Genomic DNA, 57,262 nt, shown 5'->3' on the forward strand with positions numbered 1-57,262 from the left:
CTCTGCTCTGTGTCGGCGGCTCTGGGCTCTGGTTCTGGCTCTGGCTCTGGCTCTGGCTCTGGCACGGTATTGGCTTCGCTTTCGCTATCAGATGCAAGGGTTTCTTGCGATTGTTGCGGGCTCGCCTCATCAATCGGTGTTTCTACCGATGTGGTTGACTCTGCCGTCTCTTCCGCCCCGTCTGACGCAGTCGTTGGCGACGCTTGTTCTGGTTCAGGCTGTGTCTGGTCTTTTTTCCGACCCAAACCCAACCATGACATAAATCCACGTTTCTTTTTTTCTGCCATTGGCAAATCCTAAAGCATGCTTGATACAATCAGCGACTCAATACCGAATCGACATAGTCTATCACCTTCTTTACGGTCAAAAAATCTATGGTTAAACGCGCCAACCGCAAATCTTCATCGGCTCACGCCTCTCGGGGAGCTGGGTCTGTTCGTATTATTGCTGGCCGCTGGCGTGGCCGTAAGCTTGTGGTGCAAAATGCGCAAGGGTTACGCCCGACGACCGACCGGGTAAAAGAAACCGTGTTTAATTGGCTGTCACCCTATTTACCGGGGGCACGCTGTCTGGATGTGTTTGCTGGCAGTGGCGGATTGGGCTTTGAGTCCCTCTCTCGCGGCGCCGCTTGGACGCAGTTTTGCGAAAAAAACCCCGCGGCAGCCAAGCAACTGCGAGATAACCTCGCGCAGCTTGGCGCAGAGAATGCGCAAGTAGACAGCACCGATGCCCTAGCGCTTCTCGCGACCCCGCCGCAAAACGGCCCATTCGATGTGGTCTTCGTCGATCCCCCGTTTCATCAAGGGTTGCTTAACGACACCTTGGCTGCGCTAGAAAACAACGGATGGCTCGCACCTGGGGCATGTATTTACGTTGAAGCGGAAAGTGAGCTGGATGACTATCACGTCCCAGGAAGCTGGCACTGCCACCGTGAAAAGCGTGCTGGACAAGTCAACTTCCGTCTCTATTTCAACGACAAGGCATAAGAGAAACGCAATGAAAGGATTAATTTTACTCGCCAAAGCCGCCATCGCCTTTGTGTGGCTCGTATTGATTGCCAATATTGTCCATCCGTTTCCGGGTGTGGCCGCCATGGCACTTTATATTATGACGGGTTTTTTGCTGGTCATGCACGGGCTACAAATGCTGATTTTTTTGGGGGCGTTTGGCGATAAAATTGCCATGAGCCGCTGGGAAAAGTGGTCAATCCTAATTTTTGGGATTTTTGCGCTGCTCGATATTCGCCGCAAGCATATGATGTAGCCCTCACTCACGACTATGCTGGCATTGCCAGCATAGTTCAAAACTGCCGGCGTTCTCTTCCCCACAGTGCTCGCATACCCAGTGCGTCTCGCTTTGCGCTTCATACGCCTGCAGTAGTTGCCTTGCTTGAGCGACGTTTTCTGGGGCAACCCATAAGGTCACACCTTGCACATCGGCGGGTAACTCGCCCACTGCTGCACTTAACGCTTCGCCTTTCAATACACAATCAATGTGGTGGCTGGCTAACAGGCCTTTTAGGCTATGGGCCTCCAGTGTATTCATCGCTTGATAGACTTTTTCCATCCTCACCCTCCTTGAGCGATCACCACCGAGGCACTGATCAGTGCTTGCGCGAAAAAGTAACTCGACATCACCATCGCTTGTGCAGGGCGAAATTCACCTTTAAAGCGGACAAACGCCAGCACCGTATCTGACACCATAAAACAGATAGCGCCAGCCAGTGCGAGCGCCGCCGCGGGCGAGTGGGTATTCAGCCAATATTCACCCGCCGCCCATACCATCTGGGTGATCACGGCAATATACACGGCCACAGGCAGCGCGAGCTGGCCTAAGTTTGGGAGCAGTAAAAGAAAGACGATAATGCCCAGTCCCGATAGCATAGCGGGCAACCACCACACCATATGGCCATCAAACTGTGCCCAAAACGCGAAGATATAGACAAGATGGGCGAGCAAAAAGCTGGTTAACCCCTGCACAAATCTGTCTTTAGGGAGCATTAAAAAGACATCACCCACCACGGAAAACAACAACGCGACGAACACCCATTGCGCATAATGAGAGGCGCTAATGTGAGTGCCCACTATCGCCATTAGCATCACAATAGTCAGCGGTTTAAACAGATAAAACTGCCAACGCGGGCCCCGGTAGGCTGCGGAGATATGCAGCAGTCCAGAACAACAGACAGCGAACCAGCTCCACATGAGTATCATTCCTTTCAAGACAAGGACGCCAAGTCTAGGCAGGCTGGCGGAGATGTCCAGCGTCCCTTGATGAGAACAAGATCCAGTTTAAAAAAATCGTAACGTTAACCGTGAGGTGACAACCGATCATTATGGTTAGCTAACCACTCCATTGCGGCCACACTTGCGCGTAAAAACCAATTGCCCCCGCGGTAAACAGCAGGATAAGCCCCGCGGCAAGCCGCCAAATCAATCGGTTGCTTCGCGGCACTAATTCTGACTCACAATATTTGCTCACCGATATAAATTCACGTATATCGTCCACTTCGTAACCCTCTTCATGAACGACCTTATTACGAATCGTCGCCACAAAGCGCAACTTCTTGATCACCTCATGCGGCAGCCGTTTTTGGCTACTGTCGATAAGCTGATGAAGCCCCTTCCCTTCGGCGTGATAGTGCTCACGCAGCAAGCTTTCTAGGCGCTTACTGTGCTTAATCACCACTGCGACGTCATCCATGGTCTCTCTCCTTACCGGCTCCCACCTTATAAGTATGGTGGTTTTTATACCATTGAGGGGCATCAGGCTTCATGATTGCGATCTGATCCTGTCATCCTATATTCAATCAGTTATGACCGCCCTTGTCGTCAAAAGTGTCATCATTTATGGCACCAACCACGCGGTGGCGCGATAACGCTGGAGTACAGCAGTGGTCAACGCCGCCCCCGCAAAGGCATACACCGTCAGTAAGGGGATCCAAACCAGTGCGGGCGATAAGGTGGGCCAATAAGCACGCACGGGCCAGAGAAACACCGGGTGAATCAGGTAGATACCGAGACTATAACGACTTAAGGTCGCCAACCACGATGGGGTTGCTTTCCCCGCTCGCCATTGCCTCACCGCCAGAAACAGGGCAGCACTGATCAGTACCGTATTAACCGTGGTATACGACAGCCACCCCTCGGTAATATATTGTTGATGCGTAACACTGGTGGTCAACACGTGATACTCAGTCATCCCCAACGCCAACAGGCCCAACCCCCACCACAGTGACAACGCACGTGGCGCTTGGTGCAGCCAATAGCCGAGCCATAAGTAACCGCCGTACAGGATAAAATCATTCCGCCACCAGCCATGCGCGCCGGTTAAATACCAAGCGGTGACGCCTATCCACGCCATGCCAACCAACGCCACTGCCCATGGCGGTAAGCGTGGCACTAACGGACGCAGCAAGGGCACCCAAAGTAGCAGCGGAATGTAATAGTAGAAAAAACCGAGGTGATAATAGGTTTCATGATCAGGCGCCGCCTCGAGTGTTTGAACGACGGTCTGCCACGAAAAACCATCCGGCGTCATTCCAGACAGGCACGCAAAAGCCAACGACCACACCAAAAAGGGCACCACCACCTTAACCACGCGGCGGCGGATAAAATGGCGCAAACTGAAAGGGCGCGTCGACGAGAGCAACAGTAAGCCCGAGATCATGATAAAAATCGGCACTGCCCAGCGACTCGCACTGTTTAGCCCCACCGCGACGGCCCAATCACTCAGCGCGATATCACCGATTTGAAACCGATACGGGCCGAGTACATGAATCGCCACCACGAAAAAAGCGGCGAGGACACGCAATATGTCGAGGTAATCAATATGTGTCTGTGTTTTAGTCTGTTGCATTTGTTAACACTTTTAACCCGTTACCGATTCGAGCACCCATCCATCATACGCCAATTTCCCGTCAAATGATGTCCGTTAAAGTCATTATCCAGTCAAATATGTTATTTTTTAAGTTAATTAGCAGCACACAGATCGCGTTTTAACCTTAATAACTAGCTTTTAATCTTGCTATTTAAGTTAAAAAACAATTAACATTCGGCCTCCTTTTCCCATAGACGGGAAATGCAGTACAACCAAGGAGACCAATCCCATGCACTCAAGTACCACTGAGCAACAAGGTGGGCCGCACAAGCGCACACTGTTTACGCGCTTTCTCGATACCGTCGAGTGGCTCGGTAACCTGCTCCCTCATCCAGTGACTTTATTCGCGATTTTCTGTGTCGCTATCCTGCTCGCCTCGGGTATTGCTGGCTACTTTGATGTGTCTGTCGCCGACCCCCGCCCAGAGGGTGCCAAAGGGCGCGCGGCCGATGGCATGATTTATGTGCAAAGCCTGCTCAACGCCGAAGGCTTGCAAATGATCGTCACCAATTTGGTGAAAAACTTTACCGGCTTTGCCCCACTCGGCACCGTTCTGGTCGCCATGCTCGGTGTGTCAGTCGCAGAGCACTCCGGGCTGCTGTCCGCTTCGATGCGCGGGCTGGTGATGGGCGCGTCGCGTCGCACCGTGACCTTTACCATCGTGTTCGCCGGTATTATCTCGAATACGGCTTCAGAGCTTGGTTATGTGGTGTTAATCCCGCTTGCGGCGATGATTTTCCACTCATTAGGCCGCCATCCATTAGCCGGGCTTGCCGCCGCGTTTGCGGGTGTATCCGGCGGCTATTCAGCCAATTTATTGTTGGGAACTGTCGACCCTTTGCTCTCAGGGATCACCGAGTCAGCCGCGCAGATGATTGACCCGGATTACAGCGTTGGGCCTGAAATGAACTGGTACTTTATGTTCATTTCTACCTTCTTCATTGCCATTGTGGGCGCGTGGATCACCGATAAGATTGTCGAGCCTAAGCTCGGTCAGTATGACCACAGCCAAGCCTCTGAAGATGTCGCCGCCGCCTCCGCGAGCAAGCTGAATGATGACGAGAAACGCGGCTTGCGCAATGCCGGGATTGCGGTGCTGATTGTCAGCGGTATTTTAGCGCTCACCATTGTCCCTGAGTGGGGGCCACTGCGTCACCCCGAGACCAATGAAGTGGCAGGCTCGCCGTTTTTGAAAGGCATTGTGGCCTTTATCATGGTGTTCTTTGCCGTCCCAGGTATCGTGTTTGGCCGCACCGTCGGCACCATCAATAACGATCGCGACGTGATTGATTCGATGTCTAAGTCGATGAGCGCCATGGGCATGTATATCGTGCTGGTGTTCTTCGCCGCGCAATTTGTGGCCTTCTTTAAATGGACTAATTTTGGCCAAGTGATTGCCGTCGGCGGTGCTGACTTCCTGCAAACCATCGGTTTAACAGGGCCAGCGTTGTTCTTTGCCTTCATCTTGATGTGTGGCCTGATTAACCTCTCGGTCGGCTCAGCATCCGCGCAGTGGGCCATCACTGCCCCGATCTTTGTACCGATGTTAATGCTGGTCGGGTATGCCCCAGAGACGATTCAATCGGCCTACCGGATTGGCGATTCAGTGACCAACATCATTACCCCGATGATGAGTTACTTCGGGCTGATTTTGGCGGTGGCGTGTCGCTATGTGAAAAATCTGGGGATTGGTACCTTGATTGCCACCATGTTGCCTTATTCGATGATCTTTATGGTCGGATGGAGCATCCTATTCTACGTATGGGTGTTCGTGCTCGGTCTACCCGTTGGCCCTGGCGCAGAAACCTACTACAACTTCAACCAGTAACTTATCGTTATTCGGTGTTAAGGCAAGCGCTCGCGCTTGCCTTTTCTTTTTGCCGCGGCGCTTTTCCCACAAGTGTCATTTTCATCCATCCCTCAAGACGGTTATAGTAAGTCTATCTCAGTGATGGTAAACCAAGATGACAGATCTCGCCGACAGTCAGGATCAGCCGGCTTTTGATGCGCACTCTCTCGCCCGTGAAGCAGTGCTGAGCGATGCATTTAAACACCAGATAACACCTTTTTGGCAACAGCGTGAACAAGGCTACTTCCACGGTGAGGGCGGGTTGCGTTTGCACTGGTGCAGCTTTACCCATCCGCAGAACACGCGGGCAGTCGTGGTGGTCAATGGCCGCATAGAAAGCGTGATGAAGTATCAAGAGATCTTTTATGACCTCTTTCAGATGGGCTATGACGTCTACAGCTTTGATCACCGCGGCCAAGGGTTGTCCGAGCGGCTCGTGATCAAACCGCGCGATCTGGGTCATGTCGAACGCTTTGACGACTATGTCACTGATCTAGCGACTTTTATGCAATTTATTGCCGCGCATCGGCAATACGACCAAACATTTATGCTCGCCCACTCCATGGGCGGAGCCATCGCCACACTCTATGCGCACCAATTTCCCCATGCCATAGACGGGCTTGCGATGACCGCACCGATGTTTGGTGTGCAAGTGAATCCTTGGCTTGGGCGTATCGCGCCTTGGCTATGCCGCTCGTTAGCGCGCTATCAGCATCCACCTCGCTTTGGGCCCGGCCAAGTGGGTTATCGCCATGTTCCGTTTGAGCAAAACCGCTTAACCCATTCACGCGCACGCTACGCCTGGTTTCGTCAGCTCTACATCAATCAGCCCCAGTTGCAAATCGGCGGGCCAAGTGCGCGCTGGATTGCCGAGGGCATGGGAGCGGCCCAGCACTGTTTAGCCATCGCCCCCCAATTGGCGACCCCGATACTTATTTGCCAAGCCGGCGGCGAACAGATTGTGTCTAATCCCGCCATGGCCGAGTTCCATTTTTTACGCCGGCAAGCCAATCAGCCGAGTCAATGGCAGTTTTTCCAAGGTGCGCGGCACGAAATCTTGTTTGAAACCGATACACATCGCCAAGCAGCATTCACGGCCATCGATGGTTTTTTTCAAACTCAGTGCCAACGTTAAAAGCGGAAATCGAACAGTGAGAAGGTTCCCTTTTTCGCCGTCGTCAGTTGCAGTAGACTCAAACATACTGTGATTGTGATCGCCTAACTAATGAGGACATGATGTACAAACTCGTCGCTTCTGATCTCGATGGTACCCTGCTCACCCCAGAGCACAGTATCGCACCCTATACCAAACAGGTGTTGGAACAACTGCATCAGCAAGGCATCCACTTTGTATTTGCCACCGGGCGTCATCATGTTGACGTGGCTAGCATTCGTGAGACCGTCGGCATTCCTGCATACATGATCACCTCCAATGGCGCACGCGTGCATGACAGCGATGACAATTTGGTATTCCAACACAATGTTGACCCTGAGATTGTTGCCAACCTCATCAATGAGGTGAAACAAGATCCGACCGTCACTATTCATCTGTATCGCGATAATGACTGGCTGCTGAGCAAAATGGATGAAGAGCTCGCCCGCTATCATAAAGACTCTGGCTTTAACGCCCAGGAGTTTGATGTCGACAACCCACCGGTCGATAACATCGCGAAGATTTTCTTTATTCGCCACGATCACGACCACTTACTCAAATACGAACACCAGTTTTTGTCCCAGTATGGCGAGAGCATCAGCGTGGCATTTTCGACGCCATTCTGCTTGGAAGTCATGGGGAATGGGGTGTCCAAAGGCGCGGCGTTAGAGGAAGTGGCACGCCGTCATCAGCTCAACTTGGCCGACTGTATCGCCTTTGGTGATGGCATGAACGATGTGGAAATGTTGCGCGCCGCTGGGCAAGGCTTGGTGATGGCCACCGCCCAAGCACGTGTCAAATCCACCCTCTCAGATAAAGCCATTATTGGTAGTCACGCTGATGAAGCGGTAGCGCGCTATTTGAAAGCGCACCTATTAGACTCCCTTTTATAAGCGACCTGGCTCACACCATGAGCCAACAGGCGTCTGATAGCGATGCACTATTCCCCCGCCATCGCCAAGATTGCCTGCCATTGCGCTGTGGTAACCGGCATCACACTCAGCCGGTTACCTTTTTTCACCAACGGCATCTCAGACAGAGCCGGGTTTTGCTTCATTTCAGCCAACTTAATCAGTGGCAGATGACGCTGATATGCCACATCCACCATAAACCAACGCGGTATTTCAGGCGTGGCTTTCGGATCAAAGTAGCCGCTTTGTGGCTCAAACTGAGTATGATCGGGGTAACACGCGCGCACGACGGTGGCGATCCCCACCACACCGACGTGTTTGCACGAGGAGTGATAAATCAACACTTCATCGCCAACGCTTACCTCATCACGCAACATATTGCGTGCCTGGTAATTGCGCACACCCTCCCAACATGAAACCTTTTGCTGCTTTAGTGTGTCTATCGAAAAGGTATCTGGCTCTGTTTTAAATAACCAATAACTCATGCTAGCTTGCTCTTAACCGGATGATGGCGGCAATCTTGCCCTGCCCGTAATCCAGGCGCAAGCCTCTCTTTTCGCTCAGTACAAGGAGTTTTTCGTGCCATCTTTTCGCCCTCTTATTATCGCGTCGGTCAGTATGCTGACCCTCGCAGCTTGCAGCAGCAGTCCTTCGGGCCCCGTAGAGCTTGGGCATCGTAGCGATAAAGTTGACACGGGTCTGGTTCATACGCCGCAGCCTTTTATGCAAACCGGCCAAATCTCTGTCAGTCCCGAAACAGCTAGCTTCACGCCGTGCGGCAGTCAAAAGCAATATTGGCTGGATTTAACCGCCGATCAACGCGCAACCTTATCCCAGCAGGCCGGGCCGGTATACAGTGAATTTGAGGGCTACTTTACGCCGGTGTCACGCCGCGGATACAGTGCTGATTACCCCGCCGCGGTGACCATGACACGCTTAAATATGCTCACCAGCGAACTAGAGGGATGCGCGCAACCGCGTAATACCTTGTTGGCGGAAGGACAGACCCCGACCACCTGGTCGGCGGCCGTCGGTCAAGGACACCTCGCTTGGGAAAGCGAGCAAGACTCACAAGAGCGCCCGCTCAGCGGACAAAGCATGAGCCAAGAGCAAGCACAATTCCGAGCCCAACAAGCCGCTTTAACGCTTAGCGCGCAAGGCTGCCAACAAAGCGCTAACACCCTCTATGGCTGGCAAGCACGTTTAAAAACAGCGAAAGGCACTTACCAAGGGTGTGCGATCTTGCCGTCAGTGGATACCAGTCAGCATTGGGCGGGCGAATACCAAGGTACCAGCCAGTCGCCCGGCCAACCGACACTGACCACACAACTGACCTTGCTGCCCGATCATAGCGCCATCACCAGCTACCACCCACAAGGGGAAGCGGTGACCAAAGAAACCGGGATTTGGCAGCCGATCGGGGACAATCAAGTGCAAGTGCTCACTACTCGCAGTGGTGAGCAAATGGTGGTGTCTGAGCGCATATATACACGTAACGGGTTTACCCTCACCGCCTCCGAGGAAACCTTTAATGGCAATACCTACTCATTAGGTCATGACGGCTTAACGCTGAGGCTCAAAGTCGGGGATGCCGTGAACGTATCAAACCAAACCGGCATTAAAGGCAGCGCCGAGAAAAACCCGCGCGTTGAGCAAGCACTCAAAGACTACCTCAGCGATAACGGCCAAACCGGCCCACTCACCTATCGCTGGCTCACCCACGATCTCAATCAAGACGGGCAGCCTGAGCTGTTGGTCTTGACCGACAGCTGTGGCAGTGGCGGCTGCACCTTATTGGTGTTTAAAGGCGACGCGCAAGGCTGGCAGTTTAATAGCCGCATGACACTGGTGCATGTGCCGCTTTTATTAGCACGCAACCAAAGCCAGGGTTGGCATGATCTAATCGTGCCGGTCGGTGGCGGTGGTGCGCCTGCCGGCCACCATGTGATGCGATTTGATGGGCAGCGTTATCCACTTAACCCCAGCACTGCCCCTCGCGCGCCCAAACCGGATGGCTCAGACACAGCATTATTTGCCGATGGCATCTATGCCACCCAGCAAGGGGCGGTATTGGGAGAAGAATAACGCAGACACGCGCCCGTGGCACGCGGGCTCGCATTCCTTGTCGGACTTGCGCACAATAGCGACCCGACACCTTAAGGAGAGTCTGATGGCCCGTTCGCCTTGCCGCCAATGCGGTTTTACCTATCACTGTATCTGTCACTGCTATTGGCCGCTGGAAAGCCAATTGCAATGTGTGCTGGTGATGCACGAAAACGAAGCGGCGCGCCAATCCAACACCGGCAAACTGGTTAAAGCAGCGCTGCCCCACACTCAGATAGAGATATGGCAACGCAAGCAACCACCGCAAGCCTTGCTCGACAGCTGGGCGCGCGGTGATGTGTCACCTTGGTTGTTGTTTCCCAGTGATGATGCTATCCCGGCAGATAGGCTATTTGCTGACGCGGTTCGGTCTGTCTCTTGCGCGGATGGGTCAGTCTCTTGCGCGGAGGCGTTAGCCGCCACCAAAGCGCCTCGCGCGCCGTTACAGTTTGTGGTGCTGGATGCGACTTGGCAGCAGGCGCAAAAAATGCTCAATAAAAGCCCGTGGCTCCATCGTCTGCCGCGGGTCAGTTTGCCGTCGACTGCGGCCTCACAATATACACTCAGGCGCAACCAACCACCGGGACACTTGTGTACCAGTGAAGCGGTGAGTGCATTACTACGAAGCCAAGGCGACGTGAACGCCGCCACGCAGCTGGACCATTTTCTGGTCCACTTTATGAAGAGCTACGAGGCCGATCGCCACCATCACACCACACCGCTCGCCGCCCCCAAGATGCTGCCCCCAAAAGAATGAACAAAAAACGCCGAGCACAGCGCACTGCCATGCTCGGCGTTTAAGCCATTTATGGGCTACAGCTTAAAGCGGCTGATCTCTTGCTCAAGGCTATGAGAAAGCTCGGATAACGTCGCGGCTTGACGCGCGGCTTCATCCGCTTCGGTCGATAGCTCATTGGACACATCGCGAATGCCCTCTGAGTTACGGGTGATCTCCGCGGTGACGCTCGATTGCTCTTCCGCTGCCGAAGCAATTTGGGTGGCCATATCGCTAATTTGGCTTACCGCCGCGACAATCTGGCTCAAGCTTTCGTTCGCCGCACTGGCATCGTCCACACTGGCATGCGCACGTTGCTGGCTATCTTGCATCATAGTCACCGCGCGACCGGTTGCCTGCTGCAAGGTATCAATCATCTGCTGAATTTCGGTGGTTGAAGCATGGGTACGCTGGCTCAATATCCGTACTTCATCGGCTACCACCGCAAAGCCACGGCCATGCTCACCGGCGCGTGCTGCTTCAATCGCGGCATTCAATGCCAGCAGATTGGTTTGCTCGGCCACTTCTTGAATGGTCGACAAGATGCTAGTAATGCTATGCGCATGCTGGTCGAGCTCGCCAATAACACCGGTTGCCGCTTCCACTTCACGGGCAAGCTCGGTGATCGAGTGCTTACTTTGCTCCACTTGCTGGCCGCCATCGTTGGCGACGCTTTCGGTCTCTTGGGCGGTGCGCGCGGTATTATCGGCATTGCCGGCAATATCTTGGGTCGCCGAGGCCATTTCATGGATAGCGGTCGCCACCATATTGATTTCATCTTGCTGATGACCAATACGGGTGGAGCGCTCTTCGGCTTGTGCCGCGGTCAGCTCGGCCTGTTGCTTGAGCGAGCCAGACAACTGGCGCAAATGCGACACCATGGTGTGCATGTTGCCGACAAAGCGGTTGAAGTTGTTGGCGAGTTTGCCAATTTCATCATTGCTGTGTGGCTCAAGGCGCTGGGTTAAGTCCCCTTCACCGGAGGCAATTTCTTCTAGCGCAGCGGACACATTGAGCAAGTCACGGAACAACACGTGCATCAACCACGTCACGGCACCGGCCACCAACAAAGTGATCACCACCGCGGTTAGCATTAGGTCGAACAAGGTATCACGCTGGCTGGCGTATTCGGTGCGCTTATCCAGCTCAATGGCCAGTACCCAATCAGTATTAGGAACCGAGGCAAAATAAAACAGTTTATCAACCCCATCGACAGGCAGTTCCACCAGCGATTGCTGTGCCAACGCCTGACGCACGCGGTTTTCATTCAGCTCAGGAGACAAGCTACGATACGGTTTTAGCAAGCGCGCTTTGTCTTTGTGGGCGAGGAAGGTGCCATCGGCGCCTAACAGCATCGCGTTCGCATTTTTGCCCACTTTTAATTGGGTCACGTCACGGATCAGCTGGTCAATCAACACATCTGCGCCCACCACACCCATCAATTCGCCATTGCGACGTACTGGCTCGGCCAAAGTCACCAACATCGCACCGGTAATCGCATCACTGTAAGCAGTGGTAATAATCGGGCTACCTGCACTCACGGCTTGCTTGTACCACGGACGGACGCGAGGGTCATAATCATCGCGGTTGCGTTCTGGGCGCGAGCGATACATGGCGCCTTGAGGAGTACCATAATAGATATCGTCAAACCCACCGGCCTCACGCGCTTGCTGTAAATAGCTCACACGATGGCTACTGCTGGTGTAATCGGTGAAGGCACTGGTGATATCAGCACGGATTTGCACCCAACCGCTGATCGATTCGGTCGCCGCAGCGGCGATACCACTGACGCGGCTATAGATGCTCGACTGGGTTTGGGCTTGAATTTGGCTTACAGCAAGCCAGGTGAGAAAGGCGGCCATCAGCAATACAGCAGATAAGCATGCCCCAATTAATTTTTGTTTTAGTGATAACTGCATGGGAACGGCTCTCAAAGCAACGACAGGTTAATTCCAAACTCCCCGATAACCGAGGTAGCAATAGTGAACAGCCGTCACCCCGTCCCTAGGGTACCGCGAGCCCATCCTGCGCGTCGCGGGTTCACAGCGCCGGATAATTTTTATCCGACATGGCAAGCGCGCGCTAATGTAACAGCGCGCAAGAAAGATTGCCATTTTTTAGACAAAAAACAGTCAACTAGAGAAGATTTAGAATCAAGATCACACATGCTGCCCGGCGACCCAGCCGGAGCTCCAAGCCCATTGGAAGTTATAGCCGCCGAGCCAGCCGGTAACATCAAGCACTTCACCGATAAAATACAGGCCGGGGATATCTCGCGCTTCAAGCGTTTTCGAGGAAATAGAGTGGGTATCTACCCCGCCAAGTGTCACTTCTGCGGTGCGGTAACCTTCAGTGCCGTTTGGCGCAATAGACCACTGGTGAAAGTAGTGATGAAGCTGATCGAGCTGCTTGTCATCGAGCTGCTTGAGCGGTTTATCCGGCAAGCTATCGCGCGCAATCAAGACCTCGACCAAGCGTTTGGGGAATAGGCGAGACAGTGCGGTTTTTAAGGTTTGGTTGGGGTGCTTATCACGCATCGCCACCAGCACGTCTTTTAGCGACTCACTAGGGAGTAAATCGATGGTGACCGCTTCACCCGGCTGCCAAAACGAGGAGGTTTGCAAGACCGCCGGCCCCGATAAGCCGCGGTGGGTAAAGAGCAGGTTCTCGGTAAAGCAGACGCCAGACTCGGTGGTTATCGAACATGGTACCGACACCCCGGAAATATCGGCAAAGCGAGTTTTATCTTCTTGGTGCAAGGTATACGGCACCAAGGCGGCGCGGGTGGGCAGCACTTTTAAGCAAAATTGCTCGGCAAGCTGGTAACCAAAAGGGGTGGCGCCAAGCTTGGGCATCGAAAGGCCGCCCGTGGCGACTACCAACGACTGGCAGCGTACCGGCTCACCATTGAGTTTAAGGCGAAAGCCGGTTTCTTCTTTTTCGATATCATGCACTTCACAGCGATAGCGTTGACTGATGGTGGCTTGGTCGCATTCGGCCAAGAGCAAGTTGACGATATCTTTGGCGCTGTCATCACAAAATAACTGGCCATGGTCACGCTCGTGATAGGCCACACCATGGGTGGCCACCAGACCAATAAAGTCCCATTGGCTGTATTGCGCCAATGCGGATTTGACGAAGTGCGGGTTTTCACATAAGAAGTTATTGGCGGTGACGTCATAGTTGGTGAAATTGCAGCGTCCGCCGCCCGAGATCAGGATCTTGCGGCCCGGCTTTTTGGCATGATCTACCACCAAAACACGGCGACCACGTTGGCCAGCTTGTGCCGCACACATCAATCCGGCGGCACCGGCGCCAATCACAATTACATCATACTCAGTCACACGCTTACCTGTTTATTCTCTGCTCACCCTGTGGGAGCGGCATTGTAGCAGCCCGCACGTGAGCGGCAAGCGCGATTTAACGCGCCTGCGCTTCAGGCGGTGGCACCATGGCATCGGCACCCTGCGCCATCAGGCTTGGATCCATATGCAGCGTACGGGTTGGAAGAGCAATATCCGCACCGTGCTGATGAATAATACCAATCACTTGCAGCAATACATCTTGCTTCACGCGGTGATAGCGTTGCCAGTTCACCGTTTTGGTGAAGGTGTAAATAAAGAAATCGAGCGAGTGTGGGCCAAAGCTGTTGAAGTTCACAATCAAGGTTTGTCGCGTTTCGATATCTGGGTGAGCCTCAAGCATGGCATACACATCATCAATCACCGCGCTCATTTTATCGGCGTCTTGGTAACGTAGTCCGATAGTTTCATAGATGCGGCGGTTAAGCATCCGCGAGGGGTTTTCCACCACCACGTTGCTAAATACCGAGTTGGGCACGTATAAAGGACGTAAGTCAAAGGTGCGTAACACCGTCATGCGGATACCAATTTTTTCTACCGTGCCTTCGATATTGCGATCAGGCGAGCGTACCCAGTCGCCGACTTTAAACGGGCGATCAAAGTAAATCATCACCCCACCGAAAAAGTTTGACAGTAAATCCTTGGCGGCAAAACCAACAATTAACCCCCCGACACCCCCGACGGTCAGTAGGCCTGAGACACTGACCCCCAAACTTTTGAGCAAGGACAACGCCCCGGCGCACACAAAAAGCGCACGCAGCACGTTCCCCAAGGTGTTGATAGTGGTGTGATCGCGTTTGCTGGCTTCAATCATCACCTGCTCGCCACTATTCACCAGGCGTAACAGCACCCAGATAATGACCCAGATCACTACCAAGTCTTGCACCAAGGTGAGCCAACTCAGTGAGACATTGCCTAAGGTGTTGTCGATAACGATTTCGAGCGAGTGCGAGGCAGGCCATAACCAAATCAATACACTTAAAGGCGTATCTATCGCCGGCCAAAGGATGTCGTCCCAGCGGGTAATGGTCTTTTCCGCCAAGGCTTTCAGCCGCCCTACCAGCACGTGCCAAACCGTCCAGGCAATAGCACTGATGCCCGTTAGAGTGACAACATCAGAGATCCATTCCCACGCCGCTGCTTCATGAAGCGACTGCCACCATTGGAGTAGGCTTTGCATGATTTCCTCAATTACGCTGTGATCCAAGTAGTTGAATCAGATTAACAAAAAAAATGCTGACCTCGGTCAGCATTTTGTCGAAATTATTGGCGTCCGCTTACCAGCCCGCAAAAGCGACAAGAAAAAAGGTCGCGAGCAAGGCACCAGACAACGCAGCGTTAAGGATGAACAAGTGGCGTACTTTGTTGCATTTTCCCACGAATACTTCATCGTGATGATGCAGATACTCCTGACTACGAATGTACTGGTACAAGCGTTTTTGCCGAGAGATATCGCCTTGGGGTGAGAGTGAGAAAAAGTTGTTATCGCCACGACAGATTTGCTGATAAAGCAGCGGATTGGCGTCGCGTAACATCACAACCAGCGCACGCAATGAAGATAGATAGCGCGCGAAATTGACTAGCATGACAGTAAATACCGCCATGATCAGGATATCACCGTTCATAGACCTCTCCCTCCGCTACGCCGGATAGCGCTCAGAGGGAGAGGTAAGTCGATTACTGCCCTGCTGAGCCGTCCATCACTGACGTAGACTCTTCAACTGCCATCGATGCCAAGTCTTTGTCGATAAAGAACAGCGCCTTGCCATCTTCGCCGACTAACTCGATCTTATCGAGTATGCCTTTAAACAGCTTCTCTTCTTCATGCTGCTCCGCTACATACCACTGCAAGAAGTTAAAAGTTGAATAATCTTGCGTGGTAAACGCAACGTGCGCCAAGCTGTTAATCTTTTCCGTAATCAAGCGCTCGTGCTGATAGGTTTCACGAAACACTTCGCCCAGTGATGCAAATTCGTGACGCGGCGCATCAATCGAACCCAAAATAGGCATCGCCCCTGTCTCACTGACGTAAGTAAACAGGCGCTGCATATGCTGCATCTCTTCTTGTGCGTGCTTATGCAGGAATCGCGCGGCTCCTTCGAAGCCTTGATCCTCACACCAAGCGCTCATTTGTAAGTATAGATTTGATGAGAAAAACTCCAAATTGATCTGCTCATTGAGCCTGTCAACCATGGCAGGTGCTAGCATATAAAACATCCTCTTTATTTGGGGTTAGCTGCCATTCTGACCAGCAGCACGTTGGTTTTCAAGCGGATCACGCCGACTAACAGCATCGATACCGAGTCTTGTATCGAATTTATGACTCGTGTCATCGTCGAATTGTTGATCGGAATGCGATCACAGTGACTGTTTTTTATACGCAAGCTCGCTAAACTGCGATGACAGCCTCATAGAAAAAGGATAACCTCATGTCATATAAGCATATTTTGGTTGCTGTCGATTTGTCAGATGATAGTGAACGCCTGCTCAAGAAAGCCGATGTCTTAGCCTGTGCCCTCGACGCTCAGCTCTCTTTAGTACACATCGACGTCAATTATGCCGAGCTTTACACCGGGCTCATCGACATCAACTTGGTCGAATCGCGTAATCGTGTGATTGAAGAGGCGCAGCAAAAGCTGAATCAACTGGCCAGTGATGCGCAAAGCTCGGTGACACATACCTTGGTCAGCAGTGGCGATCTTGCCGAAGAAATCACGGAGTCGATTCAAAACATGGGCATTGATCTGGTCGTGGTCGGCCACCACCAAGACTTTTGGAGCTCGCTGCTGTCCTCCACCAAGCAATTACTCAATAAAACACCGGTCGATTTGTTGATGGTGCCTATCCGCGACTAGCTGCACCGCCTCTCTTACCTGTGAAGGCGGTGATGCCGCCTTCTTGCTTTCATCATTGCTTTCTCTCTTATCCCCACCAAGACGAACCGATTGCGTCCCCGCGATGAAACGGTACACTGCCTTTTTATTTACGATATCGAAGGAACCGAAGTCATGGGGTATCTTAGCGGCGTCACACTGCTGTGGGCCTTTTCATTTAGCCTGATTGGCGTGTATCTCGCCGGCCAAGTGGACAGTTATTTTTCTGTGTTGATGCGTATTGTATTGGCTGGATTGGTGTTTTTGCCCTTTTTACGCCCTCGCCAAGTAAAACCAGCGTTTGCCGCCAAGCTGATGCTGGTCGGCGCCTTTCAACTCGGCATTATGTACTGCTTTTTCTATCAGTCCTTTTTATTTTTGTCGGTGCCAGAGGTGCTGCTGTTTACCGTCTTTACCCCGCTTTACGTCACCTTGATTTACGATGCCTTAAAACGCCAGTTTAGCGCTTGGTATCTGCTCACCGCCGCGATGGCGGTGCTCGGTGCCGTGGTGATCCGCTATGCCACCGTCAATCCTGACTTTTTAATCGGCTTTTTGGTGGTACAAGGGGCGAACCTTTGCTTTGCGATTGGCCAAGTCGGTTACAAGTACCTGCTTGAGAAAGAGCAAACTCAGCTGCCTCAACATGCAGTATTCGGCTGGTTCTATCTTGGCGCTTTAGTGGTGGGCATGCTGGCTTTCGCCTTGCTCGGCAACAGCAACAAGCTGCCCACGACACCCACCCAGTGGGGCGTATTAATTTATCTAGGCACCATCGCCTCAGGGCTGGGCTATTTCTTTTGGAATAAAGGCGCGACGCTGGTCAATGCGGGGGCGCTCGCGGTGATGAACAACGCTTTAATTCCAGCCGGGATTGTGGTCAATGTATTGATCTGGAACCGCGATGCGGATCTGCTGCCCTTACTCAGTGGCGGGGTACTGATTTTAGCCGCGCTGTGGTTTAACCAAACTTGGGTCAAGCGCCGCGTCGAGACCCAGCGGGGTGCCGCCCAGCGGGGTGCCGCCCAGCGGTAGGCCGCCCCGCGGAATGCCGCCCAAAGGGGTGCCGCCCAGCGATAGCACGCTCCACGTTAGGCCGTCCCACGGTGGGCCGTCCCAAAGCCTCAGTGACCCGAATGCAAAACAGGCAGGGAAGTCCCTGCCTGTTTACTTTCCCGAGAGCGAAGACTCACTCAGATAAAGGCAAACGCGTCTGAGTAGAGGTGATCACGGCTCACGCCCCGCTCTTTGCAGAACATGTCGCGCGCAACACCGGCCATTTCAAAACGGCCCGCGATGTAGATGTCATAAGCGCCGAGGCTAACAAAATCTTCCATCACCGCTTCTAACACATTGCCTACTTTGCCGCGCCACTCACCTTCGGCCTGCTCTACCACGGGCATGAAGGTAATATTATTGTGTGACTCAGCCAGAGCTTGCAGCTCGTCATGAGCATAGAGCTGACAAGGGGTACGGGCGCCCCAATAAATAAAGATTGGAGACTGTATTCCTTGGCTAATACAGTGATCGACCATGCTGCGCACGTAAGAAAACCCGGTACCGCCGGCAATCAACAATAAGGGGCGATGACTCTCACGCAACCAGGCATCACCGGCCGGTTCAGTGATTTCAAAGCTCGCTTCACCGCTTTCAAGCACGGCTTTGGCTTTTTCTACCACTTCCAAGGCAAACGGATTTTCGTCCGCCGCACCGACATGTAGCTCGAGTTCGGCACCATCTTCACGACATGGGCTACTCGCCAGCGAAAATGGGCGTTTATCTTTTTCGCCCATCACCGCCATCACGTATTGCCCTGGCTGGTAGCTTACCGCCTGCTGTGGCTTTAGGACAATGCGGTAGGTGTGACATGCCAACGGCTCAACGGCTGTCACTTCACATAGTATCGACATTCTGTTCCTCTGTTCGTTTTGCTACAGCCGATGAGGTTATAAGAAGCGGCATCACTACCGCCTTGGCTGTGTTTTATCGTTAACGGTGAATGCTAGCGCATTCCAATAGGATTAGTCTAAGATCCCTAATTCGTCCCAAATCGCGTCGACACGTGCGACGACCTCTGGGTCTTTCGCGATCGGTGTGCCCCACTCGCGATCGGTTTCTCCTTGCCATTTATTGGTGGCATCAAGGCCCATTTTCGAGCCCAGCCCCACTACAGGCGAGGCAAAGTCGAGTGAGTCGATAGGGGTATTGTCCACCATCACGGTATCGCGCGACGGATCCATACGCGTAGTAATCGCCCAGATCACGTCATTCCAATCACGCGCGTTGACGTCGTCGTCACACACTATCACAAACTTGGTGTACATGAACTGGCGCAAGAAGGACCACACTCCCATCATCACCCGCTTGGCGTGACCGGGATATTGTTTTTTCATGGTCACCACCGCCATGCGGTACGAGCAGCCCTCAGGCGGCAGATAAAAGTCGACAATCTCTGGGAACTGCTTTTGCAAAATCGGCACAAAGACTTCGTTCAGCGCCACGCCCAGTACCGCGGGCTCATCCGGTGGACGCCCCGTGTAAGTGCTATGATAAATCGGCTTTTTGCGCATGGTCAGATGCGTCACAGTGAACACATGGTGACGCTCAACCTCATTATAATAGCCGGTATGGTCGCCATAAGGGCCTTCGTCCGCGTACTCATTGGGGTCGATATAGCCTTCCATCACGATTTCCGCACTGGCCGGTACATCCAAGTCGTTGCTGATACACTTAGCCACTTCGGTTTTACTGCCCCGCAATAAGCCAGCAAATGCGTATTCCGACAAGGTATCCGGCACGGGTGTCACCGCGCCTAGAATGGTGGCAGGATCAGCGCCATAAGCCACGGTCACCGGAAAAGGCTCGTTGGGATGGGTTTGCATCCAATCATGCAAATCTAACGCGCCACCGCGATGAGCCAACCAGCGCATAATCACTTTGTTTTTGCCGATTTTTTGCTGACGATAAATGCCGAGGTTTTGCCGCTTTTTATTGGGGCCGCGGGTAATCGTCAGCCCCCAGGTCAGCAAGGGGGCGACATCCCCGGGCCAGCAGCGCATCACCGGAATCTTATCCAGATCGACCTCATCGCCGCTCAGCACCACTTCTTGGCAACGCGGACGACGCACGGTTTTAGCCGGCATATTAAGCACTTGCCGAAATACGGGCAGTTTATCGAGGGCATCACGAAAGCCTTTGGGTGGCTCTGGCTCTTTGAGATAAGCAAGCAATTTGCCCACGTCACGCAGCTCGAGCACGTCTTCTCGGCCCATGCCTAGGGCAACACGCTTAGGCGTACCAAATAGATTCGCCAGCACCGGAATGTCATAACCCACTGGGTTTTCGAATAACAGCGCCGGCCCGCCCGCTCGTAGGGTGCGGTCGCAAATCTCGGTCATCTCAAGATCGGGGTCAACCGGCTGGGTAATGCGTTTTAGCTCACCTTGCGCTTCAAGGTAGTCAATAAAATCGCGCAGATCGGAAAGTTTCATATCAGGCTCAACGGGTTAATGGTCGCCTCTATGATACCAAGTTAAGCGGTATCCGGATCGGTAAAGGCTCGACATTAGCGCGACGACAACGCAGATGCAATGTGCTGCTGCCCAAGCGGCCCTAACTGATCTTGCAAGCTACTCAACCAATCACCTTTACCCGCCTCCACCAGCAGCTGCGCCACTTGGTTGCCTTGTCGTAGCGACAGTTGTGTCTGCAGAAAATCGGCAACCGGCGCAGGCAGTGGCGATAAGTTGGCCAGCTGGCGAATCGCAGGTCCACGCAACGAGGGGTTGTCGGCCGCCGCCATCATCTGCTGCAGTGCAAAGGGTTCTGTACCGCGCGCGCGCAGCGCGTGCAAGGCCGCGAGGCTATACAAGTCCGTGCCTCGACGCCATAACCTTTCATACAGCGCGGGACGCTCAGTGGCTTGCGCCAATGCGGCTAAAATCGCATTGTCTGGCATCCACATTAAGGTCGGATCATTTAGGTACTGATCGGCTAGATACGCTAAACCATCGCCGTCATAGTCGGCGATCATGGTTACCAAGGCATCACGACGTTGGCGATAATCGGGTTGGTCGGGGTGAACCCAATCAGCAATGACTAGCTGGCGATAGCTTAATAGCATGCCTAGCTCTTGGGTTAATTGCTGCTGACGATAGCGATTAAGCTGCTTGCGCGCCGCGGCGGCGTAGTGGAATGCGGGCGTGGTCACCCAATAGCCGTCTTGTTGGTGACGTAACAGAAAGTGTGGCTGCTGCTGACTTAAGGTCACGAGATACTCGCGCCACTTGTCGTTATCAAGCCGCAATGGTGAGGAGAGCAGCCGATACAAGGTTGCCTCACGCGTCAGAGGAGGAAGCTGGCGAATGTGTGACTCAAGCGCATTGATATCGCCCTTGGCTTGGAGGGTAAAGGCAGTACGCATCGCATCCGCCGTACTCGCTTTATCTAACACTTGCTCGATAAAAGGCTGCGCCACGATTTGCCCATCGGCCGCTGGCGCGTTGGATGCCAAAACAGTGGGGGAAACAAAGCCCACTATCCCTAGGCATATCCCGACTAGCTTGATGCGAAAACGTCTTGCCATCCGTTGCAATCCTATCTTCGGTGCCACGCGTCCTGCGCCACCTTTCCTTGGTGACAATGATTGTGCGAGCTCAGTATCAACTGGGCAATAAAAAAGCACTGCGAATGCGCAGTGCTTAACATTATTACGTCATACGTTACGAGTTTTGCCGACGCATCGCATCAAAGAACTCATTATTGGTCTTGGACATCGCCAATTTACCAATCAAGAATTCCATGCCTTCCAGCTCACCCATTGGATGCACTATTTTGCGCAGAATCCACATTTTTTGTAGCTCATCGGGCTTGGTCAGTAACTCTTCACGGCGGGTACCAGAGCGGGTGAAATCAATGGCAGGGAAAACACGTTTTTCAGCAATCTTACGGGATAGGTGCAGTTCCATATTACCCGTGCCTTTAAACTCTTCGTAGATCACTTCATCCATCTTCGAGCCCGTGTCTACCAGCGCCGTGGCAATGATGGTCAGGCTGCCGCCTTCTTCTACATTCCGCGCTGCACCAAAGAAACGCTTGGGTCGGTGCAAGGCGTTGGCATCAACACCACCAGTCAATACTTTGCCTGATGATGGCACAACCGTGTTGTAAGCACGCGCCAGACGCGTGATCGAGTCGAGCAAGATAACCACGTCTTTTTTGTGCTCCACCAAACGCTTAGCTTTTTCGATAACCATTTCAGCCACTTGCACGTGGCGGTTCGCCGGCTCGTCAAAGGTTGAGGCAACCACTTCGCCTTGTACTAGGCGCTGCATTTCGGTCACTTCTTCCGGACGCTCGTCAATCAACAGCACCATCAATTCACAGTCTGGCTGGTTAAACGCGATGCTTTGCGCAATGTTTTGCAGCAACATGGTTTTACCCGCTTTGGGTGGTGCCACAATCAAGCCGCGCTGGCCTTTACCAATCGGCGAGGCTAAGTCGAGCACACGGGCAGTGATGTCTTCGGTAGAGCCGTTGCCGCGCTCCATCACCATACGTTCGCTGGCGTGCAAAGGCGTTAAGTTTTCGAAGAGGATTTTACTGCGGGCGTTGTCTGGTTTGTCGCTGTTAACTTGGTTAACTTTCAATAGCGCGAAGTAGCGCTCGCCGTCTTTCGGGGGACGAATTTTACCCGCGATGGTATCGCCTGTGCGCAGGTTAAAGCGGCGAATTTGGCTTGGCGACACATAGATGTCATCTGGGCCGGCCAAATACGAGCTGTCTGCGCTGCGCAGGAAGCCAAACCCGTCTTGAAGAATTTCCAGTACGCCATTGCCGAAAATATCTTCACCGCTTTTTGCGTGCTGTTTGAGGATCGAGAAAATGATGTCCTGCTTACGCAAGCGAGCCAGGTTTTCAAGTCCCATGCTTTCGCCAAGCGCAACCAGCGTCGAGACGGGTTGAGTCTTCAGTTCGGTAAGATTCATAGTGGTGAGTGTCTTGTTTGTCAAAATTGAGGTCTGAAATTAGTTAGCGTGTCGAGACCAGTGGTATGTTCGAGAGATGAACAGAAGTACAAATTCCGTGCAATAAGGTAGCACCTAAATGGGGTATCGTCTAGTTAGCAGAAAAACAACCGCCGCTGAGAGGCAGCGGCGGTTACTTTAGCATTACAGGTTGGCGTCAAGAAACTCTTTCAACTGAGTTTTTGACACTGCACCAACCTTGGTTGCTGCTACACTGCCATCTTTAAACAATAGCAGAGTTGGGATACCACGGATGCCGAACTTAGGCGGTGTACCTGCGTTCTGGTCGATGTTCAGTTTTCCGATGGTGACTTTACCTGCGTATTCTTCAGCAATTTCGTCCAGAATTGGCGCGATCATTTTGCAAGGTCCACACCATTCTGCCCAAAAATCTACCAACACAGGCCCTGCAGCTTTAAGAACGTCTGCTTCAAAGCTGTCGTCGGTTAGCTGCATAATTTTGTCGCTCATCTTCTACTCCAATACATGTTTTTGTTACTGGCTAAATTGCGACCAGTAAATTATGGGACTATTTGACTGGATTCGCTTCCGTATTGCAAGCCTAAGCTGATATTCTATCCGGATGAAAATGACGCATATCACAGAGCAGAAATTTGCCGAGCTCGGCTTGCACGCCGATGTTCTTAAAAGCTTGGAGGCCAAAGGGTTTACTCAATGTACCCCTATCCAAGCCTTGGCATTGCCGGTCCTGCTCACCGGCCAAGACATTGCAGGGCAGGCGCAAACGGGGACAGGCAAAACCCTGGCGTTCCTGGCTGCGACATTTCATCACCTCCTTACCACCGATGCCCCTGCATCGCGTAAAAAGAATCAACCGCGCGCCATCATATTAGCCCCTACGCGTGAATTAGCGATTCAGATCTATAACGATGCTGAGCCGCTGCTAGCCAATACGTCGATCAGCGCAGGCCTCGCCTATGGTGGCGAAGGTTATGACAAACAGCAACAGACCCTTGAGCAAGGCGTTGATATTTTAATCGGAACTTGCGGTCGAATCATTGATTTTTACAAAAAGAAAGTGATTGATTTGCATGGCATTCAAGCCGTGGTCCTCGATGAAGCTGATCGTATGTTTGATCTCGGTTTTATCAAAGACATTCGCTTTTTGTTTAACCGCATGCCCGCCCCCGCTCAACGCTTGAACATGCTGTTTTCGGCGACCTTGTCGTATCGTGTTCAAGAGCTGGCCTTCGAGCATATGACCAACCCAGAGCATGTGGTGGTGGAGCCAGAGCAAATTACTGGCCATCGCATCAAAGAAGAGTTGTTCCAGCCATCAAACAAAGAAAAGATGCCGCTGCTGCAAACCTTGATTGAAGAAGACTGGCCTGAACGCGCGATCATTTTTGCCAACACCAAGCATCGCTGCGAGTCAATTTGGGCCCATTTAGCCGCCGATAACCATCGTGTGGGTTTGCTCACCGGGGACGTGCCTCAGAAAAAACGGGTTAAAATCCTCGAGCAATTTACTAATGGCGAGTTGGATCTGCTAGTAGCGACCGATGTCGCGGCGCGCGGGCTGCATATTCCGCAAGTGACCCATGTGTTTAATTATGATCTGCCAGACGACGCGCAAGACTATGTCCATCGTATTGGCCGTACTGGGCGCGCGGGTGCCAGTGGCAGCTCCATTAGCTTTGCCTGTGAAGACTATGCGGTAAACCTGCCCGCGATCGAAGAGTACATCGAACACAGCATCCCGGTTAGCGAGTTCGACCGCAGTGCACTGCTTAAAGATTTGCCACCGCCTAAGAAAATGGCGAAGCGTCCCAATACGCAGCGTCGCAGTAACAACAATAAAGGGGGCGGAAACAACCGTAACCGCCAACGTCGTCGTCCACAAAAGTCGGCATAAGGTTTCACGACAGATAGGTCAGAGCGCATCATGAGTGGTCACGGACATCCCACATCGACCCCGTCGCTGTACGCCGCGATTGATTTAGGCTCCAACAGCTTTCATATGCTGGTGGTGCGCCAAGTGGCGGGTAGCGTGCAAACGCTCGCGAAAATTAAGCGAAAAGTTCGTCTTGCCGCTGGCATGGACAACCAACAACAGCTGAGCGACGAAGCCATGCAGCGTGGCTGGGATTGCTTAGCTTTGTTCGCCGAGCGTTTACAAGACTTCAACGCAGACAACATTCGTGTCGTCGCCACCGCGGCCCTGCGCCGCGCCAGTAACGCCGACGCGTTTTTAGCGAAAGCCAACACCCTGCTTGGCCATCCGATTGAAATCATCTCCGGGGAAGAAGAGGCGCGTACTATTTATCAAGGGGTGGCGCATACCTCTGGCGGAGCAGGCAAGCGCTTGGTGGTCGACATCGGTGGTGCCAGCACCGAGCTTATCATCGGTGAGCAGTTTGAGCCGACCGTGCTACAAAGCCTCAACATGGGCTGTGTCACCTTTTTAGAAGACTATTTTGCCGATCGGGTGCTCAATCAATCCGCCTTCGATACTGCGATTGCTGGCGCCAAAGCCGAATTAGCCCCGCTGATAGAGCAATATGGTGCGCTCGGTTGGGATTGCTGCGTCGGTGCCAGTGGCACCGTGCAAGCACTGCAAGAGATCATGGTCACCCAAGGCATGGATGAAGTGATCACGCTAGAGAAACTTCACCGGCTACGCGATCAAGCCATTGCCTGTGGGCAAATGGACGCGCTGGACATCGAAGGCTTGACCTTAGAGCGTGCACTGGTCTTTCCCAGCGGTTTATCAATACTGATCGCTATTTTCGAGTGTTTAGAGGTGACACGCATGACCTTAGCAGGTGGGGCTCTGCGCGAGGGGTTGGTTTATGAAATGATGACCGCGATGCGCCACAGTGATATTCGCGCCCGTACCATCGCCAGCATTCAATCCCGCTATCAGCTGGATGAAGCCCACGGTATTAATGTCGCCGATACCGCTCTCGAGCTGCTCAGCCAGTGTCCCGCGTTCTGGGTACCAGAGTCCGAAGCAAAAAGCTTGCTTCATGCTGCCGCCTGCGTGCATGAGATTGGCTTAAGCATTGGCTTTAAGCAAGATGGTGATCATGCCGCGTATTTAATCACCCATCTCGACCTGCCCGGCTTCACCCGAGCACAGAAGCAATTAGTCGCCACCTTGCTCCGCTACTACCGAGAGCAATTGGTGTTGATTGATGGCCAGCACGCGCTATCCACCACTAGCGCCAATCGTCTGTTGCGCCTACTGCGAATTGCGGTGATCTTATGCCATCGCCGTGATAGCCGCGTCCGACCGATGATAGCGCTCACCGCCGAGGAGGATGCCCTGACCCTCCACTTGGATACCACACTGCTCGAGGCCAGCCCCTTGCTCCGCGCAGAGCTAGAGCAAGAAGCCCTGCGCCAATCAAGCCTTGGATTACCCCTAGTCGTGCTCACTGACGAGCGTCGCGTCTAATCCCATCGGTGAATAAAAAGCCCGCACCAGTGATGATGCGGGCTTTTTTATGGAAGCGCTGACAACACTACGCTGTGGTGATCCCGCTATGACGCAGTAAGGCGTCAGGGCTTGGTTCACGCCCTCTAAAGCGCACAAACAAGTCTTTCGGTGCTTCACTGCCACCACGACTAAGAATATGATTCAGGAAGTCCTCGCCGGTGTCGCGGTTAAAGATCCCTTCTTCTTCAAAGCGCGAGTAAGCATCGCTCGACAACACCTCAGCCCATTTATAGCTGTAGTAGCCTGCGCTGTAGCCACCAGCAAAAATATGCCCAAAGGCGTGTGGGAAACGGTTCCACTCCGGGGTTGGCACGACAGAGACCTTCTCACGCACCGCACTGAGCGTTTCCATAATCCGAGGGCCCACCTCTGGGTCAAACTCGCTGAATAAACGGAAGTCGAATAGACTAAATTCGAGCTGGCGCAACATCCCCATCGCCGAGTTAAAGTTTTTAGCCGCCAGCATTTTTTCCAACATATCTTCCGGTAGGGCTTCCCCGGTTTGATAATGCCCCGAGATAAAGCTCAGTGCGTCTTGCTCCCAGCACCAGTTTTCTAAAAACTGGCTTGGTAGCTCAACCGCATCCCAAGGGACGCCATTGATCCCCGACACATCCGCCACATCGACTTGCGTCAGCATGTGGTGAATGCCATGGCCAAATTCGTGGAACAAAGTGACCACTTCGTCATGGGTAAACAGCGCCGGGTCATCGCCCACTGGCGGATTAAAGTTACAGGTTAGATACGCGACTGGCGTTTGAAGCTCGCCGTTCGCTTTGCGGCGACGGACACGACATTCATCCATCCATGCGCCGCCACGTTTGTTTTCACGTGCGTATAGATCAAGGTAGAAGCTGCCGCGCAGGGTGCCTTGGCTATCATGAATATCGTAAAAGCGCACACTGTCATGCCAGGTTTCAACACCTTTGCGCTCGGTAATGGTCATACCAAACACACGATGCATGACTTCGAACAAGCCAGAGAGGACACGTGCTTCGGGGAAATAAGGACGCAGCACTTCATCAGAGATGGTGTAACGGGCTTGCTTGAGTTTTTCACTGTAGTAAGGGATATCCCAAGGCTCGAGCACATCAACACCAAACTCTTCTTTAGCATAGGCTTTCACTTCCGCAAACTCTCGCTCACCTTGCGGACGCGCTTTATCAACCAGATCGTTTAAAAAGCCCATCACTTGGTCTGGGGTTTCCGCCATTTTGGTGGCCAGTGACAGCTCACTATAGTGATTAAAGCCGAGTAAACGCGCTAACTCATGCTTGAGGCGCAGCGACTCATTCATCAACTCAGTATTGTCCCACTGCCCCGCCTGCGGCCCACGATCAGAGGCGCGTGTGGTAAAGGCTTCATACATTTGTTGACGCAGCGCTCGGTTATCACAGTACATCATGACTGGCAGATACGAGGGGATATCCAACGTAAATAAGTAACCTGATTGCGACTTGCTCTCGGCTTGGGCTTTCGCCGCGTTGCGCGCCGACTCGGGTAACCCCGCTAATTCACTTTCATCGTTAATCAGCTTGCTCCACCCCATGGTGGCATCGAGCACATTGTTGCTAAACGATGATGACAGCTCCGACAGCCGCTTTTGAATGTCACCAAAACGGTGTTGCTGGTCGGCTGGAAGCGCAATCCCGGACAGCTCAAAGTCTTGTAACGCATCGTTAATCGCTTTTTGCTGCGCCACGTCGAGATCGGCAAACTCAGCACTGTCTTTCATCGCTTTGTATGCTTGGTATAAGCCTTTATGCTGACCACGCCAGGTAGAATATTCCGACAGCAACGCCAGGCAGCTCTCATACGCCTCGCGCAGTGGCTGACTATTGACCACCGCGTTCATGTGGCTGACCGGTGACCAGATGCGGCCAAGACGATCTTCCGCCTCGGTGACGGGCACACTCACCGTATCCCAGCTTGGTTGTTCGGCGGCCGCCGCGGTATCCACCGCTTGACGACAGTCAGCAATCGCGGCTTCCACTGCCGGCTTAACATGCTCAGGCTTAATCGCCGAAAACGGAGGTAAATCCTCAAATTGAAGTAGCGGGTTGGACATAATGCCTTCCTTTTTGCTACCAGACACTCACCCTATGAGGCCTGGAATATGAATGACAATCTGTATATGCCGTCTCTCTTTGCGCTTTTCAATCCCTCCCCATTTACCTGGGTGTATTACGAGCGTTACAAAATGATTCTGAGACTGCTGCCTCAGTGCCGGTTTGGTATGCTATGGCGCAATGGGTCAGAGAGGGTGGCTTTACAAGCGACGCCAAACACGACAAGCTGACCTCGATATCAATGCCAGAGGCACCCAGTGCCTATAAGATGGAGAAAGACATGGCAAAGCATTTCGACTACATCTGTATCGGTGGCGGCAGCGGCGGTATTGCCTCAGCCAACCGTGCTGCGATGCACGGTGCTAACGTCGCCCTTATTGAAGCAAAACACCTTGGCGGCACCTGCGTAAACGTAGGTTGTGTGCCTAAAAAAGTCATGTGGCATGGCGCCCAAGTCGCTGAAGCGCTTAACCTCTATGCATCAGACTACGGCTTTGATGTGGATGTAAAAGGCTTTAATTGGTCAACCTTAGTGGATAACCGTGAAGCCTACATCGGCCGTATTCACAACGCCTACGACAACGTACTGGGCAAAAATAATATCGATGTCATCCGTGGTTTTGCCCGCTTTGTCGACAACCACACGGTGGAAGTGGATGGCGAGCACTACACAGCCGATCATTTTTTGATCGCAGTAGGCGGCACGCCCACGATTCCAAATATTCCGGGGGCAGAATTAGGGATCGACTCCGATGGCTTCTTTGCCCTTCCCGAGCAGCCTAAACGCGTGGCCGTAGTCGGTGCCGGTTACATCGCGGTCGAAATCGCCGGTGTACTGCATGCCTTAGGCTCTGATACCCACTTGTTTGTGCGTAAAGATCGCCCACTGCGTACCTTCGACCCTATGGTGACCGACACCTTGGTCGAAGTGATGGAAAAAGAAGGCCCTACCCTTCACACCCAACATGTGCCCGTGTCGGTCACTGAAGAAAGTGATGGTAGCCTAACTCTGGCCTTTGAAAACGGCACCACCCACAACACGGACACCCTGATTTGGGCGATTGGCCGCCATCCGACCACGGATAAAATCAACCTCGGCGCGACCGACGTGCAGACCACGGCCGATGGCTACATCAAGGTTGACCCCTATCAGACCACCAGCGTCCCGCACATTCACTGTGTCGGTGATATTATGGATGGCGGGATTGAGCTGACGCCAGTCGCCGTCAAATCCGGACGCTTACTCTCAGAGCGTCTGTTTAACGGCCAAACGCATGCCAAAATGGACTATGATTTGGTTCCCACTGTCGTCTTTAGCCACCCGCCAATCGGCACCATTGGTTTGAGCGAGCCAGAGGCACGCGCCAAGTACGGCGATGATAACGTTAAGGTCTATACCTCCAGCTTTGCGGCCATGTACACCGCGGTTACTCAGCACCGTCAACCTTGTAAGATGAAACTAGTTTGCGCGGGCGATGAAGAAAAAGTGGTCGGTCTGCACGGTATTGGCTTTACCGTTGATGAAATGATTCAAGGTTTTGCGGTAGCGATGAAGATGGGCGCCACCAAAGCAGACTTTGATAGTGTGGTCGCGATTCACCCTACCGGGTCAGAAGAGTTTGTCACCATGCGCTAAACCGCATAAGACAGGCTGGTAATAAAACGCCGTGTCGACACACGGCGTTTTTTATAGGTCACTCGCGAGCATGATAAGACAGGCGACTAGTGAGTGAGTTGCGCGCAAAATCGTGCCAAGCCTTCTTTAACATCCGCTAACGCGGCAGCCGCTTGGTCAGCAGCCTCCTGCTTGGCCGCTTGCTCGAGCGTCAATGCTTGCTGATGCAGCTCTAGCGCGGCAAGGTTGCCCGCACTGCCTTTCATCTTATGTGCTTCGCGCGCCAAGGCGGTATAGTCGGCATTGGCAAGCTGCTTTTCCATGCTTGGCAGTTGTTGCTCACTTTCTTCAACAAAAATACTGCAAGCCTCATCAAGAAGCGCCGGGCTATCCATTAGCCGGCTTAAGGCTTCTTCTTTATCCCAAACCGATACGTCGGCTTTTCCTTGATTGACACTCATGATGGACCCTTTGTACTGATAGACCGATGTGCCACGAGGGCGGATTGATGGCTTTGCCACCACCTTGTTTCTAATCGTTACTAAGCTTAACTGTCTACGTCTAGCACATTGAGAATGTGGCTAAACTCAGGCTCAATCATGCTCGCTTTTCCCCCAATTCATAACAAAGAAGTGAGTGCAGAACATGATGGATATGTTGCCTTGGCTAATCGTTTCTGGCCTGATCATCTCAGTCATTACCGGACTGCTGACCGTACTGATGGTCAAAGGCCTCGACTAAGCCCGCTAAGGCTCCCTAGTTCGCTATGGAGCCTTTATTTTTCCTTCCGTTTTTTCGCTTTCTTTTTTTCTTTGTTCGCTTTTTTACCCTTTTTATCTTTCTTGTCCGCTTTATTCTTGGCTTTTTGCGCTTTTTTAGTGCTTTCACTGGCAAGAGGCACAGGGCGACAGAGGTAGCCTTTTTCACTGGCGACTCGCGCACACTTACTGCAAGCCGCTCGCGGTGGCGTGGTAATCGATGCTAACGCACTTAAGTTGGCCTCTACCTCACCCCGTCGCCACTTACACAAAGACTTCGCCATTTACGCCCCCGCACTTAACGCTGCGTTGATGTACATGTCAAAGCGGTTTTTCTTGGTAGTAATACTAGAGTGTGGTGGCGTTGCCGCCAAGGGCTCAGCATAATCTGGACGCTTCACCACTACGCGGCTGCGCGCGAGCTGGCACGCAGGCGCTAACAAGGCATCGGCGTCCATGTCAGCGCCCACCAAAGCCTGGAAAACACGCATTTCTTTTTTCACCAACGCGGTTTTTTTCTTGTGCGGATACATGGGGTCTAAGTAGATCACATCAGGTCGTTGCAGCCCGGGAGTCTGTGCCATATCAGTGAGTGCTTGCGCACTACTGGCATGCAGCAGTGTCATCCGTGATTGCATCCAGGTACCAATCTCAGTGTCTTGATAGGCGCGCTGTAACCCATCATCGAGCAGCGCCGCGACCACTGGATGCCGCTCAATCATCTGCACCTGACAGCCTAAGGATGCTAATACAAACGCATCACGCCCCAAGCCAGCCGTGGCATCCAACACCCGTGGCGTGACCCCTTTGTTGAGCCCCACCGCCTTGGCAATGGCTTGCCCTTTGCCACCGCCGAACTTACGCCGATGGCCGACCGCACCGCCAACAAAGTCCACATACACAGCGCCTAACTTAGGCTCATCCTGTTTGCGCAGCTCAAGGCGTGTCGCGGTCATGATCAACGCAAATGACGAATCAGGTGTGTGTGTCAGTGACCACTTTCTTTTTAATCCCTCAAATTGCTCGGATTTGTCAGGGGCGTCGCAAATCAAACTGAGTTGCACATTGGCTCTCCGCGGCTGGTTATGCGCCGAGTATATCAGAGATGGATTTTTTCCTTCATCGTCTCTCGACGTGCCGACCAATTTTTTACCTGCTCACCCAAGGGCGTGGGTACGCTAAAGTGATAGCCTTGGGCATAATCGACATCCAATGCGCGCAGTTTATTGAGAATATGTGCATTTTCCACAAACTCCGCCACGGTTTGTTTCCCCATTTGCTTGGCCAGATCATTAATGGCTTTCACCATCGCATAATCGGTGTCATCGGTGGCGATATCGCGAATAAATTGACCATCGATCTTAATGATATCGACCGGCAAGCGCTTCAAGTATCCAAACGACGAAATCCCCGCGCCAAAGTCATCCAAGGCAATCACGCACCCCAAGGCTTTTAGCTGCGAGAAAAGCTCGATCGCACTGCTCATGTTGGTAATAGCCGCGGTTTCAGTGATCTCCAGACAGATGCACTCGCTAGGCACTTGGGTTTGCTTAATCGCGGCGATTAAGAAGGTGACAAAATCCTTTTGAGTGATCGACCGTCCCGACAGGTTAATCGACACTTTACCCAGCTTAGCAATCTGATCCGGGTGGGCATCAAACCACGCTAGGGTTTTGGTCACCACCACGGTGTCCAGTTGATGCGCCATGTTGTAACGTTCGGCCGCTGGGATAAACATGCTCGGCGGCAACCAACCGCCTTGGGTATCGCGCATCCTTACCAAGGCTTCAATGTAGAGCGTATCTTGCCTACCCGGTCGAATATCGACGATCTGCTGTGCATAGATATCAAAGCGGTCGTGGGCAATGGCATCATGAATGTGGCTGACATACGCCATTTCTTGCTCGCGACGTTGCAGCTCTTCATCATCCGGGTGATAAAGATGTAAACGGTTACGCCCTTCGTCTTTGGCGGCATAGCAGGCGGTATCCGCTTGCGCATGCACTTGCTGCGGCGAACCGGCGGTGCGATCCAGAAGGCGAATACCCAATGAGCATGCTAAGCGCATACGGCTGCCGTGCCAGAAAAACTCACTGTCCGCCAAGATTGCCAGGAGTTGGTGCCCCCAAGTCAGCGCGCGTTCCGCCGAGTGATGATAGGCAATCACGCCAAATTCATCGCCCCCGAGTCGCGATAAGACCGCCCCTGTTGGCAGATGTTGCTGGATAATCTGCGCCACTTGTTTGAGCGCCTCGTCCCCTGCTTCATGTCCGGCGGTGTCGTTAATCAGCTTAAATTGATCCATATCGATGTAGTACATCGCGTGACACTGATCTTCCTCTCGCGCTTGTAACAGCGCGGCGGCGAGTTTTTGCTCAAAATAGCTACGATTATACAGCCCTGTTAAGTAGTCGTGATGGGCTTGATAGGTCAGCTGGTTTTCCATTTCTCGATGCGCAGTGATGTCTTCGCCCACCACCAGCAACTGCGTCTGATTATGCATCGCGCGCACGGTTTCACGCACCCACAAGGTATGACCATTGCCGGCACGATACGGGATCTCACGCCGCCATACCTGCTCTTGGTTGTTGTGATCGCGTTTAATCATTCGATGGGGAGGCACTTGATGCTCGACATATAAAGTGGTGATCTTGTGCCCTAATAAGGCGGCTTTGTCATAACCAAACAGATCAGCGGCATACTGATTGAGCGATTGAATACGTGCTTGGTAATCAATGGTTAATAGAATCACAGGCTGCTGTTCATACAACATGCGGTATTCAATTTCGCTTCGTTGTAGCTTCTCTTCGGTTTGTTTGCGCTGGGTAATATCACGGGCCTCTAACAGGACGCGCCGTTGGCCATTTTCGCTGGGAAACCCCTTGACCGCTACATCCAAGATCACCTCACGATGCGCTTCACTGAGGCAAAGCTCAAACCGTCGAGGCTGGGAGAAATCGGTAAGCTTGAGGTACTCCTCCAGGCGGGCGGGGTTACGCCAAATCGGCCAAAACCACAAAGGCCGCCCACGATAAGGGTGACTCACGCTGATTAATTGGTTAAAACTGGCATTGCCTGAGACCAAGATCCCGTTCTCATCCAACAGCGCAATAAACTGGTTACTTTGATCAAAAATGCCTTTAAGCATCGCTCGGTGGCGCTTTAACGCTGACTCACTGCGGCGTAACTGGCGAATATTGGCACCGAGCATGGCAATCACGCTTCCCAATACCAACACCGCCAATGCCACGGCTTGAAACGCAACTTGGTGCTTTAGCCACAGCGGCTGAGGCTTATTGATCACCACAGCGTCTTCGATAGCGCTCACATCCACGCCCCAATCTTTCAGCGCCGGGTAATCGAATAACATCAGGTTAGTACTGTCTCGCTCAGGGGGAAGCTTGCCTGCCAGTACATCCAACAGCAGTTGACCTTGGTGCTGACCTTGAGTTTTTCCATCGATGACAATGCCCCCGATCACGCCCTGACCCAACATAAAGCTCATCGCACCATAAATTGGCACGGGCGCGTTTTGGATCAGTGAGTTGATGCCACTGAGCCTATCGAGAAAGGTGCCATTTTTATCGCGAAAGTAGGATAAATAATATACCGCCTCGCCCGGCTGCATCGCTTGAATGCGGTCATGCAACGCTTGGAAAGAGAGGCTAGATAGCCTGACAACCTCAACACCCGCGTTACCATCGTTTCTCAGCTGAGCCTTCACCACATTCCAATACTGACGACTGGAAAAGGTCTCATCGAGCAGTACGTACACCCGCTTTAAATCTGGGTGTAAGCGCTTCATTAACGACAAGTTGCGCGGTAAGTCTATTTCTTCTTTCACCCCAGTGACCTTGGGCAACAAGGGGTAGTGTTGGCGACCAAAGTTATTGAGCCCCGCATACACCACCGGTGTCTCTCCCACGTATTCATGCAGCTCATGGATGAGCCAGAGTGCGGCATTATCCGTGGTGAGAATGGCATCAAAATCATGGTTGGTCAGTTTATGGATATAAACATCTTTAAGCTGTTCGCGATAGGCATCCGATTGGTAGCGTTTACTTTCTAGGTAGGAATGCTGGAAGGCGATCTCTTCGCCTTGTGTCGCCGTTTCCAACCCTTCAACCAACGCCTGATTCCAAAAGAAGCCAGGATGATAGGAATGCACCACCAGCACATCTTTTTGTGCGGCATTGACGCTACTGGCGATAAGCAGTAATAAACCACCGAAAATGTATCTGATCCCCACATCCCCTTCCTGTTGGTTTGTTGGTATCTCGCTAAACAACGCGATACCCTACATTAGGCGTTAACGAAGTGGCTAAGCAACCGCGTTAACGAAAAGTCTGGCCATGCTATAACAAAAAGACTAAAACAATGAACGAGTTGCCAAAATTAGATGACCTAGATCGTCGTATTCTCTCTACCCTGTTGGATGATGCACGCGTCCCTTACGCAGAAATGGCCAAGCGCTTTAATGTCAGTCCCGCCACAGTTCACGTGCGGGTTGAGAAAATGAAAGCTGCGGGCATCATCGAAGGCACGGAAATATTGGTCAATACCAAAAAACTCGGCTACGACGTGTGCTGCTTTATCGGTATCAACCTTAAAGCGGCGCGGGATTACCACTCGGCGCTGGACAAACTCAATCAGCTCGAGGAGGTAGTAGAAGCCTACTACACCACGGGGGCCTATAATATTTTCGTTAAGCTCATGTGTCGCTCTATCGAAGAATTACAGTTTGTGTTGATTGACAAGCTACAAGCCATCGACGAAGTGCAATCCACCGAAACACTGATCTCACTACAGAACCCCATTAATCGCAATGTGATCCCTTGAACTTTGTGGGGTTATCCTGGGCAGGCTAAAAAAACGCCCTTGCTCGGGGCAAGGGCGCTGTCATAAAAGGAGAGTTAACCGACCGTCTCTTCCGGTCTGGGAGGCAAAGTAGCGCCAGCGTCTTCCGCTAACCACTCGGCCACTTGCTTAGCAAAGTAAGTCAGGATGCCATCGGCCCCCGCACGCTTAAAGCACAATAATGACTCCATCACCGTCTCGCGCTCTTTTAGCCAACCATTATCGATTGCCGCTTTGTGCATCGCATATTCACCCGATACTTGGTAAGCAAAGGTTGGCACCTTAAGCTCATTTTTTACCCGGCGTACCACATCCAAATACGGCATCCCGGGTTTAACCATCACGGTATCCGCCCCTTCAGCAATATCCATCGCCACTTCGTGCAAGGCTTCATCACTGTTGGCCGGATCCATTTGATAGTTGGCCTTGTTACCGCCTTTCAGATTCGCCGCCGAGCCTAATGCATCGCGAAACGGGCCATAGTAATTGGACGCATACTTGGCAGAGTACGCCATGATCTGGGTATTGATATGACCATTGGCTTCCAACGACTCACGAATACGACCAATTCGTCCATCCATCATGTCAGAAGGCGCGACAATATCGACACCCGCTTCGGCATGAGATAGGGCTTGTTTGATCAGTACCTCGGTGGTGGGCTCGTTCATCACATAGCCGTCTTCATCAATGATCCCATCTTGGCCGTGCACTGTGTAAGGGTCCAGCGCCACATCGGTGATCACGCCCATTTGCGGCACATGCTCTTTGAGTAAGCGCACCGCGCGTGGCACTAACCCTTCGGGGTTAAATGCCTCTGAGGCACAGCTGGTTTTAAACTCTTTCGGGATCACAGGAAACAGGGCAATGGCAGGGACACCTAGCTTGGCCAGGTAATCCGCTTCATGGAGCAATAAATCAATCGAGAGTCGCTCGATGCCGGGCATGGATGCCACTGGCTCACGACGATTCTTACCCATGAGCACGAAGATTGGGTAAATCAAATCGCTTGCGGACAATGAATGTTCCGCCACCATACGGCGGCTAAAGTCAGTTTTGCGTGTACGACGCAGGCGTCGAGCAGGAAAGGCGCCTTGAATGGATACGGTCACTGTATCCTCCTTTAAGTTGCAGACCTGGGCTTTGGGGCAGCGAACTGCCTCGTGTAGTGTTCACCCAGTCACTGAATAGAAAAGCAGCGCTGAGTGTTTTTTATTGTACAATCAATAATATGTTCGACAGGCTGTTGGCGCAATCGTGCCACTGTTTGGGCAATGTGTGGCAAATATTTCGGCTCATTGCGACTGCGCTTAGGTCGCGGCCGTATATCGCGAGGCTGCAAATACGGTGCATCGGTTTCTATCATCAGCCTATCATCGGGCAACCAGCTTACCTGTTGCTGCAGCTGCTGTCCGCGGCGCTCGTCGCATAGCCACCCCGTCACCCCTATATATAAGCCGGCATCGAGGCAATCGCGCAGTGCACGGTCATCGCCAGTAAAACAATGCAGTACCGCTGCGGGCAGTTTGTCGAGCCATGGCCGCAAAATGGCGAACCAGCGATCGTGGGCATCACGACAGTGCATAAACACTGGCATCGACAACTCAGCCGCTAGCGCAAGCTGCGCCTCGAACACCGCTTCTTGTTGCGGCCGCGGCGAAAAGTCCCGATTGAAATCGAGCCCACACTCACCGATCGCCACCACCTCGGGACGCTGCGCTAATTGCTGAATAGCGCTTAAATCTGTCGCCTCGACCGATTTGGCATCATGCGGATGAATCCCCGCTGTGGCATAGGCAAAACCAGGATAAGACCTCGCTAGCGCGGCCGCCGCTTGGCTTTCTTCAACACTGGTGCCGGTCAGAATCATGCCAGTGACACCCGCCTGTTTGGCATCAGCCACCACGGTGTCTCTGTCTTGATCAAACCGTGTGCTGGTCAGATTGACACCAATATCGATCATTCGCTGGCCTCCTCGGATTCTGATTTTTCACGTGGGACGTAAAAACGCGACAGCACCACGCCCAGCTCGAACAGCAAGCACATAGGAATGGCCAGCAGGGTTTGTGAAATCATATCCGGTGGTGTCAGCATCATCCCCACCACAAACGCAGCCACAATCACATAAGGCCGCTTGCGGGTTAAGCTTTGTGCCGTAGTCGCGCCTGTCCACACCAGCAGTATAATCGCGATAGGGATCTCAAAGGCAATCCCAAAGGCGAGGAAAAGCGCCAAGATAAAGTCGAGATAACTGGCAATATCGGTTGCCACTTGCACCCCTTCTGGCGCGATAGAGGTGAAAAAGCCAAAGACCAATGGCAGCACAACCCAATACGCAAACGCCACGCCCGCGTAAAACAGCAATGAACTGGAAACCAAAAGCGGCATCACCAACCGCTGTTCGTGCTTATAGAGGCCGGGGGCCACGAACGCCCAGATTTGGTACAGCACCACAGGGATGGCCACGAATACCGATATCACTAGCGTAAGCTTAATGGGGGTAAAAAAGGGTGAGGCCACATCGGTGGCGATCATGCTCGCCCCTTCGGGCAATTTGTCGATCAGCGGTTGAGCTATCAGACTGTAAATATCATTGGCGAAATACACCAAGCAGGCAAACACCACCAAGATGGCGATAATTGCGCGCAGCAGGCGGTTGCGAAGCTCCATCAAGTGGCTGATAAGAGGCTGAGTATCGTTTACAGACATAGTGGTTTGTTCATCGAAAACATAAAGCGTCGGGCTCGTTATCGCTTATCCGTTGATGGCGCATCGTCGCCTTCATCTGGGTGATGAGAAGCAGGTGATGCTGCATAAGGGCGTTGTACATCCGCCGCGCGTTGACGTAGGGTGTCGACCGACTCTTGTAACTCAGGTGACAAATCTTTCATCCCCGCTTGTTCGGCCTTATGTAAGTTGTCCTGGAGCTCTTTGAGTTTGAGCTCTTGCTCAAGCTCATCACGGACGGAGCCTGCCATCCGTTTCGCCGCCCCCACCCAGCGCGACACATTGCGTATCGCGACCGGTAATCGCTCCGGGCCAAGCACCACGAGGCCAATAATGGCAATCAGCACTAGCTCCCAGAAACCAATATCAAACACGGCTTACACCTGCTCTTTATCTTTGCGCGCTTGCTCTTTTTTCGACGCGTCGCTATCGCTGCTATCCAACGACTGCTGCTGAAAATCCGCATCTTTGTCAGTGGTCTTTGCGTCGTCATCGTTCATCGCTTTTTTAAAGCCTTTGACCGCCGAGCCAAGATCGCCGCCCATGTTGCGCAGCTTCTTAGTGCCAAATAACAACACCACAATCACCGCAATGATCAGCAACTGCCAAATACTAATTCCACCCATACCGGTTCCCTTTCTTCCGTTTGGTTAACTTGATGTGCGCAGCAGTGTAACTGCTATTTATTACAAGTTTTATTACAAAGTCGCCAGCCCCACAACCAAAAGATCACCGCACCTGCGGCGGCGACGCCCGGCAAGGTCTCTACCCGGTTGGCAAACAAAATGGTCGCCGTCAGCAGCAAGGTGGCCCCAATGCCGAGCAGGTAGGTGGCGCGTGAATGACGTTGCCGGGTTTGCAAATAACCATGATAGTAAGCATCGAGCCGTTGGTTAATTTGTCGCCCTTGGCGCAATCCGTCATACACCAGCTCTGGGATCTCAGGTAACTTCTCGGCCCAAAATGGCGCTTTCTCTTTGACCGCTGCCCACACCGCTTGGGGCCCCACTTGCTGCTTCATCCACGACTCTAAAAACGGCTTGGCCGTGGTCCACAAATCTAACTGCGGATAGAGCTGACGCCCCAGTCCTTCAATGTAGAGTAAGGTTTTTTGCAACAACACCAGCTGCGGCTGCACTTCCATATTAAATCGGCGCGCGGTGTTAAATAGGTTTAATAACACATTACCGAACGAGATTTCGCACAGTGGCTTTTCGAAAATCGGCTCACACACGGTGCGAATGGCAAACTCAAAATCATCCACGTTGGTGTCGTGCGGCACCCAGCCAGAGTCGACGTGCAATTCGGCCACTTTGCGGTAATCGCGGTTAAAAAAGGCGATAAAGTTTTCCGCCAAATAGCGTTTATCGTCGCGATTTAAGGTGCCGACAATCCCGCAATCCAGCCCAATCCACTGCGGGTCATCCGGGTGCTCGTAGGAGACAAACACGTTGCCTGGGTGCATATCCGCATGGAAAAAGCTGTCACGAAACACCTGAGTAAAGAAGACCTCCACCCCGCGCTCAGCCAGCAGTTTCATATCCGTGCCATTGGCTTGTAGCGCCTCGATATCCGACACTTGAATGCCATAGATTCGCTCAGACACCATCACGTCTTTGCGGCAGTAATCGCTGAACACTTCGGGCACATACAGCGCTGGGTCGTTTTCAAAGTTGCGGCGCAGCTGAATGGTATTGGCCGCTTCACGCATTAAGTCCAGCTCATCGAGCAAGGTTTTTTCGTACTCGCGGATGACTTCGACCGGTTTTAACCGACGCGCATCGGGCAGAAAACGCGCCACCAGCCGTGCCACACGATACATCAAGCGCAAGTCAGCTTGGATCACTGGCAAAATATCGGGGCGGATCACCTTCAGCACCACTTCACGCCCATTCGATTTGAGCGTAGCGGTGTGCACTTGCGCGATCGACGCAGAGGCGAGTGGATGGGGGTCAAAGTCGCTAAACCAGGTTTCTAACGGGCCGCCTAACGAGGCTTCGATTTGCGCTTTGGCTTTGTGGCCATCAAACGGTGCCACCTTATCTTGCAGTTGCGCCAGCTCGTTGGCGATATCACCCGGAAAGAGATCGCGGCGCGTCGACATCATTTGCCCAAGCTTTACCCATACCGGGCCCAAGCTTTGTAAGGCCAACCGTAAACGTTCTCCTACCGGCTTATCTGGGTGCTGATTTTTCAGCCAAAACAGTGATTGACGACCAAGATGCGCCAGCCGTGTTAAAGGTTGTTTGGGCAACAAAGCATCGACACCGTACAACAGTAAGGTGCGGATGATAAAATACAAGCGACGAATTTCATTGAGCGTCATGCAGACTCCACCCGTTCTACCAACTGCTTAAACCTGGCTTCCAATCGCGCGACATCGCTGCGCAATTCGTCCACTTGGTCACTGTAAGCGGCCACTTCAAGCGCCCCTGGCGCTAAACGCCACTCTTCAGTAATCACATCCCCCGCATAGCGCTGTTGTCGCTGAGCCAATTGTTGCAGTTGCTGCCAGCGCTGCTGGGCGTGACTCACCACCGTGTGGGCAATCACATCGCCAGTATACGGTGCCAACCACTCTGCCACATCCAGTTCGATACCACTGAGCAACTGAGAGAACTGCTGGGCGACATCGATATCCCCCTCCAGCGTGAGTTTATCCGCTTTGATTAGCGCGGTTAAATTGGCCTTTTGCTGTAACTGCGGCAATGCCGATAGCGATAACGACAAATTAGCATCACGCTCACCCTCATAATGGCTGAGTACATCAATGCGTTGGTCGAAGATAAAAATCAGTTGGCGATCAAGCTCTTGGAGCGTAACACCGATACAACGCCCTTTTAGACGCGCAAGGCGACGCTGGCTATCGGCATCTTTGGCAATCACCGCATTAAGCGCTGTTTCCAGGGCCGCGCATAAAAGTGAATCAAGCGCCATGTGGGCTCCTTAGAATTTATATCCACGGTGCAGCGCTACAATGCCACCCGTGAGATTGTAGTAGCTGGCTTGTTCAAAACCGGCTTGCTCCATCATTCCTTTTAAGGTTTCTTGATCAGGGTGCATGCGAATCGATTCGGCCAAATAACGGTAGCTGTCTGGGTCGTTAACAATCAGTTGCCCCATTTTCGGTAACACATGGAAAGAGTAGGCGTCGTAGACTTTTGATAACGGCTCGGCAACCGGTTTGGAAAACTCCAGCACCAGCAAACGCCCTCCAGGCTTGAGGACACGAAACATTGAGCGTAAGGCAGCATCTTTATCGGTGACGTTGCGCAGACCAAACGCGATAGTGATGCAATCGAAGTGGTCATCAGGGAAAGGCAGTGCCTCGGCGTTGGCTTGCACGTAACTGACATTGCCAACAATGCCTTTGTCGCGCAGTTTGTCGCGACCCACCTTGAGCATTGAGTTATTAATGTCGGCGAGCACCACTTCACCGCGCTCACCAACAAGGCGAGAAAATTTTGCCGTAAGGTCACCAGTACCACCGGCTAAGTCGAGCACTTTTTGCCCAGGACGAACACCACTGCAATCAATGGTAAAGCGTTTCCAGATCCGGTGAATGCCCATCGACATCACATCATTCATCAGATCGTACTTCGCCGCCACCGAGTGAAACACATTGGCCACGAGGCTTTCTTTTTCTTGGCGTTTGACTTGCTGGTAGCCAAAGTCGATGGTCTCTTGATCCTGGTGCGCGTTTTTATCTGTCATTATATTCCCCTAACGTATTGGCTCCAGTTTACTTTATCGCCCATCCCGACTCCAAGCGTGCGGCCAAGTTTATTATGATTATTGCTGGTTGGCGTCCCGTTCGGCCTGGGTCAAGTTGAGAGGTTCATCTGCCGCCGGCTCGGTAGCGACACTGGCGAGCGACGGGCTGATATCCCTTTTTACCTCTACCCCCAGCGCTTTAAACCCTTCCGCTTGGCGAATAATATTACCGCGGCCTTGGCTGAGTTTGTTCATCGCCCCTTGATAACTGTCACTGGCTTTACCCAGCGCATTGCCGAGCGCTTCCATATCACCAACAAATAGACGCACCTTGTCATAGAGCTTGCTCGCTTTCTCTGCGATTTGTTTGGCATTTTGGTTTTGGTATTCATAACGCCATAAATTATTGATGGTACGCAGTGCCACCAGCAAAGTGGTAGGACTGACCAACATAATATTATTATCCATCGCCTCACGGATCAGGCGGGCATCAGCCTCGACCGCGACTTGGAAAGCCGGCTCCACCGGAATAAACATCAGTACGTAATCCAGCGAACGCACGCCATGAAGCTGATGATAATCTTTACGCCCCAGCCCGCGGATATGCTGGCGTATGGATTGTACATGCTCTTTTAGCGCCGCATCTTGCTCAGCCAAGGTCTCTGCGTTGTAGTAACGTTCATAGGCGACGAGGGCCATTTTGGCATCTATTACCACGTCTTTTTCTTGGGGTAATTTCACCACCACATCGGGCTGATAACGCTTACCTTGCTCGTTCTCAAAACTCACTTGGGTTTGATATTCACGCCCTTCACGCAAGCCGGACTCTTCCAAAATACGCGCCAACACCACTTCGCCCCAATTGCCCTGTTGCTTGTTGTCACCTTTTAGCGCCTGGGTCAGATTGTGCGCTTCACGGGTCATATCCGCATTCAGTTGCTGGAGGTTTTTGATTTCATGAATCAGGGTGTGACGCTCTTTCGCTTGTTCGCCAAAGCTGTCAGTCACTTGCTTTTTAAACCCTTCCAACTGCGACTTCAGCGGCCCCAGTAAGCTCTCTAAGCTCATTTTATTCTGCTCATCAACAGAATGGACTTTTTGCTCAAATACCTGGTTGGCCAGCTGTTCAAATTGGGTGCGCAGCCTCTCTTCCGCATTTTCCAATAGCGCGTGCTTTTCTTTCGCCGCATTGAGTTGTTGCTCCGCACTCGCTTTGACTTCACGAAGCTCAGCTAACAGTTCTGATTTATCCTCACGTACCGCATCCAGTTTGTCTGACAGCGCTTGATTGTCTTGGCGTAATTGCTCCAGTTGACGTAGCTTCTCACTGGCAGAAGTTAATTTGCCGTAATACTGGCGTAGCTCTTGCGTTAGACGATCGCGTTCAACATCCAAGCTATCCAACTCTTGTTGTTGTTGTTCCAGTTGCTGACGAAGCTGTTGTTGCTGCATGTCAGCGGTCGCCTGCTGTTGGGCATATTGCGTGTCAAACCACTGTTGATATTGGGTGACTACGCGTCGATGCAGCCAATAGCTCAGCCCTGAGGCACTGATAACGCCGAAACAAAACGTCAGGATAGACAAGGTGGATAATGACAGACCATCAAGCATAACGGGTTCTCTATTGTACGGTCACTGATGTCAGCAAGGCTAATGGGATACTGGATAGATGTCCAGTCTATCTCGGTGCGTACGAATACCGTAGACTGCCTGGAATAGAAGGCATCTTTGCAGGGAGGCAGTATGCACAATGAACGTAAAGCACTGATATTTGGATTATCTGCCGTGCTGTTGTGGTCAACAGTCGCGACCGCGTTCAAAATCACCTTAAGCTACATGACCCCGATTCAAATGCTGGCCGCCGCCAGCGTGGTATCGGTCGTCGTACTCGCCGCTATTGCCGCGGTGCAAGGCAAGCTATCGGCACTGTGGCCGACGTTTCGTCGCCGGCCTGGCTATTATTGCCTGCTCGGAATGATTAATCCCTTAATTTATTATTTGGTTCTTTTCAAAGCTTATGACCTTCTCCCTGCGTCCTTGGCGCAACCACTAAATTACAGCTGGGCCATTACCTTGACCTTAATGGCAGCGGTGTTTCTCGGCCATACTATTCGTCGTCAAGATTGGATTGCGGCGGCATTGGGCTATTTTGGTGTGGTGGTCATAGCAACCAAAGGCCAATTGCTCTCGCTACAATTCGACAGCCCGCTTGGCATTGGGCTTGCGTTGCTCTCCACGCTATTGTGGGCAGGTTTTTGGGTACTGAATACTAAAAATCCTGCCGACCCGGTGCTCGGCATTCTGTTAAGTTTTATGCTGTCATTACCTGCATCTTTATTATTGGCGGGGATAACAGCATCGTGGGCAGGGATCCCCTGGCAAGGCTGGCTCGCGGTGAGCTATGTGGGGCTTTTTGAAATGGGGATAACCTTTATGCTGTGGTTGAGCGCAATGAAATATACTCAGAATGCCTCACGGATCAGCAATCTGATTTTTATCTCGCCTTTTATCTCCTTGGTGTTATTGGCCACCATTATTGGCGAGACGATTCATATCAGCACCCTGATCGGTCTTAGCTTTATTGTCGTGGGCCTACTGATTCAGCAACGCAAACCCAAAAATAGCAAACAACCAGCGGCGAGTACCTAACGATCCTAGCGCCACACGCCGCTCAGTCTTGTTTATTCCTTTGAGGATGGGCGGCGATCAGCCCATCTTGCGTTGGATTACATATTCATAAAGCTCGTCGGCAGATAAACCGTCTTGCGCCAAGCCTTGGGTGATTTCTTCAATACGCTCAGATCGGCGCTCATCTATCACCTGATTAAATTGATAAACCAGTTCGCGTAAATATTTCAGTGGCACCTGGTGGGCGGCGCTACGTACACGCTCTTCACTTTGACTGCCTAATTCTGCCAGCAATTTGCCAAACATGATTTTCTCGGGCGATTCCTCAAGTTGCTCAAGGACGCGCGCCATTTCGATTGTCGATAATGACATAGTGTGTAACTGACCTTTGGATATAAAACGATAAGGAATGAGCATTAATTTGGTTTGCTCAGTAAATATACTCTCAATTTGGGGTTTTTAGCAAAATAAAAAAACGCTGGCCGAAGCCAGCGAAAAGGGATAATGGGTTGTCGAGACCCCAGCGTTTTGCACGTCTTATTATATTTGCCAACTGAATTGTCGTTTTTACTGATTATTTAATCTCTTACTGCTTTCGCATGCCATTGCTTACCTTTCGGTGACCACAAAATAATTAAGCCAGGTAGCAGCAACCACATATGCACGGTCATTAAATCACTGGCGGATAAACCTAAACGCTGAGTCAGGCTAACCAGCAGACCTGCGCCACTCATTTGGAACAATCCCAACAAGGCTGCCGCTGTGCCGGCACGATCAGAAAACGGGGCTAATGCCGCGCCCGCTGACGCGCCCAAAACCCAAGCAAAGCCGAATGACGAGGTAAAAATGGGTAACATAAAGGCCCAGGGGGCAGCGATGGGGCTTAATGCCAGCATCAGCCCGCCTGAGCCAACCAGCATCATCAAGCCAATATTGAGCGCGCGGCGGCTGCCAAATTTTTGCATATAGCGCGGCGCTAACATCGCGGCGGCAATGTTTAATGCCGCGTTGGCACCGAACCAAAAAGTAAAGCTGTTCATGGAAATACCATACCTATCCATCAGCAAAACGGGCGCGGAGGTGACGTAGGCTAAGATCACTGCCATCGCCAGCATGCAAAGAATAATATGATAGGTAAATGTCGGCACGCGTAGCACCTGCCAATACCGACGTAAGCTGAATAAGCGCCCAGCGTTATCTGTATGTGTCGGGCGCGTCTCAGGCAAAAATACGCTGACCAAGACCAAGCCCAATGCCGCATAACCGAGCATAAAGGTGAAGTTAGCGCGCCAATCAAACATTTGAGTCAGCCAGCTACCCAGCAGCGGGGCCAAGGCGGGCACAAAGCAAATCGCACCATTGAGATAGCTAATCATATGGCCGCTGCGCTCAGCACCAAAGCGGTCACGCACTGCCGCAAACGCACACACGGACGTCGCACATGCACCAAAACCTTGTAGCAAACGCGCCACCAGCATCATATCCATCGAGGTGGCGAGCCACGCCATCAGCGAGCTAAGACCGTATAGTGAAATACCAATGATCGCGACAGGCTTACGGCCAAAGCGGTCAGCCAATGGCCCCGCAAACAGCTGGCCCAAACCCAAACTAAACATAAACCAAGTGACGGTATCTTGCGCCAAGGTTGGGCTCACATTAAAGTCACCGGCCATATACGGTAATGCAGGCAGGTAAATATCAATCGCCATCGGGCTAAACAGCACCAGTAACACCATTAAGGCGACCAGTAAGCGATTTGATGTCGGTGAGTCAGTGTGTGACATGGGTTACTCCTCTATACAGGCACGTAGTATAGTGGCTTCAGGGTATGAACCATAATGGTTTATAGTAAAAGCAGTTATTCCCAAGGAGAATACCAGCAATGGATTTGGACCAGCTGCAGCGCACCGACCTCAATTTATTGGTGTGCCTACATGTGCTTTTAGAAGAGTGCAATGTCACGGGCACGGCAAAACGCCTGCATCTCAGCCAATCGGCAGTGAGTAAAAACTTAGCCCGACTCAGAGCGCAATTTAACGATCCACTTTTTACTCGAGCAGCCCACGGGCTCAAACCCACGGTTCGCGCGCAAGCCTTACAAGCGAAATTACGGGCTTTACTCAATGATGTTGCGGCGATGACCGAGCCCGACCACTTTCAGCCGCACTTAAGCGATCGCTGTTTTCGCTTTGCCCTCGTCGAGAGCGCCTATCCATTGCTGTTGCCACAGTTTATTGGCGATATGCTGGAAGCGGCGCCAGCTATCACCCTTAATACCGCCGCTTGGGATCAAACCACCTTTGATGGTCTCGCCCGCGGCAATATCGACTTTGGCATTACCGGTAAAGATTTAAATCCCGCCGATGCCATGCTGACCATGATGCCGCCCAAGGGTGTGCGCTACCAAGAGCTTTGCCAAGATCACCAGTGTGTGTTGATGCGCGCTGATCACCCAGCGCTCAAGGGTCCATGGGATGAAGCGCGTTACCTTGGACTGCGACATGTACAGGTGAAGTGTGACGGGAATGACCGCTGGCTGTTGGACTATAAACTGGCAGAGCGTAATATTGAGCGTGACATTGCCATGTACGTGCCAGATTTCAACAGTGCGGCGAGCCTGTGTACCTATACCGACCTGGTGTTTACCTCACCAAGCCAGTTTGCGCATTATATTGCCGCGTCGCTCAATTTGGTGGTGCGGCCGTTACCGACGCCAATCCCGCCAATGGCGTACACCTTGTTTTGGCATCAAAATCAAGAAAATGACCCGGGGCACCAATGGCTGAAAGCCTTAATTATTTCGCGCTGTCAGCAGTTTAGCCCGGCAAAATTGCAACCTATCGCCCATCGCGCTAGGGTCTAATCCACGGGTTTTTACGCGAGGCCGAACATGGCAAGTTCACCCAATTTAAAGAAGGAAGAATAATGGACGCGACCCTTACCAAGCGTATTGAGCAGCTAAGACACTGGCTGGCTCAACACGACTATGACGCCTTACTCATCCCCCACGAAGACGAATACCTCGGCGAATACGTGCCTGAGCACAATGAGCGCCTGCATTGGGCAACCGGCTTTACCGGCTCCGCAGGGGCCGCGGTGATCACCCGCGACAAGGCGGCGATTTTTGTTGATGGCCGCTATGTGGTTCAAGTCCGTAAGCAAGTCCCCGCCGGCCTGTTTGACTACTGCCATCTGATTGATGAACCACCGGTGCAATGGGCCCAGCAACAATTACCCAAGGGTGCCAAGCTGGCTATCGACGCTCGCATGCATAGTGCCGCTTGGTACAAACGCACCCAACGTGCGCTGGATGGGGCTTTGACACTGGTGAGCGTTGAGCAAAACCCGATTGAAAGCTTGTGGGACGATCGCCCCGCCCCGCTTAATAGCCCTGCCATTTTACTGGGTGAAGAGAAAACCGGCCGCGCCAGCTTGGATAAGCGGCAAACTATTGGCCAGCAGCTGGCTGATCAGAATCTTGATGCCGCTGTACTCACTCAACCCGATGCCGTCTGTTGGTTACTCAATATCCGTGGTCGCGACATCCCACGTTTACCGGTGGTGCTGACCCAAGCGATCATCAAGCAATCCGGTGACGTTACCGTGTTTATCGACCCTAACCGTCTCCCCGAAGGCTTTGATGCACATGTGGGCGAAGGCGTGAGCGTCGCGCACCCAGACAGCCTGGTTGATGCCCTGCAAGCGCTGACGGGTCAACGTGTATTGGTCGATCCAAACGGTGCCAATGCCTGGACACTGGACACCCTCCAACAAGCGCAAGTCACCGTGGTGGAAGCGCAAGACCCATGTGCGCTTGAGAAGGCAGCCAAAAATCCGCAAGAAATCGCAGGCATGCGTGCCTGTCACGTGCGCGATGGTGTTGCCGTGACTCGCTTTTTGGCCTGGTTTGACCGTCAAGTCGACGCCGGTGAACGCCCTGACGAAGCGGTGCTCGCAGACACCTTGTATCAATTCCGCCAACAAGACGATCAACTGGTCGACTTAAGCTTTGATACCATTTCCGCCGCCGGTGGCAACGCCGCTATGTGCCACTATAACCACAACAATCAGCCCAAACCGAGCGTGATTGAGAGCAACAACGTCTACTTGGTCGACTCTGGCGGCCAATACTATGACGGCACCACGGACATTACCCGTACCGTGCCGGTGGGCGAATGCAGCGCTGAGATCAAAAAGGCCTTCACGCTGGTGCTGAAAGGACATATTGCGCTGGCCACCGCGCGGTTCCCGAAAGGCACCTCAGGCAGCCAGCTTGATGCCTTAGCACGCCAGTATTTGTGGCAACACGGCTATGATTTTGACCATGGCACCGGTCACGGTGTCGGGCATTTCTTAGATGTGCACGAAGGTCCACAGCGTATTTCCAAAGCGCCCAATAGCGTCGCGCTATTGCCGGGCATGGTGGTGTCAAACGAGCCGGGCTACTATCGCGCCGAGGCGTTTGGGATCCGGATTGAAAACCTCGAATTGATTGAAGAAAAGCCCACCGAGGGCGACATGACGATGCTCGGGTTTGCCTCACTCACGCGTGCACCGATCGATCGTCGTTTGGTCGATGTGAGCTTGCTCAGCGAGGCGGAAATCCAGTGGTGGAATCGCTATCATCAAACCGTGTGGGATGAAGTTAGCCCATCTTTAGATGAGCAAGACCAAGCTTGGTTAAAACAAGCGACCGCGCCGCTAAGCCGTTAAGTCGCGTCTTCACCGAGTGTGAAAAGATGAAAAGCGTCCGATTGGACGCTTTTTTATTCCCCTTTCAGGGCTTTCTCGACCGCTTTAGGCGAAAAGCCGCGCAAGGTGGTATCGCCAATGCAAATCACCGGGACACCCCGCGAGCCTGTTGCTGCCAGCAGCTTCTTGCCTTTGGGCGTGGCCGTATCGACAACACGATAACGCAGCCCTTTTTTATCCAAGTAAGCTTTGGCCGCCTCACAGTGAGGACAGCGCGGGCCCACATATACAGTAATACGTTTCATGCCCGCATTGTCGCTAACCCGCTGCCGTTTGTGAAGCCATTTGCGCCTGACGCGCGACATCGTAGATGTTATCCCAATCTTTCCATACCACCTCAAACCCGAGGGCACGGACGCTGGCGGCCACCTCTGCCGCGCTACGTTCATCACTGATGGCAAACTGCTCCAATTGTGGCTCAGGGTTGGCATAACCGCCCGGTTGGGTTTTTGACGCCGCGGATAAGCTCGTGACACCAAGCGGCAACACATTGTCGCGAAAGTGAGGTGACTCGCGTGTCGATAGCGACAGCTCTACCTGCGGATTCCACAACCGATAGGCACAAATCAGCTGAACCAGCTGCTTATCCGTCATCACCGATTTCGGCTGTAACGCCCCCGCGCAAGGGCGTAAGCGTGGAAAGGATAGCGAATAGCGGCTTTGCCAGTATTGCTTTTCCAAATAATCGAGATGCTGGGCGGTAAAAAAGCTGTCGGTACGCCAGTCCTCAAGGCCAATCAAGGCGCCGAGACCGATCTTATCTACCCCTGCTTGTGCCAACCTATCTGGGGTTTGCAGTCGGTAGTGAAAGTCGGTTTTATTGCCACGCTTGTGGTGTTCCCCATAGGTTGGAGCGTGGTAGGTTTCTTGATACACCATCACCGCATCCACCCCCTTTGCCACCAAGGCGCGATATGCGTCGGTATCTAGCGGCTGCACCTCCATCGCCACATGATGAAAGTATTGCTTCACCACGGGTAAGGCGCGGAGAAAATACTCGAGCCCTACCTTGGTTTCATGCTCACCGGTCACCAAGAGCACACTGTCAAAGCCCATTTTTCTGATCGCTTCACATTCGGCGGCGATCTCGGCTTCATCCAGCGTGCGCCGTTTGATTCGGTTTTCCATCGAAAAACCGCAATAGGTACACACGTTGGCGCATAAATTGGAGAGATACAGCGGAATATAAAACCCCATGGTATAGCCAAACCGCTGCCGCGTCAGCGCCGCAGACTGCTGAGCCATGGCCTCAAGATAGGCTTCAGCGGCAGGACTGATCAGGGCAGCGAAATCGTCCAAATTGCGCGAGGATTTAGCCAGCGCCCGCTCGACATCTTGGCGCGTTTTGCTGTAAATCGAGAGGCGATGATGATCCCAATCGAGTGCCGCCCACCGCTTAGAAAAGCTCATCACGCCTCCCTAGCGTCAAGAAACGCGGTTAAGGGGCTAGACGCGTGAGCGTGATTGCGTGTGCCCGCCAGTCCAGCTTGATACGCGCAGCGTCCTGCTTCAACCGCTTGTTTAAACGCCGCGCCCATAGCAATCGGATCGCCAGCCGTGGCAATCGCGGTGTTGACCAATACCGCATCAGCGCCGCGCTCCATCGCTAACGCCGCCTCTGACGGAGCGCCAATACCGGCATCAATGATCACCGGCACGCGAGCTTGCTCGATAATGATGTCGAGAAACGCCATTGAGGCCAGCCCTTGGTTGGAGCCAATCGGTGAGCCAAGGGGCATCACCGCCGCGCATCCCACCTCTTCCAAACGCTTACACAACACAGGATCGGCGTGGCAATACGGCAGCACCACAAACCCCTCATCCACAAGCGTTTTCGCTGCTTGAAGGGTTTCAATCGGATCAGGCATCAAATATTTGGGATCGGGATGAATTTCTAGCTTCACCCAAGGCGTTCCCAATGCTTCTCGAGCAAGACGCGCGGCAAACACCGCTTCTTGCGCATTTTTCGCCCCTGAGGTATTGGGCAGCAGGCGCACACCGAGCTCGCGCAGCGGGGTTAAAATATCGTCTTGTGTGGCATGCACATCGACTCGCTTTAGCGCCATGGTGACCAGTTCAGTACCACTGGCCGCCAGTGATTCGGCCATAGTCTTGCGACTGGCAAACTTGCCGGTGCCGGTTAACAGCCGAGATGAAAACGTCGTATCCGCAATGGTTAACATGATTATCCTCCGGCAATCGCTTGAAAGACCGCCAAGCTATCGCCAGCGGTAAGTGACGTGGATGACCAAGCATCACGCGCAATAATGGTCTGATTTAGCGCCACTGCGACCGATTCGGCTGGCACCTTCATCTCCTCAATCAGTTGCGCGACGGTCGTGGCATTAACCTCTGTAGGCGTGTCATTAATGATTAACTGCATCACTTACCTCCCGCGTTGGCTGACAAACCGCACAGTGCGGATGCACAGGCAGCGAAAAGTGCTGCCATGTCATGGTTTGTCCATCCAGTCGTGACAAGCGATTGGTACCGACCGCCTGCCCTAATAACAGTTTTATCCCTTCCAGCGCTTGCGCGGTGGCCATCATGCCGACTACCGGCCCCATTACCCCAGCTTCAGCACAGCGCGTGGGTTCAGAAAGCGTCACGTCCGCAAAGGCGCACGCATAACATGCGCTATGTGGTTGATAAACCAATAACTGGCCTTGCCAACCGATCGCCGCCGCGCTCACCAAGGGTGTACCAGCCTCTACACAGGCTTGATTGACTGCATGGCGAGTGGCGAGATTATCACTGCAATCGAGAACCACATCCGCCATCGCCACTTCGAGCGCCAGACGCTCACCCTCGAGATAGGCATTGATGGCTCGGCACTGGCAATCTGGGTTCAACGCGACCAAGTTAGCGGCTAGCGCTGCGGCTTTATCGGTGCCAATTTGCGCCTCCCGATACGCCACCTGACGCGCCAAATTAGATAGCTCAATGTGGTCCGAGTCAGCAATCGCTAACTGTCCCACGCCACCGCCTGCAAGATAGAGGCCCGCGGTGGTTCCAAGCCCACCGGCACCGACCATTAACACGCGTGCCTTGCTCAGTGCCTGCTGCCCGCATTCTCCAACTTCTGGCAGCATGATTTGCCGGCTATAACGCAGGTATTCACTGTCCGATAGCATCACGCCCTCCTTGCTGTCTTGATGGATTAAGACAGCGATTAAATGCGTCAATGCGCGCCGCTAAATCAGGCGCTTGCGTCACGGCACGGACCACCGCAATGGCGTCCACGCCAGTGCGCCAAACGTCAGGGGCTCGATCGAGATCAATACCGCCAATCGCCACCGTCGGGAAACGACCATCCACAGTCGCCACCTGCTGTGCTAACGCAGAAATGCCTTGCGGCGGCTCGGCGAGCTGTTTGGTGGTGGTGGGAAAAATATGACCGATGGCAAGATAACTGGGCGAGAGTTCAATCGCTGCGGCAAGCTGTTCGGGACTGCGTGTCGATACGCCTAGGCGCACGCCTTGCCGCGCAAGCCGGTCAAGATCCGCCTCTTGTAAGTCTTGCTGCCCAAGATGAACGCCATAGGCGCCAGCCTCAAGCGCGATCTGCCAGTGATCGTTGATAAACACCTGCGCATGGTGCGCGCGGCCCAATTCCACCGCGCGCTGTACCCAATCTAACAATTGTGGATGCGCTGGCTTCTTCACACGCAGTTGCACGGTTTTCACCCCCAAACAAAGCAAGCGTTCGAGCAAATCCACATCGTCCACCACAGGATATAATGGGCCTATACCTTCAGGCATAGGCGCAAATGGGGTTAGGCTCATGATTCCACCTTATCGCTGTCGCTTACCTCAGCGCCTTGTGGTGACGAATGATGAGATTTTTGCAGGTAGAGCTCACTGCCCTTTTCTCGGAATTCTTGCGATTTTTGTTGCATGCCCGCTAACGGGTCTTCCAGCATAGTGACATCAATCGCTTCGCCCGCGGCGGCATAGCCATTTTCTTTGGCATAATCTCGGACTTCTTGGCTGATTTTCATGGAGCAGAATTTCGGCCCACACATGGAGCAAAAGTGTGCGACCTTGCCCGACTCTTGAGGGAGCGTTTCGTCGTGATAGGCACGTGCCGTCACCGGATCTAAAGCAAGGTTGAACTGATCTTCCCAGCGGAATTCAAAGCGCGCTTTGGAAATGGCGTTATCTCGCACCTGGGCGCCCGGATGTCCTTTAGCTAAGTCGGCGGCGTGCGCGCACAATTTGTAGGTGATCATGCCCGTTTTAACATCCTCTTTATTGGGCAGACCCAGATGTTCTTTAGGCGTGACATAGCAAAGCATCGCACACCCAAACCAGCCAATCATCGCCGCACCAATCCCGGAGGTGATGTGGTCGTAACCCGGCGCAATATCGGTAGTTAATGGGCCTAAGGTGTAAAAAGGCGCTTCATGGCAATGGGTGAGCTGCTCATCCATGTTCTCTTTGATCATGTGCATGGGCACATGGCCGGGGCCTTCAATCATCACCTGCACATCGTATTCCCATGCCACCTTGGTAAGCTCGCCCAGAGTACGTAGCTCACTGAATTGCGCTTCGTCGTTCGCGTCAGCCACTGAGCCGGGACGTAATCCATCGCCTAGCGACAGCGATACATCATACGCGGCACAAATCTCGCAGATTTCACGAAAATGGGTATAGAGGAAGCTTTCTTGATGATGCGCCAAGCACCATTTGGCGATAATCGACCCACCACGCGAGACAATCCCAGTCACGCGATTGGCGGTCATGGGCACATAGTGCAAACGCACTCCAGCGTGAATGGTAAAGTAATCCACCCCTTGCTCGGCTTGCTCTATTAAGGTATCGCGCATCACTTCCCAAGTCAGGTCTTCGGCAATGCCATTCACTTTCTCAAGCGCTTGATACATAGGCACAGTGCCAATCGGGACTGGGCTATTACGTAAAATCCACTCGCGAGTTTCGTGGATATTGCGTCCGGTCGATAAATCCATCACCGTATCCGCTCCCCAACGGGTCGCCCACACCAACTTTTCGGTTTCTTCTTCAATGGAGGAGCTCACCGCCGAGTTACCAATATTGGCATTCACTTTCACCAGAAAGTTACGCCCAATGATCATTGGTTCCGCTTCTGGATGATTAATGTTGGCCGGAATAATCGCGCGTCCTTCAGCGACCTCTTGGCGTACAAATTCGGGGGTGATGTGTGATGGCAAATGCGCGCCAAAGCTTTCTCCTGGGTGCTGGCGATTTAGCTGCTCTTCACGATACTGCTGACGCCCCATATTTTCCCGGATCGCGATAAATTCCATCTCTGGGGTGATAATGCCTTGGCGTGCGTAGTGAAGTTGGGTCACACATTGGTTAGGTTTCGCCCGACGGATAGGCGGTAAGGCACTAAAGCGAAGATCATCTAAGGTTTCATCACTGAGACGAGTCTGCGCATAGTCTGAGCTCACTGCATCAAGAAACTCTGTATCGGCACGCTCATCAATCCAGGCTTTGCGCACTGGCGCTAAGCCTTGGTAAATATCGATAGCACTCTGTGGGTCGGTATAAGGCCCTGATGTGTCATAAACCCGAATGGATTCATTGTCCTCGTACTGCGGATTGTCTTTACTCCCGCCCACAAAGGTCGGAGACAGATGGATCTCGCGCATCCCTACACGAATATCAGGTCGCGAGCCCTCGACATAAACTTTCTCCGAGTTGGGATGGGTTTGCGCAGAGAGGGAATCGATAAAGGATTTGGCCTCAAGACGGGCCTGTTTACGGGTCGACATAGCATTACTCCGGTGTTCATTATGGGAATTAATGCTTGCCGGAAAACGCTGAATTGAGATGTGAGCAAACTGGCAGACGGGTTGCGTCTGTGATCTGAAGCATCTCTTGTTCCCTTCGCTGGTCTTAACCAGATCAGGTTCAACGGATCCCACTTAACGTGGTCTCAGCCAATTGGCACTCCGACAAGTTCAACGCCAGTATAAGAAATCACCGCCGCAACAACAAGCGACGTAACACGATGTTTTCGCTTAACCGGTGATGCGTGCTAGCAACCAAGCGCCCATCGCGGCTGCACTTAAGCACAACGCGAGATTGAGACCCACATTCAACAAGGCTTTCACCGTCTCACCATGTTGAAAAAGGAGCAAGGTATCCACTGAAAAGGTAGAGAAGGTGGTGAACGCGCCTAAAAAGCCAATCGCAATCAGTTGACGCCAAGGCACTGGGGCAATCAGCTCTTGGCTCATCGCCGCTAAAAAGACCCCCATCGCTAATGAGCCCAGCACATTAACCATTAGGGTACCGTACGGGAATCCTCGACCAAACACCGCGACGCTCCACTCTGACACTAAAAAACGCGAGGACGCCCCTAATGCGCCGCCAAGCCCTACCCACAATATGCTTACCACTGGGTGCTCCTTTCGATTGGTAAAAACTCATCATACCGCGACATGTGAACAAGAAACAGGAGGGAGAAAAAGGGAAGAGGGGCAGAGTTGCTAGAAGCTTAATGATTCACATACAAAAAAAGCACCGACAATGTCGATGCTTTGGTGTTTGGCAGGGGTAGAGGGATTCGACCGGGCTGGCGTCCCAGCCCCCAACACGCCTTTTTTGTCGTTTGCATGTTCTCATCTATCTCTTATCGGATTACGAGAAGCTTGATGATTCACATACAAAAAAGCATCGACAATGTCGATGCTTTGATATTTGGCAGGGGTAGAGGGATTCGAACCCCCAACACGCGGATTTGGAATCCGCTGCTCTGCCAATTGGAGCTATACCCCTGTAGATAGGTGCCTATTGTAGCGATCCCGCGACAAATTACCACCACCAATTACTCTTCAGACGTTTAATCGCTTATTTATAAAGCAAATCGTCCCAACGACCCAATAACAAAAAACCCTACTAAAATTAGCAGGGTTTCTAAGTAGTGGCGGAGTGGACGGGACTCGAACCCGCGACCCCCGGCGTGACAGGCCGGTATTCTAACCAACTGAACTACCACTCCGCACCAATTCTGTCTTATCAAAGTCTTACATATCATTGCTTTGATAGTTAAATTGCGTGCTATGCGCAGGGAGTTTTGAAGCGAGAAGCACAGTGTATGCCAATACATGAGCATCGCAGCTATCAAAAATCACAAGCAATAGGCGCAATTTATAATCAAAGCCTGGCGATGTCCTACTCTCACATGGGGAGACCCCACACTACCATCGGCGCTGCTTCGTTTCACTACTGAGTTCGGCATGGAGTCAGGTGGGTCCAAAGCGCTATGGTCGCCAAGCAAAATTTGGTGTGTCTTCACTTTTCAGTCAAAACACGAATCTAGAAAGCTGTTCGTTCTCGCCACAATCAACTGGCTTTATTTAAGTCCAACCCAAAACCTCTTGGGTGTTGTATGGTTAAGCCTCACGGGCCATTAGTACAGGTTAGCTCAACGCCTCACAGCGCTTACACACCCTGCCTATCAACGTTCTCGTCTAGAACAACCCTTTAGAGAGCTCGAGGCTCTAGGGATGACTCATCTCGGGGCCAGCTTCGCGCTTAGATGCTTTCAGCGCTTATCTGTGCCGAACTTAGCTACCGGGCAATGCGTCTGGCGACACAACCCGAACACCAGCGGTTCGTCCACTCCGGTCCTCTCGTACTAGGAGCAGCTCCCCTCAATCATCCCCAACGCCCACCACACATAGGGACGGACCAGAGCCCAGCAGCGACAAACCCACGTCGAGTACCACAGATCATGCCATACGCGCCAACCCGAGACG

54 protein-coding genes, 2 tRNA genes, 2 rRNA genes, 2 pseudogenes and 1 riboswitch are annotated in these 57,262 nt (G+C 52.7%); of the genes and pseudogenes, 16 read left to right on the forward strand and 44 right to left on the reverse strand.

Annotated features, from left to right (window positions below):
• Positions 1 to 287 (reverse strand): annotated as a pseudogene (locus BGL48_RS05815) (hypothetical protein); the annotation flags it as partial.
• An 87-nt stretch (positions 288 to 374) separates the two neighbouring features.
• Here BGL48_RS05815 and rsmD point away from each other — a divergent pair.
• Positions 375 to 986, forward strand: a complete 612-nt coding sequence (rsmD, locus tag BGL48_RS05820) for a 16S rRNA (guanine(966)-N(2))-methyltransferase RsmD (RefSeq protein WP_069361777.1) — start codon at positions 375 to 377, stop codon at positions 984 to 986.
• A 10-nt stretch (positions 987 to 996) separates the two neighbouring features.
• Positions 997 to 1,263, forward strand: a complete 267-nt coding sequence (locus BGL48_RS05825) for a DUF1145 domain-containing protein (RefSeq protein WP_069361778.1) — start codon at positions 997 to 999, stop codon at positions 1,261 to 1,263.
• Between the two features lie 3 nt (positions 1,264 to 1,266).
• Here BGL48_RS05825 and BGL48_RS05830 read toward each other — a convergent pair whose 3' ends face one another.
• The 4 genes from BGL48_RS05830 to BGL48_RS05845 form a co-directional block, all read right to left on the reverse strand.
• Entirely contained in the window at positions 1,267 to 1,566 is a 300-nt protein-coding gene (locus BGL48_RS05830; RefSeq protein ID WP_069361779.1) for a DUF2007 domain-containing protein, read from the reverse strand.
• A 2-nt stretch (positions 1,567 to 1,568) separates the two neighbouring features.
• Positions 1,569 to 2,204, reverse strand: coding sequence for a lysoplasmalogenase (locus BGL48_RS05835; protein WP_069361780.1), 636 nt, complete (start codon positions 2,202 to 2,204; stop codon positions 1,569 to 1,571).
• A 139-nt stretch (positions 2,205 to 2,343) separates the two neighbouring features.
• Positions 2,344 to 2,703: a DUF4145 domain-containing protein gene (locus tag BGL48_RS05840; protein ID WP_069361781.1), complete on the reverse strand. Its 360-nt coding sequence runs from the start codon at positions 2,701 to 2,703 to the stop codon at positions 2,344 to 2,346.
• Positions 2,704 to 2,847: 144 nt separating this feature from the next.
• The gene (locus BGL48_RS05845) at positions 2,848 to 3,858 is read right to left on the reverse strand and encodes an acyltransferase (protein ID WP_069361782.1); all 1,011 of its coding nucleotides are present in this window, start codon (positions 3,856 to 3,858) and stop codon (positions 2,848 to 2,850) included.
• 250 nt (positions 3,859 to 4,108) lie between these two features.
• Between BGL48_RS05845 and BGL48_RS05850 the strand changes: the two genes are divergently transcribed.
• The 3 genes from BGL48_RS05850 to BGL48_RS05860 all read left to right on the forward strand — a co-directional run bounded on the left by BGL48_RS05850 (position 4,109) and on the right by BGL48_RS05860 (position 7,774).
• Entirely contained in the window at positions 4,109 to 5,707 is a 1,599-nt protein-coding gene (locus BGL48_RS05850) for an AbgT family transporter (protein WP_069361783.1), read from the forward strand.
• Between the two features lie 136 nt (positions 5,708 to 5,843).
• Entirely contained in the window at positions 5,844 to 6,863 is a 1,020-nt protein-coding gene (locus tag BGL48_RS05855; protein WP_069361784.1) for an alpha/beta fold hydrolase, read from the forward strand.
• Between the two features lie 101 nt (positions 6,864 to 6,964).
• On the forward strand, positions 6,965 to 7,774 hold the full coding sequence (locus tag BGL48_RS05860) for a Cof-type HAD-IIB family hydrolase (protein ID WP_069361785.1): 810 nt from the start codon (positions 6,965 to 6,967) through the stop codon (positions 7,772 to 7,774).
• A gap of 47 nt (positions 7,775 to 7,821) precedes the next feature.
• Here BGL48_RS05860 and BGL48_RS05865 read toward each other — a convergent pair whose 3' ends face one another.
• The gene (locus tag BGL48_RS05865) at positions 7,822 to 8,277 is read right to left on the reverse strand and encodes an EVE domain-containing protein (protein ID WP_069361786.1); all 456 of its coding nucleotides are present in this window, start codon (positions 8,275 to 8,277) and stop codon (positions 7,822 to 7,824) included.
• 94 nt (positions 8,278 to 8,371) lie between these two features.
• Between BGL48_RS05865 and BGL48_RS05870 the strand changes: the two genes are divergently transcribed.
• A complete protein-coding gene (locus BGL48_RS05870; protein WP_077523495.1) occupies positions 8,372 to 9,877 on the forward strand; it encodes a hypothetical protein in 1,506 nt (501 codons plus the stop codon).
• An 85-nt stretch (positions 9,878 to 9,962) separates the two neighbouring features.
• Complete coding sequence (locus tag BGL48_RS05875) at positions 9,963 to 10,652, forward strand: tRNA-uridine aminocarboxypropyltransferase (RefSeq protein WP_069361787.1); 690 nt, start codon at positions 9,963 to 9,965, stop codon at positions 10,650 to 10,652.
• 56 nt (positions 10,653 to 10,708) lie between these two features.
• On the opposite strand, the gene BGL48_RS05880 is transcribed toward BGL48_RS05875, so the two are convergent.
• The 5 genes from BGL48_RS05880 to ftnA all read right to left on the reverse strand — a co-directional run bounded on the left by BGL48_RS05880 (position 10,709) and on the right by ftnA (position 16,240).
• Positions 10,709 to 12,589: a methyl-accepting chemotaxis protein gene (locus tag BGL48_RS05880; RefSeq protein ID WP_069361788.1), complete on the reverse strand. Its 1,881-nt coding sequence runs from the start codon at positions 12,587 to 12,589 to the stop codon at positions 10,709 to 10,711.
• A gap of 240 nt (positions 12,590 to 12,829) precedes the next feature.
• On the reverse strand, positions 12,830 to 14,014 hold the full coding sequence (locus tag BGL48_RS05885) for an NAD(P)/FAD-dependent oxidoreductase (RefSeq protein ID WP_069361789.1): 1,185 nt from the start codon (positions 14,012 to 14,014) through the stop codon (positions 12,830 to 12,832).
• 76 nt (positions 14,015 to 14,090) lie between these two features.
• A complete protein-coding gene (locus BGL48_RS05890; protein WP_069361790.1) occupies positions 14,091 to 15,212 on the reverse strand; it encodes a mechanosensitive ion channel family protein in 1,122 nt (373 codons plus the stop codon).
• A gap of 97 nt (positions 15,213 to 15,309) precedes the next feature.
• On the reverse strand, positions 15,310 to 15,657 hold the full coding sequence (locus BGL48_RS05895) for a universal stress protein UspB (protein ID WP_069361791.1): 348 nt from the start codon (positions 15,655 to 15,657) through the stop codon (positions 15,310 to 15,312).
• Between the two features lie 52 nt (positions 15,658 to 15,709).
• Positions 15,710 to 16,240, reverse strand: a complete 531-nt coding sequence (ftnA, locus tag BGL48_RS05900; RefSeq protein WP_046074610.1) for a non-heme ferritin — start codon at positions 16,238 to 16,240, stop codon at positions 15,710 to 15,712.
• Between the two features lie 221 nt (positions 16,241 to 16,461).
• Between ftnA and BGL48_RS05905 the strand changes: the two genes are divergently transcribed.
• Both BGL48_RS05905 and BGL48_RS05910 read left to right on the forward strand, forming a co-directional pair.
• Positions 16,462 to 16,887 (forward strand): universal stress protein, encoded by a 426-nt coding sequence (locus BGL48_RS05905; RefSeq protein ID WP_069361792.1) that lies wholly within the window; start codon positions 16,462 to 16,464, stop codon positions 16,885 to 16,887.
• Between the two features lie 153 nt (positions 16,888 to 17,040).
• Positions 17,041 to 17,940: a carboxylate/amino acid/amine transporter gene (locus tag BGL48_RS05910; protein ID WP_069361793.1), complete on the forward strand. Its 900-nt coding sequence runs from the start codon at positions 17,041 to 17,043 to the stop codon at positions 17,938 to 17,940.
• 158 nt (positions 17,941 to 18,098) lie between these two features.
• Here the strand turns inward: BGL48_RS05910 and fre are convergent, their stop codons facing one another.
• The 5 genes and pseudogenes from fre to trxA form a co-directional block, all read right to left on the reverse strand.
• Positions 18,099 to 18,815 (reverse strand): NAD(P)H-flavin reductase, encoded by a 717-nt coding sequence (fre, locus tag BGL48_RS05915; RefSeq protein WP_069361794.1) that lies wholly within the window; start codon positions 18,813 to 18,815, stop codon positions 18,099 to 18,101.
• Between the two features lie 141 nt (positions 18,816 to 18,956).
• A pseudogene (gene ubiD, locus BGL48_RS05920) lies at positions 18,957 to 20,396 on the reverse strand (4-hydroxy-3-polyprenylbenzoate decarboxylase); the annotation flags it as partial.
• A gap of 74 nt (positions 20,397 to 20,470) precedes the next feature.
• Positions 20,471 to 21,490 carry a hypothetical protein gene (locus tag BGL48_RS05925; protein ID WP_141698061.1) on the reverse strand — a complete coding sequence of 340 codons (1,020 nt, stop codon included), beginning with the start codon at positions 21,488 to 21,490 and terminating at the stop codon, positions 20,471 to 20,473.
• A gap of 136 nt (positions 21,491 to 21,626) precedes the next feature.
• Positions 21,627 to 22,892 carry a transcription termination factor Rho gene (gene rho, locus BGL48_RS05930; protein WP_069361797.1) on the reverse strand — a complete coding sequence of 422 codons (1,266 nt, stop codon included), beginning with the start codon at positions 22,890 to 22,892 and terminating at the stop codon, positions 21,627 to 21,629.
• 183 nt (positions 22,893 to 23,075) lie between these two features.
• Positions 23,076 to 23,402, reverse strand: coding sequence for a thioredoxin TrxA (gene trxA, locus BGL48_RS05935; RefSeq protein WP_021022211.1), 327 nt, complete (start codon positions 23,400 to 23,402; stop codon positions 23,076 to 23,078).
• 112 nt (positions 23,403 to 23,514) lie between these two features.
• Between trxA and rhlB the strand changes: the two genes are divergently transcribed.
• Together rhlB and gppA are read left to right on the forward strand one after the other, a co-directional pair.
• Positions 23,515 to 24,807 (forward strand): ATP-dependent RNA helicase RhlB, encoded by a 1,293-nt coding sequence (rhlB, locus tag BGL48_RS05940; RefSeq protein WP_069361798.1) that lies wholly within the window; start codon positions 23,515 to 23,517, stop codon positions 24,805 to 24,807.
• A 30-nt stretch (positions 24,808 to 24,837) separates the two neighbouring features.
• Positions 24,838 to 26,352, forward strand: a complete 1,515-nt coding sequence (gene gppA, locus BGL48_RS05945) for a guanosine-5'-triphosphate,3'-diphosphate diphosphatase (RefSeq protein ID WP_069361799.1) — start codon at positions 24,838 to 24,840, stop codon at positions 26,350 to 26,352.
• A 67-nt stretch (positions 26,353 to 26,419) separates the two neighbouring features.
• On the opposite strand, the gene prlC is transcribed toward gppA, so the two are convergent.
• Positions 26,420 to 28,462, reverse strand: a complete 2,043-nt coding sequence (prlC, locus tag BGL48_RS05950; protein ID WP_069361800.1) for an oligopeptidase A — start codon at positions 28,460 to 28,462, stop codon at positions 26,420 to 26,422.
• A gap of 281 nt (positions 28,463 to 28,743) precedes the next feature.
• Here prlC and gorA point away from each other — a divergent pair, with 281 nt between their 5' ends.
• Positions 28,744 to 30,099, forward strand: coding sequence for a glutathione-disulfide reductase (gene gorA / locus BGL48_RS05955; RefSeq protein ID WP_069361801.1), 1,356 nt, complete (start codon positions 28,744 to 28,746; stop codon positions 30,097 to 30,099).
• Positions 30,100 to 30,185: 86 nt separating this feature from the next.
• Here gorA and BGL48_RS05960 read toward each other — a convergent pair whose 3' ends face one another.
• The 4 genes from BGL48_RS05960 to BGL48_RS05975 form a co-directional block, all read right to left on the reverse strand.
• Positions 30,186 to 30,539: an Hpt domain-containing protein gene (locus BGL48_RS05960; protein ID WP_141698062.1), complete on the reverse strand. Its 354-nt coding sequence runs from the start codon at positions 30,537 to 30,539 to the stop codon at positions 30,186 to 30,188.
• A 314-nt stretch (positions 30,540 to 30,853) separates the two neighbouring features.
• Positions 30,854 to 31,120 carry a hypothetical protein gene (locus tag BGL48_RS05965; RefSeq protein ID WP_069361803.1) on the reverse strand — a complete coding sequence of 89 codons (267 nt, stop codon included), beginning with the start codon at positions 31,118 to 31,120 and terminating at the stop codon, positions 30,854 to 30,856.
• Positions 31,121 to 31,900, reverse strand: a complete 780-nt coding sequence (locus BGL48_RS05970; protein ID WP_069361804.1) for a class I SAM-dependent methyltransferase — start codon at positions 31,898 to 31,900, stop codon at positions 31,121 to 31,123.
• 35 nt (positions 31,901 to 31,935) lie between these two features.
• Entirely contained in the window at positions 31,936 to 35,085 is a 3,150-nt protein-coding gene (locus BGL48_RS05975; protein ID WP_255377340.1) for an ABC transporter substrate binding protein, read from the reverse strand.
• 128 nt (positions 35,086 to 35,213) lie between these two features.
• Between BGL48_RS05975 and asnC the strand changes: the two genes are divergently transcribed.
• Positions 35,214 to 35,675, forward strand: coding sequence for a transcriptional regulator AsnC (asnC, locus tag BGL48_RS05980; RefSeq protein ID WP_069361805.1), 462 nt, complete (start codon positions 35,214 to 35,216; stop codon positions 35,673 to 35,675).
• Between the two features lie 74 nt (positions 35,676 to 35,749).
• On the opposite strand, the gene hemB is transcribed toward asnC, so the two are convergent.
• The 9 genes from hemB to rmuC all read right to left on the reverse strand — a co-directional run bounded on the left by hemB (position 35,750) and on the right by rmuC (position 43,742).
• Positions 35,750 to 36,802 (reverse strand): porphobilinogen synthase, encoded by a 1,053-nt coding sequence (gene hemB / locus BGL48_RS05985; protein ID WP_069361806.1) that lies wholly within the window; start codon positions 36,800 to 36,802, stop codon positions 35,750 to 35,752.
• A 68-nt stretch (positions 36,803 to 36,870) separates the two neighbouring features.
• Entirely contained in the window at positions 36,871 to 37,653 is a 783-nt protein-coding gene (locus tag BGL48_RS05990; RefSeq protein ID WP_069361807.1) for a TatD family hydrolase, read from the reverse strand.
• The gene (gene tatC, locus BGL48_RS05995; RefSeq protein WP_069361808.1) at positions 37,650 to 38,399 is read right to left on the reverse strand and encodes a twin-arginine translocase subunit TatC; all 750 of its coding nucleotides are present in this window, start codon (positions 38,397 to 38,399) and stop codon (positions 37,650 to 37,652) included. Before tatC ends, BGL48_RS05990 begins: the two co-directional genes overlap by 4 nt.
• A gap of 38 nt (positions 38,400 to 38,437) precedes the next feature.
• Positions 38,438 to 38,791: a Sec-independent protein translocase protein TatB gene (gene tatB / locus BGL48_RS06000; RefSeq protein WP_069361809.1), complete on the reverse strand. Its 354-nt coding sequence runs from the start codon at positions 38,789 to 38,791 to the stop codon at positions 38,438 to 38,440.
• Between the two features lie 3 nt (positions 38,792 to 38,794).
• Complete coding sequence (tatA, locus tag BGL48_RS06005; RefSeq protein ID WP_069361810.1) at positions 38,795 to 39,043, reverse strand: Sec-independent protein translocase subunit TatA; 249 nt, start codon at positions 39,041 to 39,043, stop codon at positions 38,795 to 38,797.
• A 53-nt stretch (positions 39,044 to 39,096) separates the two neighbouring features.
• Positions 39,097 to 40,743, reverse strand: a complete 1,647-nt coding sequence (gene ubiB, locus BGL48_RS06010; RefSeq protein WP_069361811.1) for a ubiquinone biosynthesis regulatory protein kinase UbiB — start codon at positions 40,741 to 40,743, stop codon at positions 39,097 to 39,099.
• Complete coding sequence (locus BGL48_RS06015; protein ID WP_069361812.1) at positions 40,740 to 41,354, reverse strand: ubiquinone biosynthesis accessory factor UbiJ; 615 nt, start codon at positions 41,352 to 41,354, stop codon at positions 40,740 to 40,742. Before BGL48_RS06015 ends, ubiB begins: the two co-directional genes overlap by 4 nt.
• A 9-nt stretch (positions 41,355 to 41,363) precedes the next feature.
• Complete coding sequence (gene ubiE, locus BGL48_RS06020) at positions 41,364 to 42,131, reverse strand: bifunctional demethylmenaquinone methyltransferase/2-methoxy-6-polyprenyl-1,4-benzoquinol methylase UbiE (protein ID WP_069361813.1); 768 nt, start codon at positions 42,129 to 42,131, stop codon at positions 41,364 to 41,366.
• Positions 42,132 to 42,209: 78 nt separating this feature from the next.
• Positions 42,210 to 43,742 (reverse strand): DNA recombination protein RmuC, encoded by a 1,533-nt coding sequence (rmuC, locus tag BGL48_RS06025; protein ID WP_069361814.1) that lies wholly within the window; start codon positions 43,740 to 43,742, stop codon positions 42,210 to 42,212.
• A gap of 132 nt (positions 43,743 to 43,874) precedes the next feature.
• On the opposite strand from rmuC, the gene BGL48_RS06030 reads away from it, so the two are divergent.
• Positions 43,875 to 44,780 (forward strand): DMT family transporter, encoded by a 906-nt coding sequence (locus BGL48_RS06030; protein ID WP_069361815.1) that lies wholly within the window; start codon positions 43,875 to 43,877, stop codon positions 44,778 to 44,780.
• A gap of 57 nt (positions 44,781 to 44,837) precedes the next feature.
• Here BGL48_RS06030 and BGL48_RS06035 read toward each other — a convergent pair whose 3' ends face one another.
• Positions 44,838 to 45,131 carry a hypothetical protein gene (locus BGL48_RS06035; RefSeq protein WP_069361829.1) on the reverse strand — a complete coding sequence of 98 codons (294 nt, stop codon included), beginning with the start codon at positions 45,129 to 45,131 and terminating at the stop codon, positions 44,838 to 44,840.
• Positions 45,132 to 45,337: 206 nt separating this feature from the next.
• Complete coding sequence (locus BGL48_RS06040) at positions 45,338 to 46,543, reverse strand: multidrug effflux MFS transporter (protein ID WP_069361816.1); 1,206 nt, start codon at positions 46,541 to 46,543, stop codon at positions 45,338 to 45,340.
• 98 nt (positions 46,544 to 46,641) lie between these two features.
• Here BGL48_RS06040 and BGL48_RS06045 point away from each other — a divergent pair, with 98 nt between their 5' ends.
• Together BGL48_RS06045 and BGL48_RS06050 are read left to right on the forward strand one after the other, a co-directional pair.
• Positions 46,642 to 47,622, forward strand: coding sequence for a LysR family transcriptional regulator (locus BGL48_RS06045; protein WP_069361817.1), 981 nt, complete (start codon positions 46,642 to 46,644; stop codon positions 47,620 to 47,622).
• Positions 47,623 to 47,684: 62 nt separating this feature from the next.
• A complete protein-coding gene (locus BGL48_RS06050; RefSeq protein ID WP_069361818.1) occupies positions 47,685 to 49,472 on the forward strand; it encodes an aminopeptidase P family protein in 1,788 nt (595 codons plus the stop codon).
• A gap of 53 nt (positions 49,473 to 49,525) precedes the next feature.
• Here BGL48_RS06050 and BGL48_RS06055 read toward each other — a convergent pair whose 3' ends face one another.
• The 12 genes from BGL48_RS06055 to BGL48_RS16340 form a co-directional block, all read right to left on the reverse strand.
• Entirely contained in the window at positions 49,526 to 49,756 is a 231-nt protein-coding gene (locus BGL48_RS06055) for a glutaredoxin family protein (RefSeq protein WP_069361819.1), read from the reverse strand.
• Positions 49,757 to 49,769: 13 nt separating this feature from the next.
• The gene (thiH, locus tag BGL48_RS06060) at positions 49,770 to 50,921 is read right to left on the reverse strand and encodes a 2-iminoacetate synthase ThiH (RefSeq protein ID WP_069361820.1); all 1,152 of its coding nucleotides are present in this window, start codon (positions 50,919 to 50,921) and stop codon (positions 49,770 to 49,772) included.
• Entirely contained in the window at positions 50,921 to 51,694 is a 774-nt protein-coding gene (locus BGL48_RS06065) for a thiazole synthase (protein WP_069361821.1), read from the reverse strand. The genes thiH and BGL48_RS06065 overlap by 1 nt, the downstream gene beginning before the upstream one ends.
• Positions 51,695 to 51,696: 2 nt before the next feature.
• The gene (gene thiS / locus BGL48_RS06070; protein ID WP_069361822.1) at positions 51,697 to 51,894 is read right to left on the reverse strand and encodes a sulfur carrier protein ThiS; all 198 of its coding nucleotides are present in this window, start codon (positions 51,892 to 51,894) and stop codon (positions 51,697 to 51,699) included.
• Positions 51,878 to 52,645, reverse strand: coding sequence for a HesA/MoeB/ThiF family protein (locus BGL48_RS06075; protein WP_069361823.1), 768 nt, complete (start codon positions 52,643 to 52,645; stop codon positions 51,878 to 51,880). Before BGL48_RS06075 ends, thiS begins: the two co-directional genes overlap by 17 nt.
• Positions 52,629 to 53,297, reverse strand: coding sequence for a thiamine phosphate synthase (gene thiE, locus BGL48_RS06080; RefSeq protein ID WP_069361824.1), 669 nt, complete (start codon positions 53,295 to 53,297; stop codon positions 52,629 to 52,631). Before thiE ends, BGL48_RS06075 begins: the two co-directional genes overlap by 17 nt.
• On the reverse strand, positions 53,294 to 55,270 hold the full coding sequence (gene thiC, locus BGL48_RS06085; protein WP_069361825.1) for a phosphomethylpyrimidine synthase ThiC: 1,977 nt from the start codon (positions 55,268 to 55,270) through the stop codon (positions 53,294 to 53,296). The genes thiE and thiC overlap by 4 nt, the downstream gene beginning before the upstream one ends.
• A gap of 93 nt (positions 55,271 to 55,363) precedes the next feature.
• Positions 55,364 to 55,463, reverse strand: a riboswitch (TPP riboswitch).
• 56 nt (positions 55,464 to 55,519) lie between these two features.
• Positions 55,520 to 55,900, reverse strand: a complete 381-nt coding sequence (crcB, locus tag BGL48_RS06090) for a fluoride efflux transporter CrcB (RefSeq protein WP_069361826.1) — start codon at positions 55,898 to 55,900, stop codon at positions 55,520 to 55,522.
• Between the two features lie 302 nt (positions 55,901 to 56,202).
• Positions 56,203 to 56,279: transfer RNA gene (locus BGL48_RS06095), tRNA-Trp, on the reverse strand.
• A gap of 146 nt (positions 56,280 to 56,425) precedes the next feature.
• Positions 56,426 to 56,502: transfer RNA gene (locus BGL48_RS06100), tRNA-Asp, on the reverse strand.
• 160 nt (positions 56,503 to 56,662) lie between these two features.
• Positions 56,663 to 56,778 (reverse strand): 5S ribosomal RNA (gene rrf, locus BGL48_RS06105).
• 114 nt (positions 56,779 to 56,892) lie between these two features.
• Positions 56,893 to 57,262, reverse strand: a 23S ribosomal RNA gene (locus BGL48_RS16340); the annotation flags it as partial.

It is taken from the genome of Salinivibrio sp. SS3 (assembly GCF_001722105.1).
Lineage (GTDB): Bacteria > Pseudomonadota > Gammaproteobacteria > Enterobacterales > Vibrionaceae > Salinivibrio > Salinivibrio kushneri.

Bases quoted from the DNA above. Each gene is read 5' to 3' on its own strand.
- rsmD (WP_069361777.1), top strand. From the start codon at position 375: ATGGTTAAACGCGCCAACCGCAAATCTTCATCGGCTCACGCCTCTCGG.
- BGL48_RS05825 (WP_069361778.1), top strand. From the start codon at position 997: ATGAAAGGATTAATTTTACTCGCCAAAGCCGCCATCGCCTTTGTGTGG.
- BGL48_RS05830 (WP_069361779.1), bottom strand. From the start codon at position 1,566: ATGGAAAAAGTCTATCAAGCGATGAATACACTGGAGGCCCATAGCCTA.
- BGL48_RS05835 (WP_069361780.1), bottom strand. From the start codon at position 2,204: ATGTGGAGCTGGTTCGCTGTCTGTTGTTCTGGACTGCTGCATATCTCC.
- BGL48_RS05840 (WP_069361781.1), bottom strand. From the start codon at position 2,703: ATGGATGACGTCGCAGTGGTGATTAAGCACAGTAAGCGCCTAGAAAGC.
- BGL48_RS05845 (WP_069361782.1), bottom strand. From the start codon at position 3,858: ATGCAACAGACTAAAACACAGACACATATTGATTACCTCGACATATTG.
- BGL48_RS05850 (WP_069361783.1), top strand. From the start codon at position 4,109: ATGCACTCAAGTACCACTGAGCAACAAGGTGGGCCGCACAAGCGCACA.
- BGL48_RS05855 (WP_069361784.1), top strand. From the start codon at position 5,844: ATGACAGATCTCGCCGACAGTCAGGATCAGCCGGCTTTTGATGCGCAC.
- BGL48_RS05860 (WP_069361785.1), top strand. From the start codon at position 6,965: ATGTACAAACTCGTCGCTTCTGATCTCGATGGTACCCTGCTCACCCCA.
- BGL48_RS05865 (WP_069361786.1), bottom strand. From the start codon at position 8,277: ATGAGTTATTGGTTATTTAAAACAGAGCCAGATACCTTTTCGATAGAC.
- BGL48_RS05875 (WP_069361787.1), top strand. From the start codon at position 9,963: ATGGCCCGTTCGCCTTGCCGCCAATGCGGTTTTACCTATCACTGTATC.
- BGL48_RS05880 (WP_069361788.1), bottom strand. From the start codon at position 12,589: ATGCAGTTATCACTAAAACAAAAATTAATTGGGGCATGCTTATCTGCT.
- BGL48_RS05890 (WP_069361790.1), bottom strand. From the start codon at position 15,212: ATGCAAAGCCTACTCCAATGGTGGCAGTCGCTTCATGAAGCAGCGGCG.
- BGL48_RS05895 (WP_069361791.1), bottom strand. From the start codon at position 15,657: ATGAACGGTGATATCCTGATCATGGCGGTATTTACTGTCATGCTAGTC.
- ftnA (WP_046074610.1), bottom strand. From the start codon at position 16,240: ATGCTAGCACCTGCCATGGTTGACAGGCTCAATGAGCAGATCAATTTG.
- BGL48_RS05905 (WP_069361792.1), top strand. From the start codon at position 16,462: ATGTCATATAAGCATATTTTGGTTGCTGTCGATTTGTCAGATGATAGT.
- BGL48_RS05910 (WP_069361793.1), top strand. From the start codon at position 17,041: ATGGGGTATCTTAGCGGCGTCACACTGCTGTGGGCCTTTTCATTTAGC.
- fre (WP_069361794.1), bottom strand. From the start codon at position 18,815: ATGTCGATACTATGTGAAGTGACAGCCGTTGAGCCGTTGGCATGTCAC.
- BGL48_RS05925 (WP_141698061.1), bottom strand. From the start codon at position 21,490: ATGGCAAGACGTTTTCGCATCAAGCTAGTCGGGATATGCCTAGGGATA.
- rho (WP_069361797.1), bottom strand. From the start codon at position 22,892: ATGAATCTTACCGAACTGAAGACTCAACCCGTCTCGACGCTGGTTGCG.
- trxA (WP_021022211.1), bottom strand. From the start codon at position 23,402: ATGAGCGACAAAATTATGCAGCTAACCGACGACAGCTTTGAAGCAGAC.
- rhlB (WP_069361798.1), top strand. From the start codon at position 23,515: ATGAAAATGACGCATATCACAGAGCAGAAATTTGCCGAGCTCGGCTTG.
- gppA (WP_069361799.1), top strand. From the start codon at position 24,838: ATGAGTGGTCACGGACATCCCACATCGACCCCGTCGCTGTACGCCGCG.
- prlC (WP_069361800.1), bottom strand. From the start codon at position 28,462: ATGTCCAACCCGCTACTTCAATTTGAGGATTTACCTCCGTTTTCGGCG.
- gorA (WP_069361801.1), top strand. From the start codon at position 28,744: ATGGCAAAGCATTTCGACTACATCTGTATCGGTGGCGGCAGCGGCGGT.
- BGL48_RS05960 (WP_141698062.1), bottom strand. From the start codon at position 30,539: ATGAGTGTCAATCAAGGAAAAGCCGACGTATCGGTTTGGGATAAAGAA.
- BGL48_RS05965 (WP_069361803.1), bottom strand. From the start codon at position 31,120: ATGGCGAAGTCTTTGTGTAAGTGGCGACGGGGTGAGGTAGAGGCCAAC.
- asnC (WP_069361805.1), top strand. From the start codon at position 35,214: ATGAACGAGTTGCCAAAATTAGATGACCTAGATCGTCGTATTCTCTCT.
- BGL48_RS05990 (WP_069361807.1), bottom strand. From the start codon at position 37,653: ATGATCGATATTGGTGTCAATCTGACCAGCACACGGTTTGATCAAGAC.
- tatC (WP_069361808.1), bottom strand. From the start codon at position 38,399: ATGTCTGTAAACGATACTCAGCCTCTTATCAGCCACTTGATGGAGCTT.
- tatA (WP_069361810.1), bottom strand. From the start codon at position 39,043: ATGGGTGGAATTAGTATTTGGCAGTTGCTGATCATTGCGGTGATTGTG.
- ubiB (WP_069361811.1), bottom strand. From the start codon at position 40,743: ATGACGCTCAATGAAATTCGTCGCTTGTATTTTATCATCCGCACCTTA.
- BGL48_RS06015 (WP_069361812.1), bottom strand. From the start codon at position 41,354: ATGGCGCTTGATTCACTTTTATGCGCGGCCCTGGAAACAGCGCTTAAT.
- ubiE (WP_069361813.1), bottom strand. From the start codon at position 42,131: ATGACAGATAAAAACGCGCACCAGGATCAAGAGACCATCGACTTTGGC.
- rmuC (WP_069361814.1), bottom strand. From the start codon at position 43,742: ATGCTTGATGGTCTGTCATTATCCACCTTGTCTATCCTGACGTTTTGT.
- BGL48_RS06030 (WP_069361815.1), top strand. From the start codon at position 43,875: ATGCACAATGAACGTAAAGCACTGATATTTGGATTATCTGCCGTGCTG.
- BGL48_RS06035 (WP_069361829.1), bottom strand. From the start codon at position 45,131: ATGTCATTATCGACAATCGAAATGGCGCGCGTCCTTGAGCAACTTGAG.
- BGL48_RS06040 (WP_069361816.1), bottom strand. From the start codon at position 46,543: ATGTCACACACTGACTCACCGACATCAAATCGCTTACTGGTCGCCTTA.
- BGL48_RS06045 (WP_069361817.1), top strand. From the start codon at position 46,642: ATGGATTTGGACCAGCTGCAGCGCACCGACCTCAATTTATTGGTGTGC.
- BGL48_RS06050 (WP_069361818.1), top strand. From the start codon at position 47,685: ATGGACGCGACCCTTACCAAGCGTATTGAGCAGCTAAGACACTGGCTG.
- BGL48_RS06055 (WP_069361819.1), bottom strand. From the start codon at position 49,756: ATGAAACGTATTACTGTATATGTGGGCCCGCGCTGTCCTCACTGTGAG.
- thiH (WP_069361820.1), bottom strand. From the start codon at position 50,921: ATGAGCTTTTCTAAGCGGTGGGCGGCACTCGATTGGGATCATCATCGC.
- BGL48_RS06065 (WP_069361821.1), bottom strand. From the start codon at position 51,694: ATGTTAACCATTGCGGATACGACGTTTTCATCTCGGCTGTTAACCGGC.
- thiS (WP_069361822.1), bottom strand. From the start codon at position 51,894: ATGCAGTTAATCATTAATGACACGCCTACAGAGGTTAATGCCACGACC.
- BGL48_RS06075 (WP_069361823.1), bottom strand. From the start codon at position 52,645: ATGCTATCGGACAGTGAATACCTGCGTTATAGCCGGCAAATCATGCTG.
- thiE (WP_069361824.1), bottom strand. From the start codon at position 53,297: ATGAGCCTAACCCCATTTGCGCCTATGCCTGAAGGTATAGGCCCATTA.
- thiC (WP_069361825.1), bottom strand. From the start codon at position 55,270: ATGTCGACCCGTAAACAGGCCCGTCTTGAGGCCAAATCCTTTATCGAT.